The organism is Rugamonas sp. FW305-51, from assembly GCF_058786935.1.
Genome location: NZ_JBYSZG010000011.1, coordinates 1 through 57671 on the forward strand (window position 1 = coordinate 1; position 57671 = coordinate 57671).

General features: G+C 65.9%; 47 protein-coding genes (1 of these 47 running past the window's edge). 26 read left to right on the forward strand and 21 right to left on the reverse strand.

What is annotated here, in order from left to right; all coding sequences use genetic code 11:
- A partial coding sequence (gene hrpA, locus AC3WOS_RS10010) for an ATP-dependent RNA helicase HrpA (protein ID WP_492715777.1) occupies positions 1–4370 on the forward strand: 4370 nt, incomplete at its 5' end.
- A gap of 71 nt (positions 4371–4441) precedes the next feature.
- Here the strand turns inward: hrpA and AC3WOS_RS10015 are convergent.
- Positions 4442–4870: a PRC-barrel domain-containing protein gene (locus AC3WOS_RS10015; RefSeq protein ID WP_492715778.1), complete on the reverse strand. Its 429-nt coding sequence runs from the start codon at positions 4868–4870 to the stop codon at positions 4442–4444.
- Positions 4871–5378: 508 nt separating this feature from the next.
- On the opposite strand from AC3WOS_RS10015, the gene AC3WOS_RS10020 reads away from it, so the two are divergent.
- On the forward strand, positions 5379–6239 hold the full coding sequence (locus AC3WOS_RS10020) for an extracellular catalytic domain type 1 short-chain-length polyhydroxyalkanoate depolymerase (protein WP_492715779.1): 861 nt from the start codon (positions 5379–5381) through the stop codon (positions 6237–6239).
- A 13-nt stretch (positions 6240–6252) separates the two neighbouring features.
- On the opposite strand, the gene AC3WOS_RS10025 is transcribed toward AC3WOS_RS10020, so the two are convergent.
- Complete coding sequence (locus AC3WOS_RS10025; RefSeq protein ID WP_492715780.1) at positions 6253–7503, reverse strand: putative Na+/H+ antiporter; 1251 nt, start codon at positions 7501–7503, stop codon at positions 6253–6255.
- Positions 7504–7661: 158 nt separating this feature from the next.
- On the opposite strand from AC3WOS_RS10025, the gene imuA reads away from it, so the two are divergent.
- A complete protein-coding gene (gene imuA, locus AC3WOS_RS10030; protein ID WP_492715781.1) occupies positions 7662–8372 on the forward strand; it encodes a translesion DNA synthesis-associated protein ImuA in 711 nt (236 codons plus the stop codon).
- Positions 8302–9783, forward strand: coding sequence for a Y-family DNA polymerase (locus tag AC3WOS_RS10035; protein WP_492715782.1), 1482 nt, complete (start codon positions 8302–8304; stop codon positions 9781–9783). The genes imuA and AC3WOS_RS10035 overlap by 71 nt, the downstream gene beginning before the upstream one ends.
- Here the strand turns inward: AC3WOS_RS10035 and AC3WOS_RS10040 are convergent, their stop codons facing one another.
- The 6 genes from AC3WOS_RS10040 to AC3WOS_RS10065 all read right to left on the reverse strand — a co-directional run bounded on the left by AC3WOS_RS10040 (position 9784) and on the right by AC3WOS_RS10065 (position 16261).
- On the reverse strand, positions 9784–10752 hold the full coding sequence (locus AC3WOS_RS10040) for an FAD:protein FMN transferase (protein WP_492715783.1): 969 nt from the start codon (positions 10750–10752) through the stop codon (positions 9784–9786).
- Positions 10736–12955 carry a PepSY domain-containing protein gene (locus tag AC3WOS_RS10045; RefSeq protein ID WP_492715784.1) on the reverse strand — a complete coding sequence of 740 codons (2220 nt, stop codon included), beginning with the start codon at positions 12953–12955 and terminating at the stop codon, positions 10736–10738. The genes AC3WOS_RS10040 and AC3WOS_RS10045 overlap by 17 nt, the downstream gene beginning before the upstream one ends.
- An 11-nt stretch (positions 12956–12966) precedes the next feature.
- A complete protein-coding gene (locus tag AC3WOS_RS10050) occupies positions 12967–13437 on the reverse strand; it encodes a DUF2271 domain-containing protein (RefSeq protein WP_492715785.1) in 471 nt (156 codons plus the stop codon).
- Complete coding sequence (locus AC3WOS_RS10055; protein WP_492715786.1) at positions 13434–13796, reverse strand: PepSY domain-containing protein; 363 nt, start codon at positions 13794–13796, stop codon at positions 13434–13436. The genes AC3WOS_RS10050 and AC3WOS_RS10055 overlap by 4 nt, the downstream gene beginning before the upstream one ends.
- A 113-nt stretch (positions 13797–13909) precedes the next feature.
- On the reverse strand, positions 13910–14260 hold the full coding sequence (locus AC3WOS_RS10060; protein ID WP_492715787.1) for a hypothetical protein: 351 nt from the start codon (positions 14258–14260) through the stop codon (positions 13910–13912).
- Positions 14261–14326: 66 nt separating this feature from the next.
- Positions 14327–16261: a M61 family metallopeptidase gene (locus AC3WOS_RS10065; protein WP_492715788.1), complete on the reverse strand. Its 1935-nt coding sequence runs from the start codon at positions 16259–16261 to the stop codon at positions 14327–14329.
- Between the two features lie 266 nt (positions 16262–16527).
- Between AC3WOS_RS10065 and AC3WOS_RS10070 the strand changes: the two genes are divergently transcribed.
- The 10 genes from AC3WOS_RS10070 to AC3WOS_RS10115 all read left to right on the forward strand — a co-directional run bounded on the left by AC3WOS_RS10070 (position 16528) and on the right by AC3WOS_RS10115 (position 25647).
- On the forward strand, positions 16528–16983 hold the full coding sequence (locus AC3WOS_RS10070; protein ID WP_492715789.1) for an Hsp20 family protein: 456 nt from the start codon (positions 16528–16530) through the stop codon (positions 16981–16983).
- Between the two features lie 212 nt (positions 16984–17195).
- Positions 17196–18713, forward strand: coding sequence for a DegQ family serine endoprotease (locus AC3WOS_RS10075; RefSeq protein WP_492715790.1), 1518 nt, complete (start codon positions 17196–17198; stop codon positions 18711–18713).
- 45 nt (positions 18714–18758) lie between these two features.
- Entirely contained in the window at positions 18759–19418 is a 660-nt protein-coding gene (locus AC3WOS_RS10080; RefSeq protein ID WP_492715791.1) for a response regulator, read from the forward strand.
- Positions 19415–20755 carry an ATP-binding protein gene (locus AC3WOS_RS10085; protein WP_492715793.1) on the forward strand — a complete coding sequence of 447 codons (1341 nt, stop codon included), beginning with the start codon at positions 19415–19417 and terminating at the stop codon, positions 20753–20755. Before AC3WOS_RS10080 ends, AC3WOS_RS10085 begins: the two co-directional genes overlap by 4 nt.
- Positions 20756–20850: 95 nt before the next feature.
- The gene (gene coaD, locus AC3WOS_RS10090; protein ID WP_492715794.1) at positions 20851–21990 is read left to right on the forward strand and encodes a pantetheine-phosphate adenylyltransferase; all 1140 of its coding nucleotides are present in this window, start codon (positions 20851–20853) and stop codon (positions 21988–21990) included.
- Between the two features lie 100 nt (positions 21991–22090).
- Positions 22091–22360, forward strand: coding sequence for a type II toxin-antitoxin system Phd/YefM family antitoxin (locus AC3WOS_RS10095; RefSeq protein WP_492715795.1), 270 nt, complete (start codon positions 22091–22093; stop codon positions 22358–22360).
- The gene (locus AC3WOS_RS10100) at positions 22360–22686 is read left to right on the forward strand and encodes a type II toxin-antitoxin system RelE/ParE family toxin (RefSeq protein WP_492715796.1); all 327 of its coding nucleotides are present in this window, start codon (positions 22360–22362) and stop codon (positions 22684–22686) included. Before AC3WOS_RS10095 ends, AC3WOS_RS10100 begins: the two co-directional genes overlap by 1 nt.
- A 474-nt stretch (positions 22687–23160) precedes the next feature.
- Entirely contained in the window at positions 23161–24042 is an 882-nt protein-coding gene (locus AC3WOS_RS10105; protein ID WP_492715797.1) for a helix-turn-helix domain-containing protein, read from the forward strand.
- A gap of 87 nt (positions 24043–24129) precedes the next feature.
- Positions 24130–25056 carry a DMT family transporter gene (locus AC3WOS_RS10110; RefSeq protein ID WP_492715798.1) on the forward strand — a complete coding sequence of 309 codons (927 nt, stop codon included), beginning with the start codon at positions 24130–24132 and terminating at the stop codon, positions 25054–25056.
- A gap of 153 nt (positions 25057–25209) precedes the next feature.
- Positions 25210–25647, forward strand: coding sequence for an SRPBCC domain-containing protein (locus tag AC3WOS_RS10115; protein ID WP_492715799.1), 438 nt, complete (start codon positions 25210–25212; stop codon positions 25645–25647).
- A 73-nt stretch (positions 25648–25720) separates the two neighbouring features.
- Here the strand turns inward: AC3WOS_RS10115 and AC3WOS_RS10120 are convergent, their stop codons facing one another.
- Together AC3WOS_RS10120 and AC3WOS_RS10125 are read right to left on the reverse strand one after the other, a co-directional pair.
- On the reverse strand, positions 25721–26485 hold the full coding sequence (locus AC3WOS_RS10120) for a tetratricopeptide repeat protein (protein WP_492715801.1): 765 nt from the start codon (positions 26483–26485) through the stop codon (positions 25721–25723).
- 66 nt (positions 26486–26551) lie between these two features.
- On the reverse strand, positions 26552–28681 hold the full coding sequence (locus AC3WOS_RS10125) for a bifunctional 2',3'-cyclic-nucleotide 2'-phosphodiesterase/3'-nucleotidase (RefSeq protein WP_492715802.1): 2130 nt from the start codon (positions 28679–28681) through the stop codon (positions 26552–26554).
- Between the two features lie 275 nt (positions 28682–28956).
- Here AC3WOS_RS10125 and AC3WOS_RS10130 point away from each other — a divergent pair, with 275 nt between their 5' ends.
- Positions 28957–29826: a hypothetical protein gene (locus AC3WOS_RS10130; RefSeq protein ID WP_492715803.1), complete on the forward strand. Its 870-nt coding sequence runs from the start codon at positions 28957–28959 to the stop codon at positions 29824–29826.
- A gap of 19 nt (positions 29827–29845) precedes the next feature.
- A complete protein-coding gene (locus AC3WOS_RS10135; protein ID WP_492715804.1) occupies positions 29846–31225 on the forward strand; it encodes a DUF4785 domain-containing protein in 1380 nt (459 codons plus the stop codon).
- A 147-nt stretch (positions 31226–31372) separates the two neighbouring features.
- Here the strand turns inward: AC3WOS_RS10135 and AC3WOS_RS10140 are convergent, their stop codons facing one another.
- The 4 genes from AC3WOS_RS10140 to AC3WOS_RS10155 all read right to left on the reverse strand — a co-directional run bounded on the left by AC3WOS_RS10140 (position 31373) and on the right by AC3WOS_RS10155 (position 37272).
- Positions 31373–33166 carry a DUF3443 domain-containing protein gene (locus tag AC3WOS_RS10140; protein WP_492715805.1) on the reverse strand — a complete coding sequence of 598 codons (1794 nt, stop codon included), beginning with the start codon at positions 33164–33166 and terminating at the stop codon, positions 31373–31375.
- A 9-nt stretch (positions 33167–33175) separates the two neighbouring features.
- Positions 33176–33637, reverse strand: coding sequence for a DUF2844 domain-containing protein (locus AC3WOS_RS10145; protein ID WP_492715806.1), 462 nt, complete (start codon positions 33635–33637; stop codon positions 33176–33178).
- A gap of 274 nt (positions 33638–33911) precedes the next feature.
- Positions 33912–36299: a TonB-dependent receptor plug domain-containing protein gene (locus tag AC3WOS_RS10150; protein WP_492715807.1), complete on the reverse strand. Its 2388-nt coding sequence runs from the start codon at positions 36297–36299 to the stop codon at positions 33912–33914.
- 154 nt (positions 36300–36453) lie between these two features.
- Positions 36454–37272 carry a PhzF family phenazine biosynthesis protein gene (locus AC3WOS_RS10155; protein WP_492715808.1) on the reverse strand — a complete coding sequence of 273 codons (819 nt, stop codon included), beginning with the start codon at positions 37270–37272 and terminating at the stop codon, positions 36454–36456.
- A gap of 87 nt (positions 37273–37359) precedes the next feature.
- Here AC3WOS_RS10155 and AC3WOS_RS10160 point away from each other — a divergent pair, with 87 nt between their 5' ends.
- Complete coding sequence (locus AC3WOS_RS10160) at positions 37360–40551, forward strand: error-prone DNA polymerase (protein WP_492715809.1); 3192 nt, start codon at positions 37360–37362, stop codon at positions 40549–40551.
- Positions 40552–40602: 51 nt separating this feature from the next.
- Positions 40603–41073: a GNAT family N-acetyltransferase gene (locus AC3WOS_RS10165; RefSeq protein ID WP_492715810.1), complete on the forward strand. Its 471-nt coding sequence runs from the start codon at positions 40603–40605 to the stop codon at positions 41071–41073.
- A 62-nt stretch (positions 41074–41135) separates the two neighbouring features.
- On the opposite strand, the gene AC3WOS_RS10170 is transcribed toward AC3WOS_RS10165, so the two are convergent.
- Positions 41136–41555: a PRC-barrel domain-containing protein gene (locus tag AC3WOS_RS10170; protein WP_492715811.1), complete on the reverse strand. Its 420-nt coding sequence runs from the start codon at positions 41553–41555 to the stop codon at positions 41136–41138.
- 243 nt (positions 41556–41798) lie between these two features.
- Between AC3WOS_RS10170 and pyrG the strand changes: the two genes are divergently transcribed.
- From pyrG to ftsB, 4 genes are all read left to right on the forward strand, one after another.
- Entirely contained in the window at positions 41799–43493 is a 1695-nt protein-coding gene (pyrG, locus tag AC3WOS_RS10175; protein ID WP_492715812.1) for a CTP synthase, read from the forward strand.
- On the forward strand, positions 43490–44344 hold the full coding sequence (gene kdsA / locus AC3WOS_RS10180; RefSeq protein WP_492715813.1) for a 3-deoxy-8-phosphooctulonate synthase: 855 nt from the start codon (positions 43490–43492) through the stop codon (positions 44342–44344). Before pyrG ends, kdsA begins: the two co-directional genes overlap by 4 nt.
- Positions 44345–44634: 290 nt before the next feature.
- Positions 44635–45918, forward strand: a complete 1284-nt coding sequence (eno, locus tag AC3WOS_RS10185) for a phosphopyruvate hydratase (RefSeq protein WP_492715814.1) — start codon at positions 44635–44637, stop codon at positions 45916–45918.
- A 42-nt stretch (positions 45919–45960) separates the two neighbouring features.
- Positions 45961–46278: a cell division protein FtsB gene (gene ftsB / locus AC3WOS_RS10190; protein WP_492715815.1), complete on the forward strand. Its 318-nt coding sequence runs from the start codon at positions 45961–45963 to the stop codon at positions 46276–46278.
- Positions 46279–46326: 48 nt separating this feature from the next.
- Here ftsB and AC3WOS_RS10195 read toward each other — a convergent pair whose 3' ends face one another.
- Positions 46327–47127 (reverse strand): AraC family transcriptional regulator, encoded by an 801-nt coding sequence (locus AC3WOS_RS10195; protein WP_492715816.1) that lies wholly within the window; start codon positions 47125–47127, stop codon positions 46327–46329.
- Positions 47128–47258: 131 nt separating this feature from the next.
- On the opposite strand from AC3WOS_RS10195, the gene AC3WOS_RS10200 reads away from it, so the two are divergent.
- From AC3WOS_RS10200 to panB, 3 genes are all read left to right on the forward strand, one after another.
- Positions 47259–48197, forward strand: a complete 939-nt coding sequence (locus AC3WOS_RS10200) for a DMT family transporter (RefSeq protein WP_492715817.1) — start codon at positions 47259–47261, stop codon at positions 48195–48197.
- Between the two features lie 65 nt (positions 48198–48262).
- Positions 48263–48703 carry a PaaI family thioesterase gene (locus AC3WOS_RS10205; protein WP_492715818.1) on the forward strand — a complete coding sequence of 147 codons (441 nt, stop codon included), beginning with the start codon at positions 48263–48265 and terminating at the stop codon, positions 48701–48703.
- Between the two features lie 54 nt (positions 48704–48757).
- A complete protein-coding gene (panB, locus tag AC3WOS_RS10210) occupies positions 48758–49588 on the forward strand; it encodes a 3-methyl-2-oxobutanoate hydroxymethyltransferase (protein ID WP_492715819.1) in 831 nt (276 codons plus the stop codon).
- Between the two features lie 190 nt (positions 49589–49778).
- Here panB and AC3WOS_RS10215 read toward each other — a convergent pair whose 3' ends face one another.
- Genes AC3WOS_RS10215 through AC3WOS_RS10225 form a run of 3 tightly spaced genes read right to left on the reverse strand, consistent with a single transcriptional unit; the run spans position 49779 to position 52094 of the window.
- Complete coding sequence (locus tag AC3WOS_RS10215; protein WP_492715820.1) at positions 49779–50567, reverse strand: DeoR/GlpR family DNA-binding transcription regulator; 789 nt, start codon at positions 50565–50567, stop codon at positions 49779–49781.
- Positions 50564–51043 (reverse strand): heme-degrading domain-containing protein, encoded by a 480-nt coding sequence (locus AC3WOS_RS10220; protein ID WP_492715821.1) that lies wholly within the window; start codon positions 51041–51043, stop codon positions 50564–50566. The genes AC3WOS_RS10215 and AC3WOS_RS10220 overlap by 4 nt, the downstream gene beginning before the upstream one ends.
- A 10-nt stretch (positions 51044–51053) precedes the next feature.
- Positions 51054–52094 (reverse strand): oxidoreductase, encoded by a 1041-nt coding sequence (locus tag AC3WOS_RS10225; RefSeq protein WP_492715822.1) that lies wholly within the window; start codon positions 52092–52094, stop codon positions 51054–51056.
- A gap of 447 nt (positions 52095–52541) precedes the next feature.
- Between AC3WOS_RS10225 and AC3WOS_RS10230 the strand changes: the two genes are divergently transcribed.
- Positions 52542–54392 carry a methyl-accepting chemotaxis protein gene (locus tag AC3WOS_RS10230; RefSeq protein ID WP_492715823.1) on the forward strand — a complete coding sequence of 617 codons (1851 nt, stop codon included), beginning with the start codon at positions 52542–52544 and terminating at the stop codon, positions 54390–54392.
- Positions 54393–54445: 53 nt separating this feature from the next.
- On the opposite strand, the gene AC3WOS_RS10235 is transcribed toward AC3WOS_RS10230, so the two are convergent.
- Entirely contained in the window at positions 54446–55690 is a 1245-nt protein-coding gene (locus AC3WOS_RS10235) for a glycerophosphodiester phosphodiesterase (RefSeq protein ID WP_492715824.1), read from the reverse strand.
- On the reverse strand, positions 55690–57671 hold the 3' portion of the coding sequence (locus AC3WOS_RS10240; protein ID WP_492715825.1) for a TonB-dependent receptor. Its footprint extends 463 nt past the window's final position; 1982 of the gene's 2445 nt are visible here — the last part of the coding sequence; its start codon lies beyond the right edge, outside the window; it ends in the stop codon at positions 55690–55692. The genes AC3WOS_RS10235 and AC3WOS_RS10240 overlap by 1 nt, the downstream gene beginning before the upstream one ends.

Consider the following 57671-nt stretch of genomic DNA (forward strand, 5'->3'; position numbering starts at 1 on the left):
CCCAGACCCCGCCCGCCACCTCTTCCCGCAGCCAGCACGCGCCGGCCGCCAGGCCCGCGCAGGGACAGCCACGCCCGTCGAATGGGGGGCAGCAGGGCCAGCGTGGCCAGCCGCGCCAGGGGCAGGCGGGGCAGCGATCGGGTGCCGGCCAGCCGGGGACGCAAGGCCAGCGCGTGCCGCGCGCCGATGATGCGCGGGGCGGTCAGGCGCCGCGCGGCGCCCGGCCGGCCGGACAGCTGGGCGAAGCGCTGCGCGCCGCCCGTGGCGACGGCCAGCGTGGCGGACGGGCCGAAGGCCGCCCGGAAGGGCAGGGCCAGCCGCGCCCCGCGCGCCCGCGCCTGACGCCGGAGGAACAGGCGGCCAAGGCAGCCGAGGTGGCGTTCCGCAACCCGCTGCCGCCCATCACGTATCCGGAAGACTTGCCCGTGTCGGGCCGCCGTCACGAGATCGCGGAGGCGTTGCAGAATAACCAAGTCATCATCGTGTGCGGCGAGACGGGCTCCGGCAAGACCACCCAGTTGCCCAAGATCTGCCTGGAACTGGGCCGGGGCCAGTCGGGCCTGATCGGCCACACCCAGCCGCGCCGTATCGCCGCCTCGTCCACGGCCAAGCGCATCGCGCAGGAGCTGGGCACGCCGCTCGGCGTCACGGTGGGCTTCAAGGTGCGCTTTGCCGATACGCTGACGCGCGGCGCCTCCGTCAAGCTGATGACGGACGGTATCCTGCTGGCCGAGACCCAGACCGACCCGCTGCTCAAGGGCTACGACACCATCATCATCGACGAGGCGCACGAACGCAGCCTCAACATCGACTTCCTGCTGGGCTACCTGAAGCAGCTGCTGCCGCGCCGGCCGGACCTGAAAGTGATCATCACCTCGGCCACTATCGACGCCGAGCGCTTCGCGCGCCACTTCGGCTCGCCGGAAAAGCCGGCGCCCGTGATCGAAGTGTCGGGCCGCTTGTACCAGGTGGAAGTGCGCTACCGCCCGGTGGACCGCGACCTGGTGACGGGCGACGCGCCCAAGCCGGCGCCCCGGGCCGCCGCCGCCCGTGATAGCGCAAGGGAAAAGCGTGACCTGATGGACGCCGTGGTCGACGGCGTGGACGAGTTGTGCCGCATCGGTTCCGGCGACGTGCTGGTATTCCTGCCGGGCGAGCGCGAAATCCGCGACGCGGCCGAGGCGCTGCGCAAGCACCACCCGCCGCACGTGGAAATCCTGCCCCTGTTCGCGCGCCTGTCGGCCGAGGAGCAGGAGCGCGTGTTCAGGCTGACCAACGCGCGCCGCATCGTGCTGGCCACCAACGTGGCGGAGACGTCGCTCACCGTGCCCGGCATCCGCTACGTGGTGGACGCGGGCCTGGCGCGCGTCAAGCGCTACAGCTACCGCAACAAGGTCGAGCAGCTGCAGATCGAACCGATCGCGCAGTCGGCCGCCAACCAGCGCGCCGGCCGTTGCGGCCGCGTGGCCGACGGCGTCTGCATCCGCCTGTACGAAGAGCAGGACTTCCTGCAGCGCCCCAAGTTCACGGAACCGGAAATCCTGCGCTCGTCGCTGGCCTCCGTCATCTTGCGCATGAAGTCGCTGCACCTGACGGACGTGGAGACTTTCCCCTTCATCGAGCCGCCGCTGGCACGCGCCATCGCCGACGGCTACCAGCTGCTGCAGGAGCTGGGCGCGGTGGACGAGTACAACCAGCTGACGGCGCTGGGCAAGAAGCTGGCCAAGCTGCCGCTGGACCCGCGCGTGGGCCGCATGATCCTGGCCGCGCTCGACAACGTGTGCCTGAGCGAAGTGCTGATCGTGGCCGCGGCCCTGTCGGTGCAGGACCCGCGCGACCGCCCGCTGGAACACCAGCAGGCGGCCGACGAGGCGCACAAGAAGTTCGCCGACGAGAAGTCCGAGTTCCTCAGCTACATCAAGATCTGGAAGTGGTTCGAGTCCGCCATCGAACACAAGAAGACCAACCGCCAGCTGCAGGACAATTGCCGCAGCAACTTCCTGTCCCAGCTGCGCCTGCGCGAGTGGCGCGATGTCCATTCGCAGCTGCTGACCATCGTCAAGGAGCAGGGCTGGCGCCTGAACGACACGCCGGCCACCTACGAGAACCTGCACCTGGCCCTGCTGACCGGCCTGCTGGGCAACATCGGCTTCAAGTCCGAGGACGAACCGGGCGCCGGCTTCCTGGGCGCGCGCGGCATCAAGTTCCACATCTGGCCCGGTTCCTCGCTGCTGAAAAAGCCGGGCAAGTGGATCATGGCCGCCGAGCTGGTGGACACCACGCGGCTGTACGCGCGCTGCGTGGCCCAGATCCAGCCCGAGTGGCTGGAAAAAGTGGGCGGCCACCTGCTGAAGAAATCGTGGGGCGAACCGCGCTGGGAAAAGCGTTCCGCGCAGGTGACGGCGTCCGAACGGGCCACCCTGTACGGCCTGGTGGTGTACAGCCAGCGCCGCATCAACTACGGCCTGTTCAACCCGGCCGAAGCGCGCGAAATCTTCATCCGCGATGCACTGGTGGGCGGCGACTACGACACGCGCGCACCGTTCTTCGCGCACAACCACAAGCTGATCAAGGAGATCGAGAACCTCGAGCACAAGTCGCGCCGGCTCGACGTGCTGGTGGACGATGAGCTGATCGCCGCCTTCTACGACAAGCTGATCCCGGCCGACGTGGTCAACGGCGCCGGTTTCGAGAAGTGGCACAAGGACGCCACGGCCGCCGAACCCAAGCTGCTGTACCTGAACCGCGACGAGCTGATGCGCCACGAGGCGGCCGGCGTGACCACCGACCTGTTCCCGAAGATGATGGCCGTCACGGGACTGGAAATGCAGCTGACCTATCACTTCGAGCCGGGCAGCGTGCGCGATGGCGTCACCATGGCCGTGCCGCTGTATGCGCTGAACCAGCTGCCGCGCGAGCGCTGCGAATGGCTGGTGCCGGGCATGCTGAAGGAAAAAGTGCATCTGCTGCTCAAGTCGCTGCCGCAGAAGCTGCGCCGCCACTGCGTGCCGCTGCCCGATTACGCGGCCAAATTCTGCGAGCGGGTGCAGGAGGCCGGCACCTTCGGGCGCGGCGACCTGATCGACGCCATCATTGCCGACATCCGGTCCCAGATCACGATCTCCGTGCTGACCACGGACTTCAAGCCGGAAACGCTGCCCGCCCACCACTTCATGAATTTCAAGGTGATCGACGAGCATGGCCGCCAGCTGGAGATGGGCCGCAACCTGGCGACCTTGCAGGCCGAATTCGGCACGCAGGCGCGCGAGAGCTTCCAGAAGATGGCTGAAGTGTCCGGCACGCAGGGCGTGAGCATGCGTGCGCTGGGCACGGGTGGCGCCTTGCCGGCGGCAGGGCAGGGCGGCAATGCTGGCGCTGGCGCTGGCAGGCAAGCACCAGGCGGCCCGGGCATGCAAGGCGCTCCGGGCGCGCAAGCGGCGGGCGCCAAGGGCAAGGCTGGCGTCGCCGCCGCGGGCGGTACGGCCGGTGGCGACCAGCCTTCGGCCGCGGACGGTATCACGCTGACGGGCCTGACCAGCTGGACTTTCGGCGAGTTGCCGGAGCTGCTGGAAATCGCCCAGGGCAAGCTGACCTTGATCGGCTTCCCCGCCCTGGTCGACAAGGGCACGCACTGCGACCTGGAAGTATTCGACGACCCGACCGTGGCCGCGCGCACCCACCGCGTGGGCTTGCGCCGCCTGTTCGCACTGCAGCTCAAGGACCAGATCAAGTTCATCGAGAAAAGCATACCCGGCCTGCAGCAGATGGGCATGCAGTACATGGCCATGGGCTCGCAGGAAGAGTTGCGCGACCAGATCATCAACAAGGCGCTCGACATCGCCTGCCTGCAAGATCCGCTGCCCATCGACGCGGCCTCGTTCACCAAGCGCAAGGACGAGGGCAAGTCACGCCTGGTACTGCTGGTGAACGAGATCGCGCGCCTGCTGGCGCAAGTGCTGACGGAATTCCACGGCCTGCCCAAGCGGCTGCAAGGCTTGCCGCAGCAGGCCGCGGCCGATATGCAAAGCCAGCTGCAGGGCCTGGTCCACAAACGTTTCCTGTCCGAGAACGAGTACAGCCAGCTGGCCCACTTCCCCCGCTACCTGAAGGCGATCAACGTGCGGATCGAAAAACTGCGCGCCGATCCGGCCCGTGACGCCAAGTTGATGGCGGAATGGCAGCAGGCCGCCATGCTGTATCAACGCGCCAGCAAGGACCGCCAGGCCGGCAAGAACACGGACCCCAAAATGGTCGAGTTCCGCTGGATGCTGGAGGAGTTGCGCGTTTCCTTGTTTGCGCAGGAACTGCGGACGCCTATGCCGGTGTCCGTCAAGCGCCTGCAAAAAGTGTGGGAGTCGATGCAACGTTAAGCAACGGTAGGCCAGCATGATGCGCGGGCGATCCTTGCCCGCCGCGCGCCTGCTTGCCGTTGCCGCGTGCGCTAGTGGCGGCTCTGGCTGGTGCCACCGATGTGTGGCTCGGTGCCATAGAACGAGTGCACCTGGTTGACCCAGTCGTCCGTCGTCATGTCGGGCCAGTCGTCCTTGTCGAAACCGGGGGCGTTCTTCAGCGTTTCCTTGTCCACGTCCAGCAGGAAGCGCTTGTTGACGGTGTCGAGCGACAGCCTTTCCCACGGCACGGCAAACAGCTTTTCGCCGATGCCGACGATGCCGCCGAACGACAGCACGGCATAGGCCACTTCGCCCGTTTGCATGTCGAGCATGATTTCCTTGATGTCGCCCAGCTCTTCATCGTTCTGGTTGTACACGTCTTCGCCGATCAGCGTGTCGGCGCCCATCAACCGGGGGCCGGGGCCGCTCTTGTCCGTGTGCTTGTAGATACCGAAAATATCACGGTCCAGATAGCTCATGATTGTCTCCTTCCATACAAAACGCCGCCTCAAATACGCGGCGATGTAAACAGGATAGGACAAGAAAATGGAGCATGTCTGATCTGTCTCAATCGTGTTCGCCCGTCGGTGGTGCGCATCTTCATGCTGCGCGGAGCACTGTTGTTGTAAGTGCTCCAGCGTACCGACGCGTGTAGCGTGCGCGCGTTACATTGCCTCTTCCTTACAGCATGCGGCGGTGAACATGATGGTCAAGAGTGCCGCCGGCACACGGTTGTTGCGTAGTCTGGTGCGGTCGGGCAAGGCGCAGCAGCGTTCTATCGGAAAGATGGTGACGCAGCTGTTTGCCGCGCCCAAGGCGAAACCCAAGCCCAAGCCCAAGCTACGGCCGGCGGCGAAAGCTGTCGCCAAGCCTAAAAGCATTCCCCGGAAAGCGGCGGCAGTGCCGCATGTGTCCGCTTCACCTGGAAAATGGCTGGCGTCCCATTACACGGCGCCAGCTGCCATCGGCGTTGGCGCGGCAAGGCGCATGAGTTACTGGCTCTACTTGCCTGATCGGCTTGCTGAACGGGCGGGCGGCGCCGGCCTGCCGCTGGTGGTGATGCTGCACGGTTGCCAGCAGACTGCCACCCAGCTGGCGCAGGGGACGCGCATGAATCAGCTGGCCGAGCGCGGCGGCTTCGCCGTGCTGTATCCGCAGCAACGCGTCAGCAGCCATGCCCAGCGCTGCTGGAAGTGGTATGACCACGCCACCCAGTTGGGCGGCGGCGACGTGCCCATGATCGTTGGCATCATCGACAAAGTGCAGCGGCAGTATGCGCTGGACCGTAGCCGCATCTATATTGCCGGCATGTCGGCCGGTGCGGGCATGGCCCATATCGTCGCGCTCAACCATCCCGGCCTGATTGCAGCGGTGGGCCTGCATTCCGGACCGGCGTTCGGCGCGGGCCACAGCACCGTCGGCGCGCTGGGCGTGCTGCAGCACGGTGCCGGTGTCCGGGGCGAGCATGCGATCCGTGACGTATTGCTGCGGCGGCCCGGGTTCCCTGCCATGCCGACCATCCTGATCCAGGGCGATGGCGACCGCGTGGTGCGGCCCGTCAACCAGAGCCAGCTGTTACAGCAGGGCTTGCTGTTGCATGGGCTGGCGCCTGGCATGGCGGCCAAGGTCAGCAGCAAGCCGGGTGGCCGTGCCGGCAGCCCCGGCGCGCACCAGATCCACGACTATTTTGTGGGCCGCACATTGCTGCTCAGGGTGGCGCGTATCGCGCAGCTGGGACATGCCTGGAGCGGAGGCGATCCGGCCGTGCCGTTCCATGCCGGCGCAGGTCCGGACGCGAGCCAGATGATGCTGGAGTTTTTTGCGCACCACCGGCGCGCGCCCGCGTGAGCGTTACAGTCCACTAGAGCAGGAAGGCCAGTGCCGCCACGACCGTGGGCGGCAGCGCACCCATGAGCAGGCCCAGCGCGCCGATCGATTCGTCCTGGAAGCCGCGCCGCAGCAGCGACACGCCGGCCGGATTGGGCGCGTTGGCGATCACCGTCAGGCCGCCGCCGGCCACGGCCCCGGCCACCAGCATGTACTGGGACTGGACGGAAATGCCCTGGATGAGCGAACCGAGATAGGTCAGGGCCGCGTTGTCGGTAATGGCCGTCAAACCCAGCGCGCTGAAGAACAGGGCCACCGGCGGCAGGCTAGCGACGATGGGCTGCAACCACCATTGCTGCATGCCGCCCAGCACCACCAGTCCGGCCAGGAAGAAGCCGACCAGCAAGCCTTCCTTGACGATCAGCGTGTGCTGGTAGCGCTGGTAGGCCTGGGTAAAGCCGAGGAACAGCAGGAAGATGCCGAGGAACAGCACCGGATGGTGGCCCAGCACCACCACGGCGGCCAGGAAGGCCAGGTGGATGGCGGCCACGGCCAGCGGCACCGGTGCTTGCTCCGCGTCGCCCGATTGCGCGGCGGCGCCGTCCACATGGCGGCGCAGCAGGAAGGTGACGACGGTGGCGTTGAACAGCACGGCGATGGCGGCCTTCCAGCCGAAGTGGCTGGCCATGAAGGCGCTGTCCCATTGCCAGGTGGTGGCCACCATCAGCACGGGCGGCGCGGCGTAGGCCGTCAGCGTGCCGCCGATCGAGACGTTGACGAACAACACGCCCAGCGCCGCATACTTCAGCCATTCCGGCATGCCGTGGCGGAACACCTGCGGCGCCAGCATCAGCGCGGCCAGCGTCATGGCGGCCGGCTCCGTGATCAGGGAACCCGTCAGCGGCACCAGCGCCAGGCCGAACCAGACCAGCGTCAGTTCCGTGCGCAGCGGCACCAGCCGGGCCAGCAGGCGCAGCGTGCGCTGCACGATGTCGAGCACGGGCCGCGAGGCCGCCACCACCATGACGACGAACACGAACAGCGGCTCCGTGTACTGGCGCGTTTCCGCGTAATCGATGGCGGCCTGGCCGCCTTGCAGCAGGGCCATGGCGATGACCAGCACGAAAGCCCAGAAGCCGAACACCACTTCGACCTCGCCCAGCAGGTGGAACAGGCCGGCGTGGCGCGGGTGGCGGTGGGCCAGCACTTCGAACGACTTGGCGGCAAAGGTGTGCAGCAGCGCCAGGCCGAACAGGATGGCGCCGATCAGTTGCATGGTAGTCATGGGGCTCCGTTGGTGTCCGTATCGGCTCCATGTTACAGCATATGCAAGGTTTCCAATATTCAATCCGCACCCGGCGGCAGATAGCCCTTGCCAAAACGGGCGCCAGATAGTACTGTGTATTTATACAGTATTTTGCGATTGAATCCCGCTTGAATCCCATGTCCCGTTCCGCTCCCATTGCCGCGCCCGAAGCCGTGCATCCGTCGTTATGGCTCGCTTCGCAACTGGCGCACAGCAGCACCCGCTGCGTCGACACGGGCTTTGCCGCCCTGTCGGCCCAGTTGCCGGGCGGCGGCTGGCCGCTGGGCACGCTGATCGACTTGCTGGTGCAGCAGCCCGGCAGCGGCGAATTGCGGCTGCTGCGGCCGGCCCTGGCCAGCCTGGGCCAGCGCTCCATCGTGCTGCTGCAGCCGCCCCATGTGCCGCAGGCGCTGGCGCTGGCCGCGCTGGGTTTGCCGCCGTCGCAGCTGATCTGGATACGCAGCGGCGCCAGGAGCGCCGATGCCCTGTGGGCGGCGGAACAGGTGCTGCGCAGCGGCTGCTGCGGCGCGCTGCTGCTGTGGCAGTCCCACGCGCGCGGCGAGACGCTGCGCCGGCTGCACCTGGCGGCGCAAAGCGGCGACACCCTGTTCTGCATGCTGCGGCCGCTGGCGGCGGCGCAGGATGCGTCGCCGGCGCCGCTGCGGCTGTCGCTGCGGCCGGCGGCCGGCGGCATCGAGCTCGGCTTCGTCAAGCGCCGGGGACCGCAGCGCGATGCGCCGCTGTTCCTGCCACTCACTCCTTCTTTATTGCAGCGCCATGCGTCTCTGGATCGGCCTCTACCTGCCCCGGCTCCCGCTCGAAGTGTTTTGCCCGCGCTGGTCGGATGACCAGGCCAGCGTGGTGCTGGAGCAGGAGCGCGTACTGGCCGCCTCGCCGCAGGCGCAGGCGGCCGGGGTGCGGCCGGGCATGCGGCGCGGCGGGGCGCTGATGCTGGCGCCGCAGGCCCAGCTGCACCAGCGGGCGCCGGCGCTGGAGGCCGACGCGCTGCAGGCCGTGGCCATGGCGCTGCTGCAATTTACGCCCCAGGTGGCCGAGGGCGAGGAAGCGACGCTGCTGATGGACGTGGGCGCCAGCCTGCGCCTGTTCGGCGGCATCCGCGCCCTGTGCCGGCAAGTGCTGGCCAGCCTGCAGGCGCTGGGCTTCACGGCCGCGCTCGGCTGCGCGCCCACGGCGCGGGGCGCCTGGCTGCTGGCCCGCAGCGGGGGCGGGCGCAGCCTGAAGATGGCGACGCTGGAGCGGCGCCTGGCGTGCCTGCCGTGCAGCCTGCTGCCGCCCGCGCGGCCCTACCTGAGCTGGTTCGAGGGCATCGGCTGCCTGACCGTGGGCGAGCTGCGCCGCCTGCCCCGTCCCGGTCTGCAGCGCCGCTGCGGCCGGGCCCTGCTCGACATGCTGGACGGCGCGCACGGGCAGACGGCCGAGCTGTTCGAATGGCTGGCCGCGCCGGAAAGCTTCCGCGCCAGGCTGGAACTGTTCGACCGGGTCGAGCATGCGGAAGCGCTGCTGTTCGGCGCCCACCGGCTGCTGCTGCAAATGACGGGCTGGCTGTGCGCGCGCCAGTTCGCCGTCGAGCGCGTCAGTCTGGTGCTCGAGCATGAACGGGGCAAGGTGGCCCGTGCGCCCACGGTGGTGGAGCTCGTGCTGGCCGAACCGACCTGGCGCGCCGAACACCTGCTGCGCCTGCTCAAGGAACGGCTGGCCAAGCTGGCGCTGGAGGCGCCCGTCATCGGCCTGTGCCTGGAAGCGCTGCAGGTGCAGCCCATGGCCCCGCCCAGCGCGTCGCTGTTTCCCGAACCGGGCGGCAGCAAGGAAGACCGGCAGCGGCTGTTCGAACTGCTGGTGGCGCGGCTGGGGCCGGACAATGTGCTGCAGGCCGCGCCCCAGGCCGACTACCGGCCCGAGCTGGCCAACCGCTGGGTCAGCGTGCAGGAAAAGATACGCCCGGCCGACGCCCGCGCCCAACTGCCGCCGGACATGCCCAGCCTGCCCCGGCCCGCCTGGCTGCTGGCCAAGCCCATCGCATTGCTGATGCGCGACCACCGGCCGTTCTACGGTTCGCCGCTGAAGATGATGTCGGGCGGCGAGCGCATCGAGGCGGGCTGGTGGAGCCAGACCCAGACCCGCGACTATTTCATCGCCGAGGGCCTGGACCATGCGCATTACTGGGTCTACCGCGAACGCCTGGCCAGCGCGGACGGGCAGGCCGAGCCGCGCTGGTATCTGCACGGCTTGTTTGGCTAGCTAGCCGAGCGCCCGTCCTTCGGCGACCAGGATCTCCTCCAGCCGGTCGCCGTCGCGCAGCACGAACAGCGCGTCCATGCCGCGCTCCCTGGCCAGTGCCACGCCGTCGGCCTGGCCCAGCACCATCAGTGCCGTGGCCCAGGCATCGGCCAGCATGCAAGTGGGCGCCAGCACACTGACGGCCGCGACACCGTTGGCCACCGGCTGGCGCAAGCCCGGATGCATGGTGTGCGCATAGCGCGTCCCCGCCACATCGACCCAATGGCGATAATCGCCGGAAGTGGCGATCGCCGTGTCGTGCAGTTCCATCACGCCGCCCACCTCGCGGATGCCATAGGTCGGCTTTTCGATCGCCACGGTCCATGCGCCACCATCGGGTTTTTCCGAGCGCGCACGCATTTCCCCATCGATGCCGACCAGGTAGCGGTCTATGCCCCAGCCATCGAGGCAGTGTGCGAGCTGGTCCACGCCATACCCCTTGGCGATGCCCGACAGGTCAAGCGCCACCGGCGCCAGCTTGCGCACCCGCCGGCCCGCATGGTCGAGCTCCAGGGCCGTGCCGGCCGGCTGGTATGCCGCGCCATGCAACGCCGCGCGCTGCGGCGAGGGCGTGCGTTGCGCGGGACCGAAGCCCCAGTCCTCCACCAGCTGGCCCACCCCCATGTCGAAGGCGCCGTTCGATTGTTGGCCCACCAGCAGTCCCGTCGCCAGCACCTGCGCCAGCTGTTCCGGAATGGCCACCCAGCTATCGATGGGTGCGGCATTCAGGCGGCACAGGTCGGAAGCGCGATTCCAGCCCGACATCTGCCGATCGACCTGGTCGACGGCGGCGAACAGGCTGGCGCCGACGGCCTTCAGCGCCAATGGTTCGCAGGCATAGAAGACGGCGCTGTAGCGGGTGCCCATGGTCGCGCCATTGAGGCTGTAGCGCCGCAGCGCAGGGGCGGCAAGGTCAGAACACGTCTTCACGGTACCGTCCTTCCTCCCGCAACGTCTGCACGTTCAGTTTGAGCGGGGCCAGTATCTCGTCCAGCGCCTGGCGGACGCTGCCGGCCATGGCCCGGCTGCCGCACACCAGTACCTGGCCATGGTTGCCGATCAGCTGGCGCATGTTGTCGGCGTCCTCCATCAGCCGGTTCTGCACCCGCTCCCCATGCTGGACCCGCGAAAAGGCCGTGTGCAGCTGCGTCAGCCTGCGGTCGGCCAGGTAGTTGCGCAGCTCTGGTTCGTACAGGAAATCGGTTTCGGGATTGCGTCCGCCCCAGTACAGGTACATCGGGTGTTTGCCCGTGTTGTTGCGGATGAAGCCGGCCAGCGGGCCGATGCCCGTGCCGGCGCCGATCAGGATCACGGGCGCCTTGCCCGAGGCGGGACGGAACTGCGGATTGGGCTGGATGAACAGCGCGATCCGGTCCCCCGGCCGCAAGCCATGCAGATAGGTCGAGCACACGCCCGCCGGCTGCTTGCGCACGCAAATTTCGAGTACCCCGTTGCGCGCGCCGCTGGCCAGCGAATAAAAGCGCGGCATCGGACTGCCGGGCGGGATGATGCCGGCCAGGTCGCCCGCTTCGAAGCGGGGCAGCCGTTGCCGCGCCAGCCGGCGCCTGAGCCAGTGGGCGTCCGGCCCAGGGGGCGCGGCGACAAAGCGCAGCACGACGGTGGGATCCTGTTCTTCCAGGCCGTAGTCGATACGCTCACGCAATTGCAGCGTATGGGTGCGCGGATGGACAGGCGTATGTTCGAGCACCAGCTCGTGGCCGAGCAAGGCGCCGACGCTGGCGCCCCAGCGGGCAAATTCCTGGCTCGACTGGCGGTCTATCCTGGTCAGTTCCAGCAACCGGTGCCAGCCGCGCGCCGCCATGGCCGCGTCCACGTCCTGGGCGAACTGGCAAAACCGGGGAAACTGGCGGTCGCCGAAACCGAGCACGGTGAACCGGCAAGCCGGGTTGGGGGCGATGGCCGCCAGATGGGCGAGGAATTGCCGGGCCGAGGCGGGCGCCTCGCCGTCGCCATAAGTCGCCGTCAGGATGAACAGCTGGCGCGCGGCGCCGTGGCGGGACGAGAACTGGTTCATGGGCGCCGTGTGCACCCGTTGCCCGGCGGCCCGCAGCGCCTCGTGCAGTACCTGCGCGAAACCCCAGGTACTGTTGTTCTCGCTGCCCACCAGGATCACGGTCTGGGCCGACTGCGCCGGACTGTTGCCGGCGATGCGGGGCTTGGCGCGCTGCCGCTGCCACCACACGATGGCGCCGGTCGCGGCCAGCCAGGGCGCGCCGAGCGCGCTCAGCCCCAGCAGCAGGCCCAGCCACCACAAGCCTTCGCCGGTGTGCAGCTGGTAGATCAGTTCATACGCTTCCCGTACGCCGCTGTGGGCGCGATAGACGAGCGCGGCCCCCGTGGCCTGGTCGACATAGGCGTCGCCTTGCGCGGTGCGCAGGGTGTAGACGGCGGCGCGGTCGCCGGGCAAGGGGAAATCGAGCTCGCGCAGGTCGGCCAGCCTGGTGGCCTGCAAGGCGGGCAGGCGGGCGGCGGGCAAGGGCGTGCCGCCGGAGGTGGCGGCGGGAAAGTCGGGTTCGTCCTGGGTGCCGTCGGAAACGAGGGCGAAGGTGGCCGCCGACATGTAGCTGCCGGTCAGGGCCGACAACAGCAGTCCGGCGGCGGCCAGGCGGGCGACCTGGGCATGCCAGCGCTGGCTGCGGTTGCCGTGCAGGGGCCGCGCCAGCCGGCGCCAGCCGCCGACCCGCTGGGCCAGCAGCGCGATGCCCGAACCGGACAGCAGCAGCATCGCCAGTGCCGTGATGCCGGTCGCCGCGCTGCCGGCCGTATCGAGCATCAACGACCGGTGCAGTTCCTTGACCCAGCGCATCAAGGCCGACGGCGTGTAGGGGGCGATGCGCTGGCCGCTTGTCGGATCGACCCGGTCCACGCCCGAAGTGCTGCCCGCGCTGTAGTAGACGATGATCGAACCGGAGGGCGTGCGCTGGATTTGTTCCACTCCTGGATACTGGCGCGTCACCCGCTCCGCCAGTTCGGCCACGCTGGCGCCGGCCGGCACGCTGGTGCCGAGCCGGTCGAGCGCGGGATCGAGCGACAGCACGGCACCCGTGATCCCGATCAGCATGACCAGCAGCGCGCTGATCAGGCCGGGGAGCGAATGCAGCTGGCGCAGCATGTGCGGGGAGCTTACATGTCGTAAGTGAAGGACTGGACGTAGCCCCGTCCGCTGACCGGCTTGCCCGCACCCTGTTTGGTCAGCGGCGCGCGCGCATCGGCCGGATGGTCGCGGCCATCCTCGACGGCGCTGTCGATCCGGATTTCATAGCCGGCATCGATCAGGGTGTCGGCCAGTTCGACCGTCACCTTGAGCGCCTTGCCGCTGCCCACGCTGGCGCCGCTGACGCCGTCGAATTCGCGCGCGTTCAGGCCGCTGCCGCGGGCCCAGTCGCTCAGGTGCTTGTAGTATTTCGATTTCTTCCCCGCCACCCACAGCGTTTTCTTGTACTTGCCGGTGGCGTCGGTGAGGTAGAGGGCCAGGTAGGCGCCGTTGCCGGCGTAGTTCTTCAGCTGTGCCGTCAGCACCACCGGCCGCGCCTGGGCCAGGGCGGGCAACGCCAAAGCACCTGCCAGGCAGGCGTAAGCTGTCGTATGTTTCATTGTGTTTCCCCATTGGAGGCCGGACCCGCGCGCCGGCGGATGGGCCCGTGCGGTTGCGGGCCGAGATAATCGGACGTTTCGCCGGCCGGCCCGAATTCCACCGCCAGGCTACGGATACGCAGCGAGGCTGGCGCGTATTTGGCCTTGATCTTGTTGCCGTTGCGGTCGATTCCCCTAAGCTCGTAGCAGCCGTCATCGATCTTGATCCGCTGGACCGTCCAGCCGCGCTGTTCGGCCTCGTGCTGCAATTGCTCACGGGGTTTCCAGTCGGCGACGGGATCGCTGCAACTGACCTCGGCGAACGCCACGCCGCTGGCGCCAAGGGCGGCCAGGACGATCAATGGGCGAAACGGGAACATCGCGTACTCCTCGTTACAGTATCGCCACTTTAGTGGGCAATACTGACATCAGGCTTACCAGTGCGACCAGCGGGAGGACGCGGGGGCTGTTCCCGTGGGGAAGAAAAAAGAGTTTATTCGTCGTCGTTGAATTCTTCGGCCAGGTCTTTCCAGCCCTTGCCGGCGGCGTAGGTGTTGAATTCGTCGGGCGCTTCCAGCACCATCAGTTTGTTTTCCTGCAGCACGGAGTCGCCCGGCGTCAGGGCCGGGCCCTTGTAGCCCATGGTACGCAGCTGGGCCACGATGGCCGCGATCAAGGTCTTGTCCTTGTGCAGGCCGGCAATGGCGCCGGCGAAATCCACGTACACGTCGATGGCGCCGTAACCTTCGTCGAAGATGCGGATCGCCTTGATGTCGTGGGCACGGCCGGAGCCGTCGGTGGCCTTGAACGGGCCGCTGAGCTGGATGTCGGTGTCTTTGTTCATGGCGCTAGGATACACCATACGGCGCCCATCGGGCAGCGGCGCGGGCCGCGCCGCCGCCGTGTCCCCTTACTTCAGCGGGGTCAGGATGGCGCCCAGGCGGTCTGGCGTGCCGGCGATGCGCTCCAGGCGCGGATACTTGAGGCCGTCATGATAGTCGAGGGCGATGGTGCGGTACAGATTGCCCTTCTTGACCAGCAGTTCGATCGCCTGCTTGCCGCCCTTGGCGGCCGTGACGGCGGCCCGCAGCGCGTCGGCCTTGTAGGCGCGGCCGTTGACGGCCAGCAGTGTCGTGTTACCCGACAGGCCGGCGCGGAAGCCCGGGCCTTCCCAGCGCAGCGCCTCGATCTTGCCTTCCGGCCCCACCGAGAAGCCCAGCGAATACTGGAAGTTGGCCCACTTGCTTTGCTCTTCCTGGGCTTTCAGGAACTCGGTCGGCTGGTCCGAGTACACCAGTTTCCAGCCGGCGCGGGCCAGGCCGTCGAGCGGGGCGCCGGGGCCGTGGCCGTCGAGCCGGGTGCGCAGGAAGCTGGCCCAGTCATAGGCTTGCACCGCGTTCAGGGCCGCCACCACGTCCTCGAAGGTGTAATACCGGGCCACGCTGACGCCGTCGTCCACGCCGAAGAAGCCGCGGGCGAAGTCGTTCAGCGAGCGGCGCTCGTTCGACATTTCGCGGATCTTGGTGTCCACGTCGAGCCAGATCAGGGCTCCTTCCGAGTAATAATCCTCGCCCCGCTGCCAGTTGTTCCACGGCTGGGGACGGCGCCCGTTGATGATGGGGTCGTTGGTGGTGTCCTGCACGGCGCGCCAGCTGCGGCCCTGCACCGCGTCGTAGCGGGCGGCCATGGCGGCGAACAGGTCGCGCATGTGTTCCGGCTTGATCAGGCCGGAACGGGCCGCCAGCACTTCGCCCCAGTACTGGGTCTGGCCTTCGTACACCCACAGCAGGGCGTTCTGCAGCGGCGTGTTGAAATCGGGCACATCCTGGCCGGCCGGACGGCGGAACTTGCCGTTCCACGAATGGGCGAATTCATGGGGCAGCAGGCCGCGCTCGCCTTCGCTCTTGGCCCAGTCCGTGAAGTAGCCCGTCTTCAGGCCGTTCTCGCTGGACTGGTGGTGTTCGCGGCCGATGCCGCCGAAATCGTCGCTCAGGGCGAACAGGAAATCATAGTGCGCATAGTGCTGCGAATTGAACAGCTTGATGGCCTGGCTCACCATGGCGCGGTGCAGTTCGATCTGCTCCGGCTTGGCGTCCAGCGCCTCGGCCGTGTCGGCCATGAGGTCCAGGTGCACCGGCACCCTGGCGCCCGGCGCCAGGTCGATGCGGCGGAAATAGCGGCCCGCGAACAGGGGCGAGTCGACCAGCTTTTCCAGGTCGAGCGGCTGGAACGCCACGTCGTCGCCCGTGCGACTGGCCGTCTCCAGCGCCGTGCCGTACTGCCAGCCGGCCGGCAGCGTCAGGTTGGGCTGGACCGTGATGCGGCGCGTGTGATAGCCGGCCGGATACAGGGCCATCGCATGCCATTGGACGCCGAGCATGTCGCTGGTGATGGTGGTGCGGCCCTGGTTCGCCTCCACCGGCGACAGGAACTGGTATTCCGCCTCCAGCGCGGTGGCGCCGGCCGGCACGTCGAGGTGGAAGGCGTGCACGTTGACCGGGTCGCGCTGCCAGGCGAGCTCCTTGCCGTCCACGCTCAGTTTGAGGCCGGCGAACTGGTTGAGCGGGCCGCTGGGACCATGGTTGCCCGGCACCCACTGCGGATATAGCAGCGTCAGCTTGCCGGGACGGACGGGGATGCTTTCATGGATGCGGAAGATTTGCTGGGCCGTATTGCTGGCGTCCACTTTCAGGACGATGGTGCCCGGATAGGGCTGGTCCACGGGCGCCGGGATGGATTCGGCCCGGGCCGCGAGGCCGGTGGCCAGCAGGGCCGCCAACAGCGCGGTGGCGCGCAGGCGAGGCAGACGGGACAGGGATACGGTCTTGGTCTGGGACAGGGTCATGGTCGGTTACTGGGTGGTGGCAATGTAAGAAGCTGGCGAGTGTAGCATGTGGGCAACTAAAAAATCTCGCCATCATGGGGACTGGCGGCAACAGCGGGAGGGGCTGGCGGCTGGCGCCATTTTTTTACATTTTTTTTGCCGGCTGGGGACGGTGGCGGTGTTTTTCAAGATCTTGAAACGGTGCCCGGGCACCGTATATGGGACTCAGCGGTTGCCCAGCAGGGGACCGCAACCCCATATCGCTTAACTTGAAAAGGATATCCACCATGCGTACTTTCGACCTGACCCCCCTGTACCGTTCCGCCATCGGTTTCGATCGCCTGGCCCAGCTGCTCAACGACGCCCAGCGCGGCGACAGCCAGCCCAGCTATCCCCCCTACAACATCGAACTGGTATCGGAAGACAAGTACCGCATCGTGATGGCGCTGGCCGGCTTTGACCGCGCCGAGATCGACATCACGGCCGAACGCGATACCCTGCACATCGTGGGCCGCAAGCAGCGCGACGGCGTCGAGCGCACCTATCTGCACCGCGGCATCGCGGCGCGCGACTTCGAGCAGCGCTTCCAGCTGGCCAACCACGTCAAGGTGACGGGCGCCGCGTTCGAGAACGGCATGCTGACCATCGAGCTGGTGCGCGAAGTGCCCGAGGTGCTCAAGCCACGCAAGATCGTCATCGGCGGCGACAACGTCACCCCGCTGGAGCAGCGCCAGGCCGCATAAGGGCGCCGGGGCAGGGCACACCGTGCCCGCTGCCCTGACGGCGCAATCCGCAATTCCCACTGGCCGGCTTGTCCGGCCAGCGGCGTTTGCGCCGCCGGCCAGCCGCGCCGGCGTCATGCCGGCCACCATTTGGCATGACTTCTAAGCATGGCCTAAGTTTCCTGCTCCATATTGGATACGTCAACAACCTCATTCAATTCAGGAGTGCTGCAATGTCTCAAACTACTCTGTTCGGATCGATGACCGTCAAGCGTCTTACCCTGGCAGTGGCCGCCGTGGGCGTGCTCGCCGCGGGAGGTGCCATCGCCGTCCATCAAAGCAATGCCGTGGCCGCCGCCGCGCCCGGCCTGGGCGTGGCGCCCGCCGCCGCCCCCGTGCCCGGCGCCGTGCCGGTGCCGGCGCCCATGATGACGCTGCCCGACTTCAGCACCATCGCCGCCCACAACGGGCCGGCCGTGGTCAACATCAGCGTCACGGGCAGCACCAGGACGGCGGTCGACCTGGGCGACCAGGCCAGCGGCCGCGGCGACCCGTTCGGCAACGATCCGTTCTTCGAATTCTTCCGCCGCTTCCAGGGCCAGCAGCGCGGCATGCGCGACGTGCCCACCCATGGCGTCGGTTCCGGCTTCATCATCAGCCCGGACGGCGTGATCCTGACCAATGCCCACGTGGTGCGCGATGCGAGCGAAGTGAGCGTCAAGCTGACGGACCGCCGCGAATTCCGCGCCAAGGTGCTCGGCTCCGATCCCAAGACGGACGTGGCGGTGCTCAAGATCGACGCCAAGAACCTGCCCGTGGTGCCGCTGGCCAAGGCCAACGACTTGAAAGTGGGCGAGTGGGTGCTGGCCATCGGCTCGCCCTACGGCCTGGAGAGCACGGTGACGGCCGGCGTGGTCAGCGCCAAGGGCCGCTCGCTGCCGGACGGTAACGTACCCTTCATCCAGACCGACGTGGCCGTCAACCCCGGCAACTCGGGCGGTCCCCTGTTCAACACGCGCGGCGAAGTGGTGGGCATCAATTCCCAGATATACAGCCAGACGGGCGGCTACCAGGGCCTGTCGTTCGCCATCCCGATCGACGTGGCCAGCAAGGTCAAGGACCAGATCGTGGCCACCGGCAAGGTGGTGCACGCCAAGCTGGGCGTGACGGTGCAGGAAGTGAACCAGGGCTTTGCCGATTCCTTCGGCCTGCCCACGCCGGAAGGGGCGCTGGTGTCGAACGTGGAGCGCGGCAGCGCGGCCGAGAAGGCCGGCCTCAAGCCGGGCGACGTGATCCGCAAGCTCAATGGCCAGACCATTGTCAGCTCGGGCGACCTGCCGGCCGTGGTGGGACTGTCCACGCCCGGCGATAAAGTGGCGCTGCAGGTCTGGCGCCAGGGCAAGACGGTGGACGTGACGGCCACCCTGGCCAACGCCAACGACAAGACGGCCGACGCCGACCAGCCCACCCATGGCGCCAGCGCCAAGCTCAAACTGGGCCTGGCCCTGCGTCCGCTGGACGCCCAGGAGCGGCGCGAATCGGGCCTGGCCAGCGGCCTGCTGATCGAGGATGCCGGCGGCGCGGCCGCCTACGCGGGCGTGCAGCCGGGCGACGTGCTGCTGTCCGTGAACGGCCGGCCGGTCAACAGTGTGGAGCAGGTGCGCGACGTGGTGTCGAAGTCGGACAAGTCGGTGGCCTTGCTGATCCAGCGCGGGGATGAGAAGATCTTCATTCCCGTGCGGCTGGGCTGATCTTCGGGCCGGCAGGGCGCAACAATAAGAACGGAAAGGAAACCCATGCGACTACTGCTGGTGGAAGACGATACGATGATCGGCGAAGTAGTGCTCGACCTGCTGCGGGCCGAGCACTACGCCGTGGACTGGGTCAAGGACGGCGACATGGCCGACACGGCCCTGCAAACCCAGACCTACGACCTGGTGCTGCTGGACCTGGGCCTGCCCCGCAAGGACGGCCTGGAGGTACTGCGCTCGATGCGGCTGCGCAAGGAGCTCACGCCGGTGCTGATCGCCACCGCGCGCGACGCCAAGGAACAGCGCATCGCCGGCCTGGACGCGGGCGCCGACGACTACGTGCTCAAGCCCTACGACCTGGACGAGCTGCTGGCCCGCATCCGCGCGCTGCTGCGCCGCTCGGCCGGCCGGGCCGAACCCGTGTTCGAGCACAAGGGCGTGACGGTCAACCCGCAAACGCGGGAAGTGACGGTGGAGGGCAAGCTGGTCAACCTGTCGGCCCGCGAATGGGCCGTGCTGGAAGCGCTGATCGCCCGTCCCGGCATCGTGCTGTCGCGCCACCAGCTGGAGGAAAAGCTGTACAGCTGGAAGGATGAAGTCAACAGCAACGCGGTGGAAGTGTACATCCACGGCTTGCGCAAGAAACTAGGCAGCGAACTGATACAGAACGTGCGCGGCCTCGGTTACATGGTGCCCAAGGAATGAAGGTGAAAGTGAAAGTGCCGCGCGTCCCCGTCACGCACTCGCTGCGCGGACGCCTGCTGTGGTTCCTGCTGGCGGCCATCACCATGGCGGCCGTGGCCCAGGCCATGATCGCCTACCGCAGCGCGCTGTACGACGCCGACCAGATCTTCGACTACCACATGCAGCAGATGGCGCTGTCGCTGCGTTCCGGCGCGCCGCTGGCCAACAGCGCGGCCGCGCCGCTCACCGATCCCGGCAACGACGACCTGGTGGTGCAGGTGTGGACCCCGGACGGGGTGCAGGTGTTCCGGTCGCTGTCGCACGCCGACCTGCCGCAGCGCGCCGTGCTGGGCTTTTCCAATGTGCGCGCCAACGGCACCACCTACCGCATCTTCTCGGTCGCCACCAGCAACCAGACGGTGCAGGTGGCGCAGGACATGGCCGTGCGCCAGCGTATGGCCGGCACGCTGGCGCTGCGCACGGTGGGGCCGATCGCCGTCATGGCGCCGATGCTGATGCTGGTGGTGTGGTGGGTGGTGAGCGGTTCGCTGGCGCCGGTGGCGCGGGTGCGGCGCCAGGTAGCGGCGCGCCGGGCCGACGACCTGTCGCCCGTGTCCGACGCCGACCTGCCGGACGAAGTGCGGCCGCTGGTGCAGGAGCTGAACCTGCTGTTCGGCCGCGTCAAGACGGCGTTCGACGCCCAGCAGCATTTCGTGGCCGACGCCGCGCACGAGCTGCGCTCGCCGCTGGCCGCGCTCAAGCTGCAGGCCCTGAGCCTGGAGCGGGCGCCGGACGAGCAGGCGCGCGCCGTCGCCATCGGCCGCCTGACGGCCGGCATCGAACGCGCCACGCGCCTGGTGGAACAGTTGCTGGTGCTGGCGCGCCAGGAAGCGGACGCCAGCACGCTGGCGCCGCTGGACCTGACGGAACTGGCGCGGCGCACGCTGGGCGAGCTGGCCAGCCTGGCGCAGGCGCGCCACATCGACCTCGGCCTGCACCATGCGGACCAGGCCAGCGTGGCCGGCCATCCCGACGCGCTGGTGATCCTGCTGCGCAACCTGGTCGACAACGCCATCAAGTACACCCCGGCCGGCGGCACGGTGGACGTGGAGCTGCGGCGCGCCGGCGACGGCGCCGTCACGCTGTGCGTGGAGGACAGCGGCCCCGGCATCTCGCCCGAGGAGCGCGAGCGCGTATTCAGCCGCTTCTACCGGGTGCCCGGCAGTGCGGCCGGCGGCAGCGGCCTGGGACTGGCCATCATCAAGGCCATCGCCGAGCGGCACGGCGCCACGCTGGCGCTGGAGCAGTCCGAGCGCCTGGGCGGGCTCAAAGTGAAGATCGCCTTTCCCGCCGCCTGACCGGCCGGGCGTCTGGCGCTCAGGCCCGAAAAACTCTCGGCCCCGGATGTGCCGCTCCGCTAGAATGTCGTTTTTGACACGCGGCGGAGCGGCGAATGAAGAAAATCGGATTTTCCGGGACACTGGACCCGATCACCAACGGCCATATGTGGGTGATCGGCGAGGCGCGCTCGCTGGCGGACGAGGTGGTGGTGTTCCTGTCCGAGAATCCGGCCAAGAAGCCCAAGTTCTCCGCCGAGGAGCGCAAGAGCATCATCGCCCTCAGCTGCGCCGAGCAGGGCTGGGACAATGTGCAGGTGGTGATCGTCAAGGGCGACTACACGGCGCGCGCGGCCAAGAAGCACGGCGCCGACTGCCTGATCCGCGGCATCCGCACCACCGCCGATTTCGACTACGAGAACCTGATCCAGCAAACCAACGTCGACGTGCTGCAAGGCGCCAAGACCATCTTCGTCATGCCGCCGCGCGACCTCGGTTCGGTCAGCTCCAGTTTCGTCAAGGCGCTGGAAGGGCCGATCGGCTGGAACTGGATCATGAAGAAGTTCGTGCCCGGCCCGGCCTACCACGCCTGGGTACTGAGCTGGCTGCGCAAGGAATGGGAAACGCTGTGGGACTACGCCCACGCCGACGCCCCGGCCATCGCCCATGCCGACCAGTGGTTCGTGCGCCTGACGGGCAGCACGGCCTACGGCGGGCCGGCGCGCCACTATCACAACCTGGACCACTTGGTGCATGGCCTGTGCGAGATTCGCGTGTGGGCAGCCAACACCCAGCCCGACCCGCGCGACGTCGACATCATCAAGCAGGCGTTCTGGTTCCATGACGCCGAATATGGCGCCGTTCATGGCGCCGTATCGAACGAGGAAGCGAGCGTGCAGATGTGGCTGGGCAGCAGCCTGTGTCACGACATGGGCGACGCGGCCGAGCTGATACGGGCCACCGACCACTTCCAGGAAGGCGCCATCCATCATCGGCTGAAGGACATCATGCTCAGCGTGGACCTGGCCATCCTGGGCCAGGACGAAGAAGTGTACGGGAACTATGCGCGCGGCATCCGTCAGGAATACATCCACCTGACGGAGGCGAAGTACCGCGAGCAGCGCGGCGGTGCGCTGGCCCACCTGCGGCGCAAGGCCGAGGCACAACAACTGTTCGGCAACGCCTACTTCGCCGACCAGTACAACGAGCGCGCCATCGAAAACATGACGCGCGAGCTGGCGCAGCTGGGGGCATGATATTGTTTCGTGCGTTGTTCGAGGACGGGACGAACATAAATCTGTGTCCGACTAAATTCGGACTAGAATAGGTCGTTCCGGTGTGGATGGAGAGGAAGTGATGAAATATTCTACCCAGGTGAAACCGATCAGCTATCTCAAGAGCCATACCGCGGAAATCGTCAAGGAGGTCACGGAAAATCGTGAGCCGATGTTGATTACCCAAAACGGTGAAGCCAAGTTGGTGCTCATAGACGTGAAAAGCTATGAGGAGCAGGAACAAACCTTGGCAATGTTGAAGGTGCTGGCATTAGGTAATCGTGAAATTGCCCTGGGCAAGTTCCGCGATGTCGAAGATGTGTTTGCCGAGCTGGATCAAGCCGACGATTAATGGGCGTGAAAATCGTCATTCTTGAATCGGCCGAGCAGGATATCAAGGATCTGCGTGCCTATATAGTCGCGGACTTTTCGGTTAGCGCTTGGCGCGATACCTACGCCAAGCTAAAAGAAACCATCCGGAATTTGCGCGATTTCCCGTTGGCGGGGAGTATTCCGGACGAGATTGAAAAACTTCAGTTGAGTCAGTACAGACAGGTCGTCTCCGGGTTGAACCGCATTGTCTACGAGGTGCGGCAGGACGGCGTTTATATTCACATCATCGCGGATGTTCGGCGCGATATGAAAGCGCTGTTGATGCGCCGCCTGTTGCGAAGCTAATAGTTCGCACGCGCTTTGGCGCGTGCCGTTGTGCGAGCTCACTCCAACGCCTACTTCACCGGCCAGTACAACACGCCATCGAGAACATGACGCGCGAGCTGGCGCAGTTGGGCAGCGCGTAAGGCTGGCGGCAACGGCGTAGTTTGATTTCTGCCCGATGCCATGCCGTCTGCAGGCTTGGTGCACCTTATCTCGCATGCCGGTGCAGGAACGCATTGACGGGATCATGCGTTGACGATTCGATTCATCGCCCCCCCCCGCAAGGAATGTTACCGGCGTCCGTGGTGTGAGATTTCATGCATTTTCAATATGATCAAGATGCTATCCTGAGCGGCTTGGACCGAATTGGGTCATATGCAGCGTTACAACTTGCGTTGGCCCATTTCTAACGATGGAAGGCGAAAAATGATATTGGCGATCTTGCTTGCGCTATCCGGACCCCAGCTTCGGGGTTCTCTTACGCGAAGGTAGCCTATGATTTTTCCCGTTTCGAAGCGTCAGCGGTCTCGCATGCAATCAGCCCCGTCGTCCTTTCCGGCGATTGAAATTGTTCAAGACATAGGGCGCTCGGCCTCGAGTACGCTTCGACGGTTCGATGAACTGTGTGGCAGCGAAATCATCCACGCGAGCTTCCGGCAGCGCTCGTTTGCACCTCACACACATGACACCTGGACCATCGGTTGGGTCGAGCAAGGCGCCAACCGGTTCCGTCGCGGCCGCACTGAATGGGTTGCAGGCGCCGATATGGTCTGTGTCGTGAACCCTGGCGAAGCACACACAGGCGGCGGAGATGCAATGACCTATTGGAACCTGATGCCGAGCCACGCGCTGCTGACACGGGTATTCCCAGAAACGCCCATAAATCACCTGTTTCTGCGGGAGGCCGTGGTCGCCAACACAATGACCGTCAAGGCAGTTAGATGTATGTTTGCCTCCTTTGCCAGTACCAGCTCCTCACTGGTGCGCGAACAGGCAGTAGTTCACGGATTGGTGGGCCTATTCATGAGCGGCAAGAGGATCGCAGCCTGCGATATACGCAAAGACAAGGTGCCTTCGGCTGTACGGATCGCACAGGACTTTATCGAGGCCCATCTTGAAGATACCATCTCGCTGGCCAGCCTGGCCGCCGAAACGGGGTTAAGCCTGTTCCATTTTTGTCGCGTCTTTGAGTCGGCTCACGGCATGCCGCCGGCCGCCTACGTGCGAAACCGTCGTGTGCATCGGGCCAAACAACTCATCGAGACCGGCACCGCTCTGGCGGATGCCGCGGCGCGTTCAGGCTTCGCCGACCAGCCGCACATGACACGCCAGTTCCGTGCCGTTCTGGGCGTGACGCCTGCACAGTGGAGGGCCTAGCGCACACCTGCGACAGCAAGATCATTCAAGACAACGCGATGAGATTGCCCGACAATGCGGCTCAATCTACTACCTCTGTCACGAAACATGAATTCACGAAAATGGACGGCTTACCTCATGATGGCGGTCGCTATGGTCACCGTCGGCAGTACGATCGTCGCCAGCAAGCTGATGGCGGAGATGCCGGTCTTCATTGCGGCATTCGTGCGTTTTGTCGTCGCCAGCCCCATCCTGGTCGGCACTGTGTGGCTCTCCGGCAAACGCTTGCCGAGGCTGAAATGGCGCGAATGGGGGACGCTCTGTGCTCAGGCTGGTCTAGGCAGTGTCGGCTATTCTGTGCTGCTAATCGTCGGACTGTCACTGACGCAAGCATCCGATGCCAGCGTCATTGCCGGCACGCTGCCGGCCGTGGCGGCGCTTTTATCCTTTGTCGTTCTGCGCGAACGACTAAGCGGCTGGGCGATGCTGGCGATCATGCTCGCAACGCTGGGTGTGTGGGTGCTCAATCAGCGGGATCTCGCGGCTGTCGGCGACGGTGGCCAGCGATGGACGGGCAATGCGCTGGTGCTTTCTGCCATAGCATGCGAGGCTGTCTTCCTGCTGCTGAACAAGACCATCAGAACGCTGATCGATCCTCTGGTTGTCGCCGCTACGATGTCGGTGCTTTCCATGGCTTTCTGTGCGGTGCCGGCCTTGTTCCAGTGGACACTGGCATCCGAACCGGTACTGACCGTCCGTGCTGTCGGTGCTGCGGTCTACTACGCTTTGGTGCCAACTGTTCTTGGTTTTTACCTTTGGTACCAAGGGGCATCGAAGGTAAGTGGCGCTGAGGCGTCACTGTTTACAGCGCTCTATCCCATAGCAGGTCTGTTGTTGTCGGCAGGCGTGTTAGGCGAGGCCATTGAAACACGACACTGGATTGGTATAGGGATCACTGTTCTTGGCATCGCAGCCGGTTCGCGGGTATCAATCAGAAAATCGGTAGAACCAGACCCCGATATGGCCAAGAATTAGACGACAAATCCTGCAAGGTAGAGCTAGCTATTTGCCCCTCGTCGGGCGCATTTCGATCCTCACCAGCGTGAACAAGGCCAGGCAAGCGCGTGTGTTACAAAGTGCGTATTTTCACGCCCCCAAAGTCCGGTACAGTGCCTTATTCATTGTTTGATGAACAATAAAGAAGGGCACAAAATGGATACCACAATTACCGTTGAGGTTATTATCACCGCTTCTGTCGCCACGGTCTGGCACGCTTTCACAACACCTGGCGCGATCAGGCAGTGGAGCGCGATGACTGACGATGCGCACACGACCGAATGTACTGTCGATTTGCGCGAGGGCGGCAAATTCTATTTGCGCATGGAAACCAAGGACGGTCGCTCCGGTTCTAATTTCGAAGGAACATTTACAAGGGTGCTGCCCTTGAATCGGCTGGAACTCTCGTTTGGTGGCCGCACGGCCTCGGTGCAGTTCGACGGGGGGGAGGAAAATGCGGCCGTTACTGTTGTATTTAATGCTGAGTCGGAAGACTCCGTCATACAGGAGCAGCAAGTCGCGCAATCGATATTGCAGAACTTCGCGGGGTATGTTCAAGCCGGGCATTAGGCCGCGTGACGGTTCCGCCTGTCATCGGCGACAGTGCGCCCCGCGGCGAGCTGCACGGGCCGAACGGCGACCGTCAGAAGCGGTTCCAGTTGTTGTGCCGATGCTCGGCCGCCTCCTTGAGCAGATGGGCGGCGCGTAGCGCGTCCTTGGGGCTGAGCGCATCGCCCGTTTGCACCGCCATCGCCAGTTCCTGAATGGCGGGCGGGTATTCGTGTTCGGCCGCTTCTTCCAGCAACCGGCGGGCGTGCGCTTCATCCTGTTCAACGCCACGGCCTTCGCGGTAGGCATTCGACAGCAGGAACATGGCGTGCGCGTTCCCCAGCTCGCTGGACACGGCCAGCCACCTGGCGCCTTGCGCCTGATCGGCGCCGACACCTTCCCCGTTATTAAACAACATGCCAAGCATCAGCGCCGCCCTGGCGTGCTTCTGCTGCGCCGCTTGCCGATACCATGGGATAGCCTGGTCCGGGGCAGCGGCGATGCCGGGGCCGCCGTTGCGCAGCATCTGGGCCAATTGGAACGCCGCTTCGGCGTCGCCTGCGCGGGCCGCCTGCATGAACAGGCGCTGCGCTTCCGGGCGTTGGGCCGGGCGTGTCAGGTAGAGCAGCCCAAGCTCGCGCTGGGCCACCGGAGCATGGCGCTGCGCCCAGTCGCGCAAGCGGCTCTCCGCCACCACGTCGCCTTGCTGGGCGGCGCGCATGGACATGCTTTCGATCTGCGCCGGCGCCGGCACGGGTTTGCTCAGCTGGCACGCCGACAGCGACAACATCAGCGCCAGCGCGGAAAGGAGCCGCCCCTTGGACCTGCCCGTGGTTTGCTTGCGGGTTTGCTTTTTCATGGTGGACTCCATCCGGGTCGATGAAAAAGGGGCAGGCCAGCGGGCCTGACCCTGAACACATAGCGCTTATTTGCTCAAGTCCACCTGATACTTGGCAAAGCCGTTCGCATCCTGGGCACCTTCGGCCACGATGTTCTTGATGCCGCTGCTTTGCGCCAGCGCCAGATGCCCCGGCGCCGAACGCAGGATCACGGGGCCGGCCGTGGCCACCTTGACGAAGCTCCAGCTGCGCGCGCTGCCGTTGGCGGCCAGCGTGACCTTGCCGCTGGCCGTGCCCTGCGCCATCAGGTATTTGCTGACCACGGCCTGGTTGGCGTCCGGCGACTTGATGATGGTCTTGCTGCCGTCGATGCCGGGCACGTTGCCGCCGCCGCCGGCGCGGTAGTCGTTGGTGGCGACGATGAAGTCGTCACCGTCGGCCACGGCCTTGCCCTGGAAGCTCAGGTTGACGATGCGGCTGCCCACCGGCCTGGTCACATCGATCTGGTAGGTCAGGGCGTTGTTCTCGGCGTAGAACACGTCGTAGTTGTAGATGGTGCCGTAGCTCGGCACCAGGTCTTGTTCCGTAGTCTTGGCCGGGTCGATCTGGCCGAACTGCCTGGCGGCCGTCTCCAGCCACGCCTTCAGGTCGGAACCCTTGATCTTCACGGCCTGCAGGTTGTTATTGCTGTACAGGTAAAGGTCGCCCGGATTGCGCACCTGCAGGCCCACCGGCGCGGCAGCGCTGGCGCCCGGCGCCACGTCGGTGAAGTCGGAGGCGCCGTTGCGGCCGGCCTTGAACGGCGCGCTGCACGAGATCACGGGAATGTTCTTGTAGCCGGCGATGGTGGCGTCGGTGCTGCCGGCGATGAACTTCTTGACGTAGTCGATCTGGGCCTGGTTCACCAGCTCGATCGCGCTCACGTCGCCGGCCAGCGCGAAGTAGGCCGACATCTCGAAGTCGGTCGCTACGCCCAGCGGCTGTCTGGCATAGGCGATGGTGGCGGCGTGCTCGGTGGCCACCAGCGGCGCGATGGCAGGATCGGCCTTCACCACGGTGCTGCCGTCGCTGTACTTGAAGCCGCGCGATTCGACCGTGGTCTTGGTGGGCTGCACCACCCATTTGCCGCCCTGGCGGGCCAGCGTCATCTTGATGATGCCCAGGCGCCGGCCCCAGCTCTGCGCCATCACGGTCGGCACGCCGTTGACGAAGCCGTTCACGGCGTCCACGTTGGCGCTGGCGGGAATGGCGGCGAACGAGGCGTCCAGCGCCGGCGCGCCCGTTTCTTTACCCTTGGGGAAGACCAGGTGCGAGTGGCCGATCATCAGCGCGTCGATGCCGGTGGTGCTCAGGTGGTAGCTGCCGTTTTCCATCTTCGGGCTGTAGGCGCTGGTATCGAGGCCGCCGTGCGACAGGGCCACCACCAGGTCGGCACCCTTGCTGCGCAGTTCAGGCACGTACTGCCTGGCCGCTTCCTGCACGCCGGTGACGGCGACCTTGCCGGCCAGGTTCTTCTGGTCCCATTCCAGGATCTGCGGCGGCACGAAGCTCATGATGCCGATGTTCAGTTTGACGGTCAGCTTGCTGCCGTCCGGCGCCACGGCCGCGAAGTCGCGCGGCAGCAGGGCGTACGGCGGCAGGATGGGCTTCTGGCTGGTCACGCCGGTGACGTTGGTCAGCACCAGCGGGAAGCTGGGGGCGCCGCAGCTGCCGGCCGGCTTGCTCACGCCGGGGATGCCGAAGTCGGTGTTGGTGATCTGGCTCAGGAACGGCAGGCCGTAGTTGAACTCGTGGTTGCCCATGCCGCCGCCGTCGTACTTGAGCGCGTTCATGGCCTTGTGGATGGCCAGCGTGTCGGCGCAGGCGACCGGCTTGGCCACGGCCTGCAGGTCGGCCAGCAGCGTGCCCTGGATCACGTCGCCGTCGTCGAGCAGCACGTTGTTGGGGTTTTCCGCCCGCGCGGCCTGCACCAGGGTGGAGGTGCGCTCCATGCCCAGGCTGGTGTCGTCGGCCAGCGCGTAGTAGTTGTAGCTCATCACGTTGGCATGCAGGTCGGTCGTCTCCAGCAGCGCCAGCGTAACGGTGGTGCCGTCCGGGATGGCCGGCACGGTGGGCGCGACAGGGGAGGTGGCGCTGTTGTCCGGCCCCGAGGAGCCGCCGCATGCCACCAGGCCGGCTGCGGTCAGGGCAGCCAACAGGACCAGATTCGTTTTCATCAATACCTCGTGTGGAAAGAAAGGTGGCGACTGTAACTAGCCTGAATGACAAGGTGATGACAACGACATCGGCATGGCGCAGGACACAATGGGGCACGGCGGGCCGTGGCTCGCGGGGCCTGCTGCTTGGCGCGATTTAACAATGTCCCTGTCACATTCGATCAATACCGCCATGCCGCCCCTTCACTAGTCTGGTTGCTGCGTTCCGGGGCCAATCCGCCGGCGCGCATGGCAGCGCGCCTTTCCTAAAACAAGCAACTACATGGAGACAAGGCATGAAATTATCGAAGCGATGGGCAGCACTGGGCAGCGCCCTGGCGCTGTCGGCGGCGCTACCCGCGGCGGCCGGCAATACGGGCGTCGCGTTTGTGCACGGCACCGGCCACCAGACGGACGCCGCCACCAACTACTGGACCTGGGACATGATCAACTCGGTGCGCCAGGGGCTGCCCAACCCCAACCTGTACGTCGTCATCAACTGCGATTTCGACCAGTACATGTGGACGGCGGCTGCAGTCGGCTGCCTGGCCGACCAGCTGTACCCCTTCATCGTCAACAACAACATCACCGACCTGGTGGTGGAGACGCACTCCAATGGCGGCAACGTGCTGCGCTGGCTGATGTCCAACCCCACCCAGGACAGCCGCTATCCCGCCATCATCGGCGCCATCCGCTGGGCCAACGCGCTGGCGCCGTCGTCGCTGGGCACGCCGCTGGCCGATGCGGCCATCAGCGGCAATATCTTCGAAAACGCCGTGGGCTGGCTGCTGGGCTACCAGACCGACGCCGTGCGCCAGCAGCAGACCAGCTGGATGGCCAACTACAACGCGGCCTGGCTGTACGGCACGCCGGGCCGGCCCGCGCTGCCCAAGGGCTTCTACAACGTGGTGGGCACGGACGTGGAAACCAATGTCTTCGACAGCGACAGCTATTGCGGCGGCTACTCGCTGAACCTGGGGCTGGAGATCACCCAGGCCTGGCTCGACAGCTGCTCGGACGGTTTCCTCAACTGCACCAGCCAGCAGGGCGCCGGCATCCACTGGTTCTCCGACAAGGACCGCACCAACGGCGCCGAGCCGCTCTCGCACAACCAGAGCCGGCGCCAGTGCTTCGGGCTGGACGTCATCCTGCGCAACGACCTGTGAACGCCGAGGAAACCACAACATGAACCACATGAGCAAACTGAAAACCATCCTGCTGCACCTGGCCGCCGTGGCCGCCGCCAGTGCCGGTACGGCCGGCGCCGCGCCGCGCGAACTGCTGCCCGAACAGGCCGGCGACCTGTCGCCGGCCGCCGTGCTGGCGCCGGCCGTCGCCGCGCCGTCGCTGGCCGGCGCGCCGCGGCCTTCGCACGACACGGTGGCGCTGAGCTGGGCCGCCACCGACGCCGTCGCCCCCGCGGCGCCGCACCTGGCGCAGAGTCGTCAGTCCTACGTCAGCGTGACGGGCGCGCAGCTGGCGGCCGGCGTGCCGCTGCACACCACATCGGCCCGCGCGCTGGTGCGGGTGCAGGCGCTCGATGCGGCCAGTCCGCGCGAAGCGCTGGCCATCCACCCGCTGTCGATGACGCTGACCGACAGCGGCGGCAAGAGCTACGCGGCCGGCGCCGGCATGGAGCAGCTGGTGACGGACGATAAGCTGAACAAGGCCGAACTGCCGTTCTCCCCCGGCACCTCGGCGTTCCGGCTGCATCCGGCGCTGGGCAAGGGTACGTTCAAGCTGCGCGCGGACGGCGTGGCGGGCGAGCAGCGCTACCTGATCAACGTGGTCGAGCCGGACAGCCCCTACACCTTCACCATGCAGGCCGCAGCACCGCACTACCTGCACGGCCAGTCGCTGGTGGTGCAGGCCGACCTGCGCGAAGGCGAGGCCAACGCACCGACCCGCCATCCCGTGGCCAAACTGGAAGGCGTGGTGGTGTCGCCGGCGGGGCGCCAGTTCCCTGTCACCTTCCAGCCCGGCGCGGGCGGCCGTCTGCGCGCCAGCCTGGCGCTGGACGCCAACGAGGCGCCCGCACCCGGCCTGTGGGAAGTGCGGGCCGAAGCGCTGGCCACCGTCAAGGGCCAGACCGTGCAGCGTTCATTGCGGCTGGCCTTCCCGGTGGCGATGCCGGTGGCGCGGCTGGACCGCAGCGTGACGCTGGCCGAGGGCACGGGCGGGGTGCGCCTGAACGTGGGCGTGCAGGCGGCAGCGGCCGGACGCTATGAAGTGCGCGGCCTGCTGTACGGCACCGTCAACGGCGCGCTGGCGCCGCTCGGTGTGGCCGACGCGGCCCAGTGGCTGGAAGCGGGCAGCGGCAACATCGCGCTGACCTTTGCGCCGGAGCTGATCGCCGGCGCCAGCGGCCCGTTCGAGCTGCGCGACCTGTTCCTGCTCGACCAGGGCCGCATGGGCGTGTTGCAGCACCAGCAGCGCGCGCTGGTGCTCAGCGAGGACGAGGTGGTGCGGGCTGGCGGCCGGGCCGCGCGCGCGGGCGCGGTGGCGCAGGCGCAGGCGCCGCGCGTCAAGCGCGCGCCTGACGCGCAGGACGGCGCCAGCCGCTGACGGCGAGCGGCAGCAAGGCGCAGGCGTGGGCGTGGGCGTGGGCGTGGGCTGCGGATGGCTGGCGCTCCGCGTCGCCCGCGCCGCAATAAGCAACGGGGCCCGGCACTGCACAGTGCCGGGCCCCGTTTTACTTGCGGCGGGTTGTGGTCAGTAGGCCCAGTAAGGTCCGTTGCCGGCCGTGCCGCTGCTGCCTTCGAACACGACGAACACGCGGCGGCCGTAGAAGAACGGCAGGCCCCAGTCGAAGGCGTTACTGATGGTGACGCTGCTGCGGCTGTCGACCGTGCCGCCGATGGCGGCGGCCGTGATGCTGGCCCCCAGGTCGTCAAAATTGACCACCATGAAGCTGACGGCGCCGGCCCCGCTGCCGTCGTAGGAGGCGTTGGTGGCCGTCAGGCTCAATACCCCCAGCGGGCAGTAGAAGCCGGTGCTTGAATTGCAGCTGGGGATGCCGGTATCGGCAAAGAAGTAGGCGTTCGAGCCGCTGTCGATAAAGCTGGCGCTGTAGGTCTGGCCTTTGTAGGTGGTGCTGAAGTCGCCCGTGTTGCTGTTGGCGCGGTAGATGCTCTCGCCGTTGAGGGCGTTGTTGGCCTGGGTGCCCACCCCGAACACCAGCGTGCCGCTGAGCGAGGTGGCGCCGCCCGCGCCCACGGCCGGCAGCACCAGCAGCACGCCGTTGTTGTTGGCGGCGAACGCGGCGACCGGGTTGCTGACCTGGCGCGACAGCGGCATGGTGCTGGCCGCGCAGCCGCCCGCCGTGCAGGCGTAGTACATGCCGCCGGACGTGGAGCGGGTGCAGGCCGTGCCGCAATCCTGCTTGAACAGGCCCACGCCCAGGATGCCCTTGGCGCCCAGCGCCGACAGCGAACCGAGGTTGTTGCCGCTGCTGCTGCAGTCTGCGGGCACGGCGGCAAAGCTGGTCGCGCTGTCGCCGATGACCTGGATCGAAATGGCGGACGCCGTCTCGTCGCCCAGCTTGACGTCGGCCTGGCGTACGGCGCCCCAGGCATAGCCGCTGACGAACTTGCTGCATTCGCCGGCGCTGGCGCCGGACGCCGTCGTCACCTGGGGCAGGGCCAGCACCGGATCGAGCGGCGCCAGCAGGCGCAATCCGTAGGAGCCGGTATCGACCAGCACATGGTCGATGGTCTGGCACACGCTGGTGCCGGGACGGCACACGGTCACGTTCACATACGGTACGTTGATGGCGCCGCCGGCGCCGGCCGGGCCGTTATCGATCAACAGCGTGGTGCTGTTGTTGCCGCCGGCAGCGCTGGCCACGGTGAGGGTGGCGCTGCCGGTGGCGCTGCCGCCGTCGCCGCTGCAGCTCAGCGTGTACTGGTAGCTGCCCGGCGCGGTGGGCGCCACGGCCACGGTGCCGCTGGTGGCCTTGCTGCCGCTCCAGGCGCCGCCGGCCGTGCAAGCCGTGGTGTTGGCTGACGACCAGTTCAGCTGGGCGCTCTGGCCGCTGGCCACGCTGGCCGGCGTCAGCGCCAGGCTGACCGACGGTTGCAGCGGGGCCGGGTTGACCGTCACCGTGGTCGTGTTGGAGACGCCGCTGCAGGTGATGGTGTAGCTGGCCGTGCCCACCACCGACGGCACGACGGCGTCCGTGCCGCTGGTGGGCAGGTTGCCGCTCCATGCGCCGGAGGCGGTGCAGCTGTTGCTGGTGGTGTTGGTGGCGCTCCACGTCACGCTCACTACCTGGCCCAGGGCGACGGTGGTGGGCGAGGCGCTGATGCTGACCACGGCCGGCGTGGCCGGGGTGGGCGCGGGCGTGGGCGTCACCTGGTTGGCAGCCGTGCTGCCGCCGCCCCCGCCGCCGCAGGCGGCCAGCGCCAGGGCGCAGCCGGCCGCGGCCAGCAGGGCGGCGGCGCGCGCACGCCAGGAAGGCAGCAGGGCTGTCCGCTTGGGCTGATTCGATGGTGTCGGCATCGTCATCGCGTGTCCTTATTCGATGTTGTCGGGGCTGAAGCCGGGCGGCAGTTCGCCCGGTATCCAGGCGCGGCCGCTGAAGGCGCGCATGTGGCCGTTCGAAATGATGACCACGTCGGGCCGCTCCACGGCCAGCTGCGAGTGGCCGGCCTTGGGGCGCTGGGCGGCGGCGCCTGTCATGGTGCCGAAGTGCTGGCCCAGCAGGGTGCGCAGGTCGGGCAGGAAGGGGCCGTTCCAGCTGACGGCGAACACGGCGCCGGCCGGGTTGACATATTCGCGCACCACGGTGCCGCTGTCGAGCGTGCTGGTGCTCACCGTCCAGGCGGCCGGGGCGCCGGCGGCGGCCAGGCTGCGCGCGGCCAGCCGGGCCGGCGTGGCGCCGAAATGGGAGGGGGCGCCGCCCAGGGCGGCATAGGCATAGCTGCACGCCAGCAGCGGCAGCAGGGACAGCAACAACGGTAGCAGGGCACGGCGCATGGCGACTCCAGGGATTACAGGGATTACAGCGATTACAGAGGGCCGGGGCGCGATACGGCCCTGGCATGCGCCGAGTGTATGACGGCCCGGCGTTGCCTTGAGTTAGGAAGATGTAAGCAAATGTTACCATCACCACAAGCAAAAACGGCACCCGGCACATTGCTGTGCGGGGTGCCGTTGCTGGCCTTTGGTGGCCGTTGGTGCCGGCGGGCCGCCCGGGGGCGGCTGCCGTGCATGCCGTCAGAACTTGACCAGCATTAGAACTTGACCGGCATTAGAACTTGACCCACAGGCGGCCGAAGTAAGAAGCGCCGTTCAGGCCGAACTGCACGCTGTCGTACTTGAAGCCGTTGTCGGTTTCGTTCGGGTCTTGCGCGGTCGGTTTGACGTTGAAGATGTTGGTGCCGCCGAACGTGAACTTGGTGTTCTTGTTGATGGCGTAGGTGAAGCTCAGGTCAGCCGAGGTCTTCGCTTCGTAGTGCGCGTTCGGCACGCCGGCCGCCGTGCCGTCGAAGGTACCCAGCGTCTGCGGGCCGAAGTGGATCACCTTCAGGTCCGTCTCCAGCGCGCCCGTCACGTAGTCGAAGCCCAGCGTGAACTTGGAGCGGGGGCCGCCCTGTTCGATGAACAGGCGCTCGCGCTCGGACAGCAGCACGTCTTCATAGCCCTTGAGCGAAGCGGGGGCGTGGATGCCCGTCACTTCGGTCTTGCTGAAGTTGGCCGCCAGGTAGGTGGTCATCTTGTTGGGGCCGAAGTTGGTCTTGTGCGAAGCCGTCAGGTCCAGGCCGCTGGTCTTGGTGTCGACCGAGTTGACGAAGAACTGGGCCTGGCCCACGCCCAGGGTAGACAGCTTGGCCGCCAGCTCGGGGTAGTTGTCGGCGTCGAAGCGGCCCGACAGCACGATGCGATCCTTGATCTTGATCTGGTACAGGTCGGCCGTGACGGAGACGTTGTTACGCGGGGTCCAGGTGGTGCCCAGCGTGAAGCTGGTCGACTTCTCTTCCTTCAGCTTGGGAATGCCGGCCAGGTTGGCCACCGGGCCGCCGTTCGGGGCCAGCACCACGTCGGTCGGCACGCCGGCCACGAAGTCGGTGAAGGTGGACGAGAAGTACACCTGCTGCAGCGACGGCGCGCGGAAGCCGGTCGAGGCCGAGCCGCGCAGCAGCACGTTGTCGGCCGCGCGCACGCTGCCGGCCAGCTTGCCGGTGACGGTGGAGCCGAAGTCGCTGTAGTTCTCGTAGCGCACCGCGGCCTGGGTCTTGACGATGGAGTTCAGGTCCAGTTCCACGTCCAGGTAGGCGGCCGTGCTGTGGCGCTTGGCGTTGGTGCGGTCGCCGGGCTGGAAGCCGGGGAAGCCCTGGCTGCCGGCATTACCGCCCACGCCCACGCCGTCGGCGTCGATGTAGGAACCCGGTTCGCCGGCGAAGATCTTGTAGGTCTCGCTGCGGTATTCGCCGCCGAAGGCCACGTTCATGCCGCTCAGCACGGTGTCATAGAAGCGGGTGAAGTCGACGTTGGTGGTCAGCTGCTGGAACGAGAAGCCGCCCGCGTCGAAGCGGTCGGGGCTGATGCCCTTGCCGCCGGCCAGCAGGTCCTGGTTGGCGATGGAAGCGTTCAGCGTGTGGCTGATATCGTAGATCATCTTGTTGTAGCCGTAGGTCTGCGAGAAGTCCGCATTCCATTCACCGATCTGGCCGCGATGGCCGATGGTGGCGTACTGGTCGTCGATCTTGGCGTTGATGAAGGGCACGAAGCCGTCCGGGTACATGGCCGCCGAGTTGCGCGACGGGATGTCGTCCGAACCGATGCCGCCGCGGGCCCAGGCGGCGCTGGAGGCGTCGCGGCTCTGGGCGCCGGCCGTGAAGTAGAACTTGCCGGTGGCGCTGGTAGGCAGTTCGCCGTTCACGTACAGGGTCTGGTTCTGGGCCTTGGTGTCGCCGATGATGCGCGGGTTGCCCGGTTCGGCGCGATTGGAGCGGCCGCGGTCCAGGTATTCGCCCGTGATGCCGATCACGCCCTTGTCGCCGATGGCCACGCCGCAGTAGGCTGAGGCCAGGTAGTTCTTGCCGTCGCCTACCGAGTACTGGCTGTAGCCGGCTACCGCTTCGCAGCCCAGGCTCTTTTTCAGGCCGATGTCCATCACGCCGGCGATGGCGTCCGAGCCGTACTGGGCCGCGGCGCCGTCGCGCAGCACTTGCACGTCCTTGATGGCCAGCATGGGGATGGCGTTCATGTCGGTGCCCGTGTTGCCGCGGTTGCGCGCGCCGAACAGGTTGACCAGGGCCGTCGTGTGGCGGCGCTTGCCGTTCACCAGCACCAGGGTCTGGTCCGAACCGAGGCCGCGCAGGGCGGCCGAGTCCACCAGGTCGGCGCCGTCGGCGCCGGTCTGGCGGGTCGAGTTGAAGGAGGGCGAGATGTTGGTCAGCGTCTGGGCCAGGTCGAACTGGCCGCCCGATTCCGCCACCTTGTTCATCGGGATCACGTCGACCGGAACCACGGTGTCGGTGGCGGAGCTGGTGGCGCGGCGCGAACCGACCACGCTCACGGTCTGCATGCCGGCGTCGGTGGTTTGGGCGTAGGCTTCCGGCGTCATCATGGCCAGGGCAGCACTGCCGTACAGGCTCAGCAAGACGGCTTTACGTAAGGTTGAAGTAGCGAACACGTTGGCGTCTCCCAATGAAAAGCCTGATTCTAGACAACTTATTCATTGGTATATGCAAATTCTTATCGCTATGGCAATAAAAAAGCAGATAACTGTGCCGTTTTGCATACAAACGCGGCGCGCAATCGTGCGCGCCGCGTCTATCGTGTAGAAATCAGCAAGATTGCCCGGGCGAGGGCAGCAGGCGAGCCGCGCCGCTGATGGCGATGCGGCCGTCGCGCAGGGCGGTGCGGATCAGGCAGGGCTGGCCCAGCGGCGCACCCTGATACAGCGTGACGGCCCGGCCCAGATGGACGGTGAGGGCGCCGGCCGCCACGCCGGTGGCCGTGTCTTCCAGGGCCGGGTCCACGTGGTTGAAGTTGCGGCCTTCATAGGTGCCGTCGGCGCGCCGGCTATATACATAGCAGCCGCTCACGCCGTGGGTGCGGCCCCAGTCCGTGATGCGGGCCAGGTCGGGGCGCAGGCCGTGCAGGGTGGCGCTGTCGGCCACTTCCAGCAGCAGCTTGGGACTGCCGACGGAGGCGATGACGGGGGGCGAGGCCAGCACCAGGCCGGGCGCGGCCAGCAAGGCGGCCGGCAAGTCCGGCGCCACCGGCACGGCCGGCGGCACCTGGGGCGCCAGCAGGATGGCGACTTCGCCGCCGTCCAGCGCCAGGTCCAGCAGCTGGCCCTTGAGCGCCGTGCGCACGCGCAAGGCGGGCAGCCGTTCGCTCAGCAGTATGCGGCCCGCCGCCAGCGTCGCATGCAGGCACAAGGGGCTGCGGGCGTGCGGGTAGACGAAATCGAACACCCAGTCCGCCTCCTTGTCGCCGCCGGCGACGGGGTCGATGTACACGCAGGCGCTGCGCTGGCTGGCGCGCGCGAACTGCTGGCGCTGCTCCACGGTCGAGCGGTCGCCCTGGATCACGAGGGCGGCGTTGCCGCTGTCGGGCGTGGCGCCAAAGCATGTCACTTCCTGGATGATTTTTGTCATTTCTGTATCGTGTCATGGGTGAACATGGACTATACCGCATGTGCCAAATGGCGGTAAAATACTGTATATAAACACAGTATCAATGTCATGTCCGCCACCCTTCCTCCACCGCCGCCGCCATCGCCGCCGCCTGCCGGCCTGCCGGCCTATGCCGAGCTGTACTGCCTGTCGAACTTCTCGTTCCTGCAGGGGGCTTCCCATGCGGAGGAACTGGTCGCGCGCGCAGCCCAGCTCGACTATGCGGCGCTGGCCCTGACGGACGAGTGCTCGCTGGCCGGCGTGGTGCGGGCCCATGCGGAAGCGAAGCGTGCCGGCCTGCCGCTGCTGGTCGGCGCCTCGTTCCAGCTGCGGCGGGCGGACGGCCAGGTGGCGCTGTCGCTGGTGGCGCTGGCGCAGAACCGCAACGGCTACGGCAACCTGGCCGAACTGATCACGATAGGGCGCACGCGGGCCGCCAAGGGCACCTATCTGCTGACGCCGGACGACCTGGCCGCGCCCCCGTCCGAGTATGCCCACCTGCAAGGCTTGCCCGATTGCCTGCTGATCCTGCTGCCCCATTACCCGGCCCACCAGCCCGGCGACGTGGACCGGCTGCACACCCAGGCGGCGTGGCTGGCGGTCACCTTTCCCGGCCGGGCCTGGGTGGGGCTGAACCTGCTGCAGCGGGCCTTCGACGAGGCGCACCGCATCAGCCTGGCCGAAGTGGCCGTGCAGCATGGCCTGCCCGTGGTGGCCGTGGGCCACGTGTGCATGCACGTGCGCTCGCGCAAGCCGCTGCACGACACCCTGTGCGCGGTGCGCATCGGCAAGCCGGTGGGCGAGTGCGGTTATGCGCTGGCCCAGAACGCCGAGCAGCACCTGCGTCCGCGCCTGCGGCTGGCCAACCTGTATCCGGCAGCGGCGCTGGCCGAGACGGTGCGCATCGCCGGCCTGTGCCGCTTTTCGCTCGACGAGCTGCGCTACGAATATCCGGACGAGCTGGTGCCGCCCGGCCACACGCCCACCAGCTACCTGCGCCAGGAAACCTATATCGGCGCCCACCAGCGTTTTGCGGACGGCATTCCGGCCAAGGTGCAGCAGCAGATCGAGCACGAGCTGGAACTGATCGAAGCGCTGCGCTACGAGCCGTACTTCCTCACCGTCTACGACATCGTGCGCTACGCCCGCTCGATCGGCATCCTGTGCCAGGGCCGGGGCTCGGCGGCCAACTCGGCCGTGTGCTACTGCCTGCACATCACGGAAGTGGACCCGGCGCGGGGCAACCTGCTGGTGGAGCGCTTCATTTCCCGCGAGCGGGCCGAGCCGCCCGACATCGACGTCGACTTCGAACACCAGCGGCGCGAGGAAGTGATCCAGTACATCTACCAGAAATACGGCCGCACGCGGGCCGCGCTGGCGGCCGTGGTGATCAGCTACCGGCCCAAGAGCGCCCTGCGCGACAGCGGCAAGGCGCTGGGCGTGGACCTGGCCATCGTGGAAAAGGTGGCCAAGTCGCACCACTGGTTCGACGGCAAGCGCGACCTGCTGAACCGGCTGGCCGAATGCGGCCTGGACCCCACCTCGCGGCTGGCCCGCCAGTGGGCCACGCTGGCCCAGAGCCTGCTGGGTTTTCCCCGCCACCTGTCGCAGCATCCGGGCGGCTTCGTGATCGCCCAGGGCAAGCTGTCGCGCCTGGTGCCGGTGGAGAACGCGACCATGGAAGGGCGCAGCGTGATCCAGTGGGACAAGGACGACCTGGAAGAGCTGGGCCTGCTCAAGGTGGACGTGCTGGCGCTGGGCATGCTGTCGGCCCTGCGCCGCGCGTTCGACCTGGTGGGCCAGCAGCGCCAGTCCGTGTTCAGCATGCAGGACGTGCCGGCCGAAGACCCGGCCACCTACGACATGATGTGCGAGGCCGACACCATCGGCGTGTTCCAGATCGAGTCGCGCGCGCAGATGAGCATGCTGCCGCGCCTGCGCCCGCGCCAGTTCTACGACCTGGTGATCGAGGTGGCGCTGGTGCGGCCCGGCCCCATCCAGGGCGGCATGGTGCACCCGTATCTGCAGCGGCGCATGCATCCGGAGCTGGTGCAATTCCCGCCCGGGCTGGAAACGGCCCTGGGCCGCACGCTGGGCGTGCCCATCTTCCAGGAACAGGTGATGCAGGTGGCCATCCTGGCGGCCGGTTTTTCGCCGGGCGACGCCGACCAGCTGCGGCGCGCCATGGCGGCCTGGAAGCGCAAGGGCGGCATGGACAAATACCACGACCGCATCATCGAGGGCATGACGGCGCGCGGCTACGAACTCGATTTTGCCGAAGCCATCTGCAGCCAGATCCAGGGCTTTGGCGAATACGGTTTTCCCGAATCGCACGCGGCCAGTTTCGCGCTGCTGACCTACGCCAGTTCCTGGCTCAAGTGCCATGAGCCGGCCGCCTTCCTGTGCGCCCTGCTCAACAGCCAGCCCATGGGTTTTTACGGCCCGTCGCAGCTGGTGCAGGATGCCAAGCGGCACGGCGTGGTGGTGCGGCCGGTGGACGTGGCCGTGAGCGGCTGGGAGTCGACGCTGGAAGAACCGGCCGGCACGCGGGGTCAGCCGGCCGTGCGGCTGGGCCTGTCGCTGCTGCGCGGCATGCGGGCCGAGCCGGCCCAGCGCATCGAGGACGCGCGCGCCGTGCGGCCGTTCGCCTCCGTGGCCGACCTGGCCCGGCGCGCCGGGCTGGACCGGCACGACTTGCAGGTGCTGGCCGGCGGCAACGCCCTGCAGCAGCTGGCCGGCCACCGCCGCCAGGCCTTGTGGCAAGCCGTGGGCGCCGTGCCGGACAAGGACTTGCTGCGCCCCACCACGCCCGACGAGGAAGTGCCGGTGCTGGCCGCGCCGTCGGAAGGCGACACCATCCTGGGCGACTACCGGGCCCAGGGGCTGACGCTGGGGCGCCACCCGCTGGCCCTGCTGCGCCCGCAACTGCTGGAGCAGCGTTTCCTGCCCGCGTCCACCTTGCAGGGCTACCGCAACGGCCAGCTGGCGCGCGGCTGCGGCATCGTCACCGTGCGCCAGCGGCCCGGCACGGCCAAGGGCGTGCTGTTCATCACCCTCGAGGACGAGACGGGCAATGTGAACGTGATCGTGTGGCCGGCCCTGGTCGAGCAGCAGCGGCGCGAAGTGCTCAGCGCGGCCCTGTTGGGCGTGTATGGCGTGTGGCAGCGGGAGGGGACGGTCTGCCACCTGGTGGCCAAGCGGCTGGTCGATATGTCACATTTGTTGGGGCGCTTGCCCACGATAAGCCGGGATTTTTGCTGAAATCCCGCTAACACCTTCCAAACAGCATGCCGGTGATGGCAAAATAGCATTATGAAAACTTTAACATTGCGTCCGGCCATGCCGGAAGATGCGGCGGCCATCAGTGCCCTGATCGCCGACCTGATGCCTTACATGACGCTGGACGCCGATGGCGCTGGCGCCGAACGTTTCATGGAGAGCATGGCCGAGCCGGCCATTGCCGGCTATCTGAGCCAGCCCCGCTACCACTATCTCATGGGCTTTATCGGCTCCGCGCTGGCCGGCGCCGTGGCCGTGCGCGACCGCAGCCATCTGTTCCACCTGTTCGTGGCGCGCGAATTCCACGGTTGCGGCCTGGGACGCCAGCTGTGGCTGGCCGCCCGCACGGCGGCCCTGGTGGCGGGCAATACGGTGGGCTTCACCGTCAATTCGTCCGACTATGCCTTGCCCATGTACCAGCGCTGGGGCTTCCTGCCCACGGGGCCGCGGGTGGAGGAGGGCGGCATCGCCTGGGTGCCCATGCACTTGCCGCCCTGCGCATAGCAGGTATATGCACAGCCATAGCCGGCCGGCCACGGCGCCGGCCACAATGGCGGCAGCCGTGGTCAGCTGAGGCCGGCGCCCTGGTCTGGCGGGCTCGCGTAATAGCGGTGGATTTGCGCGGCCCAGGCCGGATCGGCCATGTTGGGCCAGTGCTCGGGGTCGAAGCCGGGCGCCTGGTCGAGCCGCTGCCTGTCGATATTGAGCGTGAAGCCCTTGCTGGCCGGATCCAGCGTCAGCGCCTGCCACGGTACGGCAAACAGCTTGGCGCCCAGGCGGAACACGCCGCCGTGCGCCATGACGGCGTAGGCGATGGTACCGTTGCGGGTGTCGAGCATGATTTCCCGGATCTGGCCCAGGTGTTCGCCCTTGAGGTTGCGCACCGGGTCGCCGATCAGGGTGCCGGCGCCCATCAGGTCGGGGCCGGGGCCGTGGTGGCCCGTGTCCACGTAGGCGCCGTCGGCATCGCGGTCTTCGTAGTGCATGGTGACCTCCCTGGAGTGAGTTGCTAGTTTGGTCCCGTCCGGCATGCCGGTCGGTTCGGTGCTTCACACTGCTGCCGGAAAGGCAATGATGTCTAAAAGAAATTAAATATCTGGCTATTTCCCGCCCCGTTTTTGCTCCGAGTCTACGCCTGGAACGGGAATTTTCGGGTGGGAATGATGAAGAATGACTCAGTTTAGGCTATAATTTCAATTTCCCGCACGTGCCATTCGGCACCATCTGCAATGACCAAATTTGTCTTCGTCACTGGCGGCGTCGTGTCTTCCCTGGGTAAAGGGATTGCCGCCGCCTCTCTCGCCGCGATCCTCGAATCGCGCGGCCTCAAAGTCACCATGCTCAAGCTCGACCCGTACATCAACGTCGATCCTGGCACGATGAGCCCTATGCAACACGGTGAAGTGTTCGTCACCGACGACGGGGCGGAAACCGACCTCGACCTCGGCCACTACGAGCGTTTCATCTCCACCCGCATGAAAAAGGTGAACAACTTCACCACCGGCCAGATCTACGAATCGGTGATCCGCAAGGAACGCCGGGGCGAGTACCTGGGCAAGACGGTGCAAGTGATTCCCCACATCACCAACGAAATCCAGGACTACATCCGCCGCGGCGCGGAAGGCTACGACGTGGCCCTGTGCGAAATCGGCGGCACGGTGGGCGACATCGAGTCGCTGCCGTTCCTGGAAGCGGCCCGTCAGTTGAGCCTGCGCGCCGGCCGCAAGAACACGGCCTTCGTGCACCTGACCCTGGTGCCTTACATCGCCTCGGCCGGTGAACTGAAAACCAAGCCCACCCAGCACTCGGTGCAGAAACTGCGCGAAATCGGCATCTCGCCCAACGCGCTGCTGTGCCGTGCCGACCGCCCCATCCCGGACGATGAACGGGCCAAGATCTCGCTGTTCTCCAACATCGAAGAGCAGGCCGTGATCTCCGTGTGGGACGTGGACACCATCTACAAAGTGCCGCAGATGCTGCACGACCAGGGCCTGGACGCCATCATCTGCGAAGCGCTGGACCTGGATCCGGCCCCGGCCGACCTGTCCATGTGGAGCAAGCTGATCTACACGCTGGAGCATCCGAAGTCGGAAGTGTCCATCGGCATGGTGGGCAAGTATGTGGAACTGACCGAGTCGTACAAGTCGCTGACGGAAGCGCTGCGCCACGCCGGCATCCACAACGAGGCACGCGTCAACATCGAATACATCGACTCGGAAGAGATCGAAACGCGCGGCTGCGCCGAGCTGGCCAAGTACGACGCCATCCTGGTGCCGGGCGGCTTCGGCAAGCGCGGCGTGGAAGGCAAGATCATGGCGGCCCAGTTCGCCCGTGAACACAAGATCCCTTACCTGGGCATCTGCCTGGGCATGCAGGTGGCGCTGATCGAATACGCGCGCCACAAGGCCGGCCTGGCCAACGCCAACTCGACCGAGTTCGACCTGGACACCGACCAGCCCGTGGTGGCCCTGATCGACGAATGGCAAGGCCAGGACGGCAAGGTCGAAAAGCGCGACGAAAATTCCGACATGGGCGGCACCATGCGCCTGGGCGCGCAAACCTGCGCCGTCAAGCCGGGCACGCTGGCGTCCGAGATCTACGGCGGCGTGGTGACCGAGCGTCACCGTCACCGTTACGAAGCGAACAACCACTACCTGCCGCGCGTGGAAGCTGCTGGCCTGATCGTGGCGGCCCGCACCCCGACCGAAGACTTGTGCGAAATCATGGAACTGCCCCGTACGGGCGAGAACGCCCACCCATGGTATATGGGCGTGCAGTACCACCCCGAGTTCAAGTCCACCCCGCGTGACGGCCATCCGCTGTTCACGTCCTACATCAAGGCCGCCCTCGCGCACCAGGCTGCCAGCGGCAAGCCCCGCCTGCACGCTGTGAAAGAAGGCGACCTGCAAGGAGATGCAGCATGAAACTGTGCGGATTTGACGTCGGCCTCGACCAGCCGTTCTTCCTGATCGCCGGCACCTGCGTGATCGAATCGCGCCAGATGGCGTTCGACACGGCCGGCGCGCTCAAGGAAATGACGGCCGAGCTGGGCATTCCCTTCATCTACAAGTCCTCGTTCGACAAGGCCAACCGTTCCTCGGGCACTTCCTACCGCGGTCCCGGCATGGACAAGGGCCTGGAAATCCTGGGCGACGTCAAACGCGAGCTGGGCGTGCCGGTGCTGACGGACGTGCACTCGATCGAAGAGATCGCGGCCGTGTCGTCGGTGGTGGACGTGCTGCAGACGCCGGCCTTCCTGTGCCGCCAGACGGACTTCATCACGGCCTGCGCCCAGTCGGGCAAGCCGGTCAACATCAAGAAGGGCCAGTTCCTGGCGCCGACCGACATGAAGAACGTGATCGACAAGGCGCGTGCCGCGGCCCAGGCCGCCGGCCTGCCGGACGATGTGTTCATGGCGTGCGAGCGCGGCGTGTCCTTCGGCTACAACAACCTGGTGTCGGATATGCGTTCGCTGGCCATCATGCGCGAAACCAACTGCCCGGTCGTGTTCGATGCCACCCACTCGGTGCAGCTGCCCGGTGGCCAGGGCACCTCGTCGGGCGGCCAGCGCGAATTCGTGCCGGTGCTGGCGCGCGCGGCCGTGGCCGTGGGCGTGGCAGGCCTGTTCATGGAAACCCACCCGACGCCGGCTACCGCCCTGTCGGACGGTCCCAACGCCGTGCCGCTGGGCCGCATGAAGGAACTGCTGTCGACCTTGATCGAGCTCGACCGCATCACCAAGAAAGCCGGCTTCCTGGAATCCAGCTTCAACTAATTGCAGCAAGCCGGTCCTTGTCCGGCGCCCGACATACCGCGCGCACCGGACAACGTCCCGTTACACAAGTGTGGTGTTGCATGCTTGTTGCCGCATAAAAATGCGCCTTTGCGTGCCATGCGTCGTTGCAAATCCTCGCGATAGCCCGCTATCGCTCCGGTTTGCGCCTAGCCTGGCGCACAAATGCATCATTTTTATAAGCGGCCCCAAGCATGCAGCACCACACTAAACCGCAAATTGCGCAGCAGACGCAGTGCGCGAACCGTTACGCCTAACCTTTGGAGAATGACATGAGTGCTATTGTTGATATTATCGGCCGTGAAATCATTGACTCGCGCGGCAATCCGACCGTGGAATGCGACGTTCTGCTGGAATCGGGTGTGATGGGCCGCGCCGCCGTCCCGTCGGGCGCCTCGACCGGTTCGCGCGAAGCGATCGAACTGCGCGACGGCGACCCCAAGCGCTACTTCGGCAAGGGCGTGCTGCAGGCATGCGAGAACATCAACACGGAAATCTCGGAAGCCATCATGGGCCTGGACGCCAATGAGCAAGCCTTCCTGGACCGTACCCTGATCGACCTGGACGGCACGGAAAACAAGGGCCGCCTGGGCGCCAACGCCATGCTGGCCGTGTCGATGGCTGTCGCCAAGGCCGCCGCGGAAGAAGCGGGCCTGCCGCTGTACCGTTACTTCGGCGGTTCGGGCGCCATGCAGCTGCCCGTGCCGATGATGAACGTCATCAACGGCGGCGCGCACGCCGACAACAACCTGGACATCCAGGAATTCATGATCATTCCCGTGGGCGCACCGTCGTTCAAGGAAGCGATCCGCTACGGCGCCGAAGTGTTCCACACGCTCAAGAAGATCCTGCACAAGAAGGGCCTGACCACCGCCGTGGGCGATGAAGGCGGCTTCGCACCGTCCGTGGCCAACCACGAAGAAGCGATCAAGCTGATCATCCAGGCCATCGAAGAAGCCGGCTACGAGCCAGGCACCCAGATCGCGCTGGGCCTGGACTGCGCCGCTTCGGAGTTCTACAAGGATGGCAAGTACCAGCTGGAAGGCGAAGGCCTGAGCCTGACGGCCACCGAGTTCACCAACCTGCTGGCCACCTGGTGCGACAAGTACCCCATCATCTCGATCGAAGACGCGATGGCCGAAGGCGACTGGGACGGCTGGGCTATCCTGACCAAGGAACTGGGCAAGAAAGTCCAGCTGGTGGGCGACGACCTGTACGTCACTAACACCAAGATCCTGAAGGAAGGCATCCAGAAGGGCATCGCCAACTCGATCCTGATCAAGATCAACCAGATCGGCACCCTGACCGAGACCTTCGCCGCCATCGAAATGGCCAAGCGCGCCGGTTACACGGCCGTGATCTCGCACCGTTCGGGCGAGACGGAAGATTCGACCATCGCCGACATCGCCGTGGGCATGAACGCGCTGCAGATCAAGACCGGCTCCATGTCCCGTTCGGACCGCATGGCCAAGTACAACCAGCTGCTGCGGATCGAGGAAGACCTGGGCGATATCGCTTCCTACCCTGGCCGCGATGCGTTCTATAATCTGAAGTAACCGTACCATGCGGCCGGAGCGATCCGGCCGCTTTTTCACACCATGCGTCTGATCACCCTCGCACTGGCGGCCTTGCTGCTGCTGATACAGTACCCACTATGGCTGGGGAAGGGGGGCTGGCTGCGCGTGGCCGATTACGAGGGGCAGGTGGAAGCGGCCCACAAGAAAAACGCGGAACTGATCGCCCGCAACGCCAAGCTCGACTCCGAAGTGCGCGACCTCAAGGACGGCACGGGCGCCGTCGAAGAACGGGCTCGCTATGAGCTCAGCATGATCAAGCAGAACGAAATCTTCATCCAGATCGTCGGCAAGGGCCAGGCCACGTCCGCCACCCCGGCCGCTCCCGTACCGGCGCAATAGACCACTTTTGCGACACCCAGCCCGGCCCAATGGCGGCCGTGGGCGCCATCAGCGTAATAGCCCATGCGTGCGCTTTCGATACTCGTCAGGCGTTTCTCCAGTCAAACGGCGAAACATGGAAATGAACGCTGACGAGCTGGAATATCCGAAATCCAACGCGATGCTTTCGACCGTCCGTCCTTCCGCCAGCAAAGGCATGGCCTTAACGACCCTCAGCCTTTGCCGCCATTCGGCAAAGGTCATCCCGAGGTCGCGCTGACAGCGACGCATCAGGGTACGCTCACTGGTGTTTGCATGGGCCGCCAGCTCAGCCAGAGAACGGCTGTCGCCAGGGCAGTTCTCCAGCATGCTGAGTACTTCCAGAACTACAGGGTCGTCAGAGGTTGGGAGGTAACTTCCCACTCTTTCCGCCCGGGCGAGCATGTCGACGAGCACTTTTAGAAATCGGGCCTCGTCTTCCGCGGGCGGTACACCGGGTGGGTGCTGACGCAGATGCTCCAGCATCTCGCGTATCAGGGGCGTGACCGCCAGGGCGGTAACTTCGGTGGGGAATGCCGCGCACAGCGCCGCACTGACATAGACTGCGCTGTGCCATGCCGCCTTGCGATTTTGCCCAAGATGCTCGAGATTCGGCGGCAGCCATATTCCGTACTGTGGCGGTACCAGGTAGTGGCCTCCCACAAACTGCACCTCGATGATGCCGCTGACGGCAAATACGAATTCCCCCCAAGGATGGTTATGTGTCGGGTAGATGCCGTCCGCGGGCATGGGCGCGCTGCGAAAGAAAATTGTCGCAGGAAGCTCCTTTGCGAATGGTGCGACCAGGACCTTCTGTGTTCTCTTTTGCACGACTGACCATCCTTTATCGGTGACGGGATTGATTTTGATGCCGACCGAAACGAGCGATGTTTTGGCGGATTCTCACTATATCAAGAAAAGCCGCCTGACAGATAATGCGCTTTGTCTTGAAAGGATGCCTCATGAGCGCGCATAAGAATATGGATGGGCAAGCGGCTGTCGCTATGACCGTGCTCTGTCTCGTATGGAGCATGCAGCAGATCGGCCTGAAAGCGACGGCTCTCGATGCAAGCCCGATCCTGCAAGTTGCGCTTCGGTCTGGCATCGCCGCTGTCCTTGTGGGCATCTTCATGCTCCTTCGCCGGGAAAAGCTAATTTCCCCGTCCTTGCCTTGGCGCGCGGGACTGGGGGCCGGGGTGTTATTCGCCATGGAGTATCTCCTGCTTGGCGCTGGCCTTCGCCTTACCAGTTCCGCCCATGGCGTAGTCTTTCTTTATACTGGGCCGCTTTTCGCGTCCGTAGGGCTACATTTCAACCTGCGCTCGGAACGTTTGACGCCATTCCAATGGCTGGGCATCCTGCTTGCGTTCGCTGGCATCGTGATCGCCTTTACATCACCGGCCAACGGGCAGGATTCTGGCAATGCCACTTCCTTGTTGGGGGACGCATTGTGCTTGTTTGCGGGGGCAGTGTGGGGCGCTACCACCGTACTGGTGCGATGCTCCGGCCTGGCGCGGGTTTCCGCGTCTCAAACAACAATCTTCCAGTTGGCAGTCGCTTTTGTCGTGCTTACGTCGGCCGCCCTGGTGCTAGGGCAATGGTCATTCGACCCAACACCGCGCCTGGTTGCCAACCTGATTTTTCAATCAGTGATAGTTTCGTTCTTGAGCTTGCTAGCATGGTTCGCCTTGCTACGCCGATACCTGGCGTCCAGGCTCGGTGCCTTCTCCTTCATGACACCGCTGTTTGGCGTCGCCCTGGGTGCATGGCTATTGAACGAAAGAATTAATGCTGGATTCTTGGTTGGCGCGTGCTTCGTCGTCGCTGGCATCATCTGCGTCAGCTGCTACGAATGGCTGGAGCCGCGCTTATTGCTGGTAAAGTTGGTGAAGACTAAATAGTCCCGAACCTGGGCATTTCGCGCAGCACGGGATAGGTCGCCTATTTTTAGGAAGGAGGGCTTGCCATGTCTGACATTCATGCCTCGATGAGAGAAAGAGTTCAGGCCAGTTTTGCACTGCAAAGCGCCATGGCCTTGATACGGGCCACATTGCCCGTGGTCGAACCAGGCCAGACCGAAATTCATCTGAAGCATTGGGACGGCATCGAGCAGCAGCATGGTTTTATCCATGGTGGCGTGGTCGGGATGATCGCTGATTCAGCCGCCGGCTATGCAGCCATGACGCTGGTGCCGAACGATGCTTCTGTCCTTACTGTCGAATACAAAATGAACCTGGTTGCGCCAGCGCACGGCGAGCGGCTGGTGGCGAGAGGACGTGTGGTCCGGCCTGGGCGGACGCTGATCGTGACGCAGGCCGAAGTATTTGCACTGCGCGGCGAACGGGAAACACTTTGCGCGCTGATGCAACAGACCATCATGGTGATGTACGGAAGACAGGAAAAATAGGATTTCAACCAGGCGGAGCCGTCCTACCGCAGATTTATCGTCGAGGAAATAGCAATGGCAGCATATCTTGAAGAGCAGGAACACGCCGTCCGCGGCAAGGCCGTGACGCTTGCACGGTTGATGGAAATGGCAGGCGCTGGGGAAAAAATTGCGATGCTGACTTGCTATGACGCCAGCTTTGCGTCCGTGATGGACAAGAGCGGTGTCGATATATTGCTTGTTGGAGACTCATTAGGCAACGTGTGCCAAGGACGCAGCACGACGCTCGGTGTCACTATCGATGACATTGCCTACCATACGGCATGCGTCGCACGCGGCAACCGCACAGCATTGCTGGCCGCCGATATGCCCTTCGGGACATATGGTACGCCGGAGTGCGCGTACGAGAACGCCGTCAAGCTGATGCGGGCCGGCGCCCAGATGGTCAAGCTCGAAGGCGGAGTTTGGCTCAGTGACACCGTACGATTTCTGGTGGCGCGCGGCATACCGGTCTTTGCGCATCTCGGCCTGATGCCGCAATACGTCCACCAGCTCGGCGGGTTCAAGGTGCAAGGAAAAAGCGCTGAAGCGGCTCAGCGGCTGAAGGAGGAGGCCCTGTCGCTTCAGGCTGCAGGCGCGTCAATGTTGCTGCTTGAGGCAATTCCCGCCACGTTGGGAAATGCGGTGACAGATGCGCTGGTCATCCCTACCATCGGTATCGGGGCTGGTCAGGACTGTTCCGGCCAGGTGCTCGTCATGCATGACATGCTCGATGTTTTTCCGGGTAAGAAAGCGCGTTTCGTGCGCAACTTCATGGCGGGCCAATCAAGCATTGAAAATGCCATTCGAAGTTATGTCGCCGCGGTGAAGGACAAGTCATTCCCGGCGGCGGAGCATTGCTTCTAACGTTTGAGGACGCGCCGGAAATAGAAATACGCTGTTGTCATACGGGTACCCCTCTGCGTAGGTTGTACAAGAGGCCATCATGCATCAGACTCCCTTTGAAATAACGGCGTCGACGACGGCGCGATTAGATCTGGATCAGCCCTTGCAGGCATATTCATGCAAGGACAGCCCGACCGATCGCAGGCAGCCGCTAGGGCGCGGTGTCCTGCCCGGCGACGATGAGCCGGACGCCAACATCGGCCAGCACGGCGCCGATGGCGGCCGGCGGCGGCTGGTCCGTCACCAGCACGTCGATGGCGTCGAACGCGCACAGACGGTGCATGAACGCCTTGCTGAACTTGGAACCGTCCGCTACCACGATCACCTGACGCGCCTGGCCCATCATGGCTTGCTTGAGGGATGCTTCCTCGTCCGACGGACAGGTCAAGCCCAGCGGGTCGATGGCGCAGGCGCCGAGGATCAGCTTATCGAACTGGTACTGCGCCACACCCAGTCGCGTTTGCGCGCCTTCCAGGCTGCGCTGCCAGGCATTGAAGCGGCCGCCCAGCACATGCAGTTCCACACCTTCCGTCTGGCCAAAGGCTTCGGCCACGTCGATCGAATTGGTCACCACGCTCAATGACGCCGCCGTTGTCGCGCGGGCCACCGCCAGCACCGTGGTGGACGTGTCGAACAGGACGCGGTCGCCGTCGCACAGCAGCCCGGCGGCCGCGTGGCCGATAGCCTGCTTGGCGATGGACGCGCCCGTGCGCTGCTCGTATTGCTCCACCCGCCGGCTTTGCGGCGGCAGCACCGCGCCGCCGCGCACGCGCAGCGCGCGGCCGGCTGCATCCAGCCGCACCACGTCGCGCCGGGCCGTGTCGCGCGTCACCCCGAACAGCTTGCAGATATCCTCGATGCCGATGCGGTAGTATTGGTCCAGGTGAGCGCGGATCGCTTCGAGCCTTTCCGCCTGGGGCAGCGTGCCTTGCTTGTTCATGGCCGCGCACCCAGGTAGGCGCGCAGCACGGATGTCACCAGGTCGTGATCTTCCTCCTGCGGCAAACCGGACACTGTGACCGTGCCGATCACGCCGGTGCCGCGCAAGGCCAGCGGGAACGCGCCGCCATGTGCGGCGTAGTCGGCCGGATCGACGCCGCTGTCGGCCTCGAAGCTTTTGCCCTTGCTGCGGTAGTGCGTGCCCACGTGCCAGGAGCTGCGGCCATAGCGCTGCACCACGTTGTTCTTGCGGCGCACCCAGTGGCCGTTGTCGGGCGTGGTGCCCGTCATCGCGTGATGGAACAGCTGCTGGCCATAGCGGGTGATGTCCACCGTGACCGCCTTGCCTAGTTCGCGGGCGCGCTCCACCAGCATCAAGCCCAGGGCCAGCGCATCGCCGTTCGAGAATGCGGAGAATTGCAATTCCTGTTCTTCGCGGGCCAGTGCCGCCAGCATGTTGCCATAGTCTGTCTGCATGTCGCCCTCGTCAAGCGAAATCGATGGTGCGCCGTTCGCCGTGGCTGCGGTAGGCGCATTCGATCACGCGCACCACGGCCACCGCATCCTCGGCCGCCACGGGCGCCGGTTTGCCCTTGGCGAGGGCCAGGTGGATGCCGCCATAATAGACCCGGTAATCGCCGGGGATGGTTTGCAGCGTGCGGCTGGTGCCGTCGGCGCCGGTGATGGTGGCGTAGTTGACCGGCAGGTCGTGCCCCCAGCCGGCGTCGCCGGGGCGGCCGCCGCCCTTGAGCGTATCTTCCTGGGTATCAACGCCGTACTTGATAAAGCTGCCCCGCGTACCGTGTACCTCATAGCGCGGCCCGCAAGCGCGCACCAGCGCGCTTGCGTGCAGCACGGCCTTGCGGTCGCCGTAGTCCAGCACCAGTTCGAACGCATCCTCCGCTTGCGCGCCCTCGCGCTGGATTGATATCTGGGCCGTAACGGATCGCGGAAGGCCGAACAATTGCAAGACCTGGTCGATCAGGTGCGAGCCCAGGTCCCACAGCACGCCCGATCCGGGCTGCGCTTGCCCCTTCCAGCCTGCCTTCACTTGCGGCGCATAGCGGTCGAAGTGGGCGCGATAGGTGTGGATGTGACCCAGTTCGCCCGATGCCACGGTTTGGCGCAACGTCAGGAAGTCGCCGTCCCAGCGCCGGTTTTGATAGGCGCTTAGCAGCAGGCCCTTTTCCTTGGCCAGCGCCACCAGCTCATCGCCCTCGGCGGCGGACAGTACGAATGGCTTGTCCACCACCACATGCTTGCCCGCCTGGAGCGCGGCCTTGGCCAGCGCATAGTGGCTGGCGTTCGGCGTGCAGACCACCACCATCGCGATGCCGGGATCGTCCAGCATCGCTTGCGGCGTGTCGTCCAGTTGCACGCCGGGGTAGGCCTGGGCCACCTCGTCTCGGTTGGCGCTGCGGCTGGAGATGCGGGCCAGCCGCAGGCCAGGGGTGGCGCTTATCATTGGGGCATGGAAAATGGCGCCGCCTACGCCATAACCGATTAGACCTAGGGCATATTCCTGCATGACTCATCCTTTTGTTTTGCAAATCGCTTACCGATTATAAGTCATTTGCACGATCATACTCGGTCCACCGCCCTACAGTCGAACGCCATCGGTGCCTGGATTCGATTTGAAGGCTGAACATCCTGTCACTTCCAACGAGACCGCGACGACTGCGATTACTGGAGCGTTCGGCCCAGTGCCGCCATGGGCGAAGTGCTTGGCATATTCAAGGGAAGGGACGACGCGCCACAAGACGGTCAAAGCTATGGTGCCATACGACGGGCGGCGGCGCGCCTGCCTGGCGTGTCGCATCGGCCACTCAGGCGCGAATGGCAAGTATCAAAATGGTGTGGATAAAGGTAGTATTACATTTGACACAAAGCAAGTAACTGCAGTTGACGGAATAACAAATCACTCGATGAGGAGACGTCAATGTTGTCGAATGTACGAATCGGGACCCGGCTGGGGATGGCGTTTTTTCTGCTGACCATGCTGTCCCTGGCGCTGGGCTGGATCGCCATCCAGGAAACGGCGGCCATGAACGACCAGTGGAAGTCCATCAAGCTCGATGCCCTGGCCAAGCGCAACGCCGTCAACCGCGGCACCATCGCCCTCGGCGACGGCATCCACCACTTCAAGAACTTCGTGCTGCGCGGCGGCGATTACGCCCAGAAATTCGGCAATGACATGTCGGCCGTGGAGCGCATCGCGGACGATTACAAGGCCATCGGCGCGCTGCACCCGGACGAGGAAAAATTGATGACCCAGCTGCGCGACGGCGCGGCGGCCTACCGTCACGACATGCAGACTTTGATCGCCATGCGGGCCAAGACGGACAATCCCAACGAACTGGACAAGGCCGTGGCCGGCGCCGACAAGCCTATCTCGGCCGCCCTGGTCAGCCTGACGGCAAGAACCGATGAGACGCTCAAGCAGGCCGACCTCAAGATGACGGACGTGAGCGCCGAGGCCCAGTCCCGCGTGCTGATCACGCTGGCCGTGAGCGTGCTGCTGACGATCGCCTCCGGCGTCCTGATCACGCTGAGCATCACGCGCCCCATCAGCCGCGCCGTCACGGTGGCCGAAACGCTGGCCCGGGGCGACCTGTCGATCGAGGTGGACAGCAGCGCGCGCGACGAAACAGGCAAGCTGCTGGCGGCCATGCGGCACATGATCGCCAGCTTGCGCCAGATAATAGACAGCCAGGCGCAGGTGGTGAACGCCGCCAACCACGGTAACTTCGACACGCGGGTGGACATGACGGGCTTGCAGGGCTTCCAGAAGGAGATGGGCGAGGCGCTCAACAACCTCGTCACCACCACCGGCGCCAGCATCAGCGATGTGGTGCGGATGATGGCGGCCGTGGCCGACGGCGACCTCGATTGCGTCATCGACAAGGATTACGAGGGCGCGTTCGCCGAACTCAAGGAATACTGCAACAACACGGTGCAGAAGCTGGGCCAGGTGGTAGCCGAGGTCAACAGCAGCGCCGAAGCGTTGGCCAGCGCGTCCGAGGAAATCAGCGCCACGGCGCAGACGCTGTCGCAGGCCGCCAGCGAGCAGGCCGCCGGCGCCGAGGAAACCAGCGCCGCCATCGAGCAGATGACGGCGTCGATCGCCGCCAACACGGAGAACGCCAAGGTCACGGACGGCATGGCCAGCCAGGCCGCGCGCGAGGCGGTGGAGGGCGGCGAGGCCGTGCGCTCGACCGTGTCGGCCATGAAGCAGATCGCCAAGAAAATCCAGATCATCGACGATATCGCCTACCAGACTAACCTGCTGGCCTTGAACGCGGCCATTGAGGCGGCCCGCGCGGGTCAGCACGGCAAGGGCTTTGCCGTGGTGGCGGCCGAGGTGCGCAAGCTGGCCGAGCGCAGCCAGCTGGCCGCGCAGGAAATCGAACAAGTGGCCACCAGCAGCGTGGACCTGGCGGAAAAGGCGGGGCGCCTGCTGGACCAGATGGTGCCCAATATCCGCAAGACGTCGGACCTGGTGCAGGAGATTACGGCGGCGTCGGAAGAGCAGTCGTCCGGCGTGGGCCAGATCAACAGCGCCGTGGGGCAGCTGAGCCAGACCACGCAGCAGAACGCGTCGAGCTCGGAAGAGCTGGCCGCCACGTCCGAGGAAATGAGCGGACAGGCTGAGCAGCTGCAGCAGACCATGTCCTTCTTCAAGCTGGGCGAGGGCGGGGCGATGGGGCGCGCCGCGCCGCGCCGCGGTGGCAAGCCGGCGCGGCGTCCGACCAGCAGTTTCAGCGCCCGCAGCAGCAAGGCGGCGCTGGTCACGGAGCCGGACGAAAGTAACTTCACCCGCTTCTAGCGGCATCAGGGCGTTGCCAGCTGGCCCCGGTATGCGCCGGGGCCGGTTGCGTTTCAGGCGTCCACAGCTTGCCGGCCCAGCGCCGGATCGTCCGTGAAGAAACCATCCAGCCCGGTGGCGATGTAACGCCGTATCTCGGCCACGGAGCCCGCTTCGTTGCGCACGTTGTCGCCCGCGCCGTCGCGGAAGTCGGCCGCCAGGAAGCGGTTCTCGGGACGGAAGGTCCACGGTTCTATCCGCAGTCCCGCGCGGTGGGCGTCGTCCACCAGCGCGCTGGGCTGGCCCAGCTTGCCGTCCTTGCCGAGCGGGATGATGGCGCGCGTGGGCGGTGCCACCACGTCCGCATAGGCGGCGATGTCGCGCAGGCCCGCTGGCGTGCACATTTGGGCGAAGGTGAGCGTGCCGCCGGCCGCCGCGATATCGCTGGGCCGCACCGCGTCGGGCACCACCAGCTGCATCAGGCGCAGGTTGGCGCGCCGGCCCAGCTTGCCGCGCAGGTATTTCAGGTTGGCCACCTCGAACGACTGGATCTCGACCGGATTGCGGCGCGTGTAGTCGTGGCCGGCCAGGATGGCGAGGAAGCGCTCTTCCAGCGGCAACCCCACGCTGGCGAAATAGGTGGAGCTTTTCAGTTCCGGCACCAGGCCGATCACGCGCCCGCGCGCGGCCGACTCGGCCGCCACGAAGTCGATGATCTCTTCCCAGCTCACCACCTGGAACTGGCCGTTGTACTGGGCGCTGCCGGGACGGGCGTCGGGCAGGCGCTCGACGGCGCGCAGGCTCTTCAGCTCGGCCAGCGTGAAGTCGTCGACGAACCAGCCCTCGTGGGTTTCGCCGTCGATGGTCTTGCGGCTGCGGCGGCTGGCGTATTCGGCGCGGCTGGCCACGTCCGTCGTCTCGGTCAGGTTCGCTTCATGGCGGGCCACCAGCACGCCGTCCTTGGTGCAGACCAGGTCCGGCTCCACGTAGTCGGCGCCGTCGGCGATAGCGCGCGCGTATGAAGCCAGCGTATGCTCGGGCCGCAGCGCGCTGGCGCCCCGGTGGCCGAACACGAGCGGCCTGGCCTGCGCCGATGTCTGCGCCGGTGCCGGCGCGCTTACCTGCGTCGATGCCTGCGTTGATGCCTGCGTTGATACCTGCGTTGATACCTGCGTTGATGCCTGCGCCAGTGCCTGCGCCGATGCCTGCGTCGCCGCGGCCAGCGCCGTAGCCGGGGCCAGCAGGGCGCAGCCGGTGGCGGTCGCCGCCGCGTGGATGAAGCCGCGGCGCGACAGGCGGCTTGGGTAGAAAGTGCTCATCAGAAGTCTGCCATCACGGTAAGGAAGGCCTGGCGCGGCGGGATAGGGAAGGTATTGTAGGTCTTGTCGGCCGCGCCCACCACCACGTTCAGGCTGCCGCTGCGGTCCAGCAGGTTGCTGACGTTGACGCGGTAGCGCGCGTTCTTGAGCACGCCGCCGTTCAGGAATGGCAGCTTGCCGGACACGCCCAGGCTCAGCAGGAAGTAGCTGGGCACGCTCAAGTCGTTGGTGTAGGTGGCGTAGCGCTTGCCCACGTAGTCGCCGATCAGCTGGAATTCCGTGTCGGCCACGGTGGCGGTGGCGACGAACTTGTTCATCCACTCCGGGCTGCCTGGCACCGATTTGCCGGCCGTGGGCACGATGGCCGCGCCGTTGCTGTAGTTGTCCGAGTAGGTGGAGTGGTTGTAGGACAGCGCATCGTAGAACGAGAACGCGCGGCCGAAGTGCACGGTGCCCGACAGGTCGATGCCGTCCGTCTTGACGCTGCCCACGTTGGCCAGCACGGGATTGCCGCCGATGATGGCCAGCAGCACGGGCGTGGGGCTGATCTGCAGCAGGCGGTCCTTGAAGTCCACGTGGTACACGCTGACCTGGCTGTCGATGGCCGTGACGGGGCCGGCCGGCAGGATATGGCTGCTGCGCAGGCCCGCTTCATACGTGACCGACGTTTCGGGCTTGGCCGTGGCCTTGAACAGGTCGAACGCCTGCTGGCTGGCCAGGCTCCACGGCGAAGCGCCGCCGCCGCCGTAGGTGACGAACTGGCGCATGTTCTTCTGCACGTTGACGAACAGCTGGTCCTGGGCGCTGATATCCCAGCGCAAGCCGGCCTGCGGCAGGAACCATTTCCTGGTGATGATCTCGCCTTCCGGCAAGGCCAGCGAACCGTTGGCGATGGCGCCCTTGGCCGGCTGCACGGGAAAGCGGCCCTCGGCGAACTGCAGGCTGGACTTGAAGCCGGCCTGCAGCGCCAGGCCGGGGCGCACGCGCCATTCATCCTGCACGTGCAGCTGGGCCACCTTGTTGTTGATCTCGCTGCCGTATTGGGTGATCAGCGGATCGCTGGGTCGGTCGTATGGCGAGCTGGGGTGGTTCACGTCCAGCGCGTACCAGCGGCGGTAGGCTTCCGAACGGTTATGTTCGAGCCACAGGCCGGCCTGCAGCTGATGGTCGCCGAGTTCCGTGCGCACGGTCGACAGCAGGCCGGCGCGGTTGATCGCGTATTCCGTGGTGCGGGTGGCGTAGCCGGAATTGCCGAACACCTGCTTGAGGTTCTGGTTCGGATAATAGACGCTGAACAGGCCGGGCAGGCCGGCCACGCCGATGGGGCCGGCCACCACGCCCACCCCGTCATCGTGATGGTAGTAGACCTGGTTGGACCAGGTGGTGGCGTCGCTCAGGTTGGCCTCGTATTTGGCGTAGGTCAGGTAGTCGGTGCGCTGGGCGTCGCTGTAGTAATTGCGGTAGTTGTTGCCGTCGGCGGCCGGGGTGGCGCCGGTGGGCGACAGGTAGGCCAGCGCGGCGGCGAAGTCCGGGTACAGGAAGGGACGGGTGTAGGGCGCGCCCTTTTCGCCGGCCACGTGGACCGTGCTGTCCTCGTTCGGTTCGGTCTTGTCCGAATAGTTGAAGAATACGGTCAGCTTGCCCGCCTCGCCGCGGTTGACGAACTTGGCGTTGACCTGGTCGCCGCCCTGGCGGCCCTGGAAGTCCCAGGCCCGCGCTTCGTGGTGGATGGCCGACAGGTAGGCGCTGTTGCCGTTGCCGAAGTTGCCCGTGTCATAGCGGGCATAGGTGCGCGAAGTACGGTAGCTGCCCACGGTCTGCTGCACGGTGGCGCCGCGCGTGGCCGATGGCTCGGCCGAGAAGGTTTCGATGGTGCCGCCCAGGTTGCTGGTCGAAGCCGTGGCCAGGTCGCCCGCGCCGGACGACAGGATCACGCTGCTGACGTTCTCGCTGATGACGGCGCGCTGCGGCGACAGGCCGT

Coding starts and splice junctions, on each gene's coding strand:
- AC3WOS_RS10015 (WP_492715778.1), bottom strand. CDS start 4,870: ATGAGCTATCTGGACCGTGATATTTTCGGTATCTACAAGCACACGGAC.
- AC3WOS_RS10020 (WP_492715779.1), top strand. CDS start 5,379: ATGAGTTACTGGCTCTACTTGCCTGATCGGCTTGCTGAACGGGCGGGC.
- AC3WOS_RS10025 (WP_492715780.1), bottom strand. CDS start 7,503: ATGACTACCATGCAACTGATCGGCGCCATCCTGTTCGGCCTGGCGCTG.
- imuA (WP_492715781.1), top strand. CDS start 7,662: ATGTCCCGTTCCGCTCCCATTGCCGCGCCCGAAGCCGTGCATCCGTCG.
- AC3WOS_RS10035 (WP_492715782.1), top strand. CDS start 8,302: ATGCGTCTCTGGATCGGCCTCTACCTGCCCCGGCTCCCGCTCGAAGTG.
- AC3WOS_RS10045 (WP_492715784.1), bottom strand. CDS start 12,955: ATGCTGCGCCAGCTGCATTCGCTCCCCGGCCTGATCAGCGCGCTGCTG.
- AC3WOS_RS10050 (WP_492715785.1), bottom strand. CDS start 13,437: ATGAAACATACGACAGCTTACGCCTGCCTGGCAGGTGCTTTGGCGTTG.
- AC3WOS_RS10055 (WP_492715786.1), bottom strand. CDS start 13,796: ATGTTCCCGTTTCGCCCATTGATCGTCCTGGCCGCCCTTGGCGCCAGC.
- AC3WOS_RS10060 (WP_492715787.1), bottom strand. CDS start 14,260: ATGAACAAAGACACCGACATCCAGCTCAGCGGCCCGTTCAAGGCCACC.
- AC3WOS_RS10065 (WP_492715788.1), bottom strand. CDS start 16,261: ATGACCCTGTCCCAGACCAAGACCGTATCCCTGTCCCGTCTGCCTCGC.
- AC3WOS_RS10070 (WP_492715789.1), top strand. CDS start 16,528: ATGCGTACTTTCGACCTGACCCCCCTGTACCGTTCCGCCATCGGTTTC.
- AC3WOS_RS10075 (WP_492715790.1), top strand. CDS start 17,196: ATGTCTCAAACTACTCTGTTCGGATCGATGACCGTCAAGCGTCTTACC.
- AC3WOS_RS10080 (WP_492715791.1), top strand. CDS start 18,759: ATGCGACTACTGCTGGTGGAAGACGATACGATGATCGGCGAAGTAGTG.
- AC3WOS_RS10085 (WP_492715793.1), top strand. CDS start 19,415: ATGAAGGTGAAAGTGAAAGTGCCGCGCGTCCCCGTCACGCACTCGCTG.
- coaD (WP_492715794.1), top strand. CDS start 20,851: ATGAAGAAAATCGGATTTTCCGGGACACTGGACCCGATCACCAACGGC.
- AC3WOS_RS10095 (WP_492715795.1), top strand. CDS start 22,091: ATGAAATATTCTACCCAGGTGAAACCGATCAGCTATCTCAAGAGCCAT.
- AC3WOS_RS10100 (WP_492715796.1), top strand. CDS start 22,360: ATGGGCGTGAAAATCGTCATTCTTGAATCGGCCGAGCAGGATATCAAG.
- AC3WOS_RS10105 (WP_492715797.1), top strand. CDS start 23,161: ATGATTTTTCCCGTTTCGAAGCGTCAGCGGTCTCGCATGCAATCAGCC.
- AC3WOS_RS10110 (WP_492715798.1), top strand. CDS start 24,130: ATGAATTCACGAAAATGGACGGCTTACCTCATGATGGCGGTCGCTATG.
- AC3WOS_RS10115 (WP_492715799.1), top strand. CDS start 25,210: ATGAACAATAAAGAAGGGCACAAAATGGATACCACAATTACCGTTGAG.
- AC3WOS_RS10120 (WP_492715801.1), bottom strand. CDS start 26,485: ATGAAAAAGCAAACCCGCAAGCAAACCACGGGCAGGTCCAAGGGGCGG.
- AC3WOS_RS10125 (WP_492715802.1), bottom strand. CDS start 28,681: ATGAAAACGAATCTGGTCCTGTTGGCTGCCCTGACCGCAGCCGGCCTG.
- AC3WOS_RS10130 (WP_492715803.1), top strand. CDS start 28,957: ATGAAATTATCGAAGCGATGGGCAGCACTGGGCAGCGCCCTGGCGCTG.
- AC3WOS_RS10135 (WP_492715804.1), top strand. CDS start 29,846: ATGAACCACATGAGCAAACTGAAAACCATCCTGCTGCACCTGGCCGCC.
- AC3WOS_RS10140 (WP_492715805.1), bottom strand. CDS start 33,166: ATGACGATGCCGACACCATCGAATCAGCCCAAGCGGACAGCCCTGCTG.
- AC3WOS_RS10145 (WP_492715806.1), bottom strand. CDS start 33,637: ATGCGCCGTGCCCTGCTACCGTTGTTGCTGTCCCTGCTGCCGCTGCTG.
- AC3WOS_RS10155 (WP_492715808.1), bottom strand. CDS start 37,272: ATGACAAAAATCATCCAGGAAGTGACATGCTTTGGCGCCACGCCCGAC.
- AC3WOS_RS10160 (WP_492715809.1), top strand. CDS start 37,360: ATGTCCGCCACCCTTCCTCCACCGCCGCCGCCATCGCCGCCGCCTGCC.
- AC3WOS_RS10165 (WP_492715810.1), top strand. CDS start 40,603: ATGAAAACTTTAACATTGCGTCCGGCCATGCCGGAAGATGCGGCGGCC.
- AC3WOS_RS10170 (WP_492715811.1), bottom strand. CDS start 41,555: ATGCACTACGAAGACCGCGATGCCGACGGCGCCTACGTGGACACGGGC.
- pyrG (WP_492715812.1), top strand. CDS start 41,799: ATGACCAAATTTGTCTTCGTCACTGGCGGCGTCGTGTCTTCCCTGGGT.
- kdsA (WP_492715813.1), top strand. CDS start 43,490: ATGAAACTGTGCGGATTTGACGTCGGCCTCGACCAGCCGTTCTTCCTG.
- eno (WP_492715814.1), top strand. CDS start 44,635: ATGAGTGCTATTGTTGATATTATCGGCCGTGAAATCATTGACTCGCGC.
- ftsB (WP_492715815.1), top strand. CDS start 45,961: ATGCGTCTGATCACCCTCGCACTGGCGGCCTTGCTGCTGCTGATACAG.
- AC3WOS_RS10200 (WP_492715817.1), top strand. CDS start 47,259: ATGAGCGCGCATAAGAATATGGATGGGCAAGCGGCTGTCGCTATGACC.
- AC3WOS_RS10205 (WP_492715818.1), top strand. CDS start 48,263: ATGTCTGACATTCATGCCTCGATGAGAGAAAGAGTTCAGGCCAGTTTT.
- panB (WP_492715819.1), top strand. CDS start 48,758: ATGGCAGCATATCTTGAAGAGCAGGAACACGCCGTCCGCGGCAAGGCC.
- AC3WOS_RS10215 (WP_492715820.1), bottom strand. CDS start 50,567: ATGAACAAGCAAGGCACGCTGCCCCAGGCGGAAAGGCTCGAAGCGATC.
- AC3WOS_RS10220 (WP_492715821.1), bottom strand. CDS start 51,043: ATGCAGACAGACTATGGCAACATGCTGGCGGCACTGGCCCGCGAAGAA.
- AC3WOS_RS10225 (WP_492715822.1), bottom strand. CDS start 52,094: ATGCAGGAATATGCCCTAGGTCTAATCGGTTATGGCGTAGGCGGCGCC.
- AC3WOS_RS10230 (WP_492715823.1), top strand. CDS start 52,542: ATGGCGTTTTTTCTGCTGACCATGCTGTCCCTGGCGCTGGGCTGGATC.
- AC3WOS_RS10235 (WP_492715824.1), bottom strand. CDS start 55,690: ATGAGCACTTTCTACCCAAGCCGCCTGTCGCGCCGCGGCTTCATCCAC.